The following is a 57671-nucleotide window of genomic DNA, read 5'->3' on the forward strand; positions in this document are numbered from 1 at the left end:
GCAGCATCAGAGGGATCATCACAACTGTGATCAGTGTCAGCCATACATTGGTATACAGCATCAGGCTGAAGGTTCCGATGATACTGATCAGACCGGAGATCATCTGTACTACAGTATTATTCAGCATTTCCCCTACTGCATCCACATCATTGGTGAAACGGCTCATCAGATCGCCGTGGTTATTGGTATCGTAATATCTGACCGGCAGCTTCTGCATCTTTTGGAACAGCTCATTACGCAGTTTCTGGATCGCATTCTGGGAAATACCGATCATGATCTTCTGCTGCATATATTGCGCCAGTGTTCCGACCAGATATATCATAAGCATCACAAGGACACCCTTTAGCAGAAATGCCACGCTTCCGTTCTCAGACGTCAGTCCATTGATGATAGGGCGGAGCATATAGGAGCCTGCCAGGTTTGCTGCTGTTCCTGCGATCACACAGAAAAATACAAGAAACAGCTTTCCCTTTTCATGGGCAATGTAGGAAAGCAGCCTTCCTATTGTCTTTTTCAGGTTCTTTGGCTTTCCGCCCATTCCCTGTCTGGCTCCATTCCGTCCATCTCTCCGTCCGCCGGGTACGCCCCCTGGCATACCGCCCGGCGTTTCGTCATTCTTCGGATTTAAGCGGCTTTCATATTTTTTCTTCAGATATTCAAGCTTTTCTTCTCTCACTGTCCGCTCGCCTCCTTATCCATCTGTGAATAATAAATCTCCTGGTAAGCCTCGCAGGTCTTAAGCAGCTCCTCATGCGTACCCTTTCCCACGATCTCACCTTCATCCAGCACAAGGATCTCATCCGCTTCCATGACAGAAGTGATCCTCTGTGCGATAATGATCTTTGTTGTTTCCTTTAAAAGTCCGGAGAAGCTTTCTCTGATCTTTGCTTCTGTTGCCGTATCTACCGCACTGGTAGAATCATCCAGGATCAGGATCTTCGGCTTCTTAAGAAGTGCTCTTGCGATACAGAGTCTCTGCTTCTGACCGCCGGATACATTGACACCGCCCTGTCCAAGCTCTGTTTCATAGCCTTCTGTAAAGTCTCTGACAAAGCCTGCCTGCGCAGCTGCTGCCGCCTTTTCCACCTCTTCCTCAGAAGCATTTTCATCTCCCCACATGAGATTTTCACGGATCGTTCCTGAGAAAAGGACATTCTTCTGCAGTACCATTCCAACGCCCTCTCTCAAATGCTCCAGCGAGTACTCTTTGACATTGACCCCGTCAACCAGAACTTCTCCTTCATCCGGATCATAAAGCCTTGGGATCATCTGTACCAGTGTGGTCTTGCCGCTTCCCGTAGAGCCAATGATGCCAAGGATCTTCCCACTGTCTATTTTGAAATTGATATGGGAAAGGACAGGCTCCTTGTTTTCTTTATAATAACGGAAGGAAACATCCTTAAACTCTACAGTTCCATTCTCTACCCTCTTATCCTTCTGAGCGCTGTTTTCATCTGTCAGATCAATCCTGGCATCCAGCACCTCTGTGATCCTGTGCAGGGATGCCATTGCCCTTGAGCTCTGCAGAAGCACTATGGCAAGCATCATCAGGGACATCAATATCTGTACAATATAAGTAGTAAAGGCTGTCAGGTCACCGACCGGCATCCTGCCGACAAGGATCTGCTTTCCGCCAAACCATACCACACCAAGAGTCGTCAGGTTCATCATCAGCATCATGATCGGCATATTCAGGATCACTACATTAAAGGCACTTAAGCTGGATTTCTTCAGATCCTCATTGGCCCTTGAAAACTTCTCCTCCTCATAATCTCCCCTGACAAAGGACTTGATCACACGGACATTTGTCAGCATCTCCTGGATCGTGGAATTCAGCGTATCCAGCTTTTTCTGCATGATGGTAAATCTGGGAAATGCTGTTTTGATCACAATTCCGATCAGGATCACAAGGATCGGGATCACTACAAGGATCACTGCTGCCAGCTCTCTGTTCATCATAAATGCCATGATCAGCGCCCCGATCAGCATACCAGGCGCCCGGAGCATCATACGGAGCGCCATATTGATCAGGTTCTGTACCTGGGTTACATCGTTGGTCAGTCTGGTTACCAGTGAACCGGTATTGTACTGATCCAGATTGGCGAAGGAAAATTTCTGTACCTTCTCAAAGGTATCCTTCCTGATATCTGCTGCAAAGCTGATCGCCGCCTTGGCCGCAAAGTAAGCACCGCCGATTCCTCCTGCCATCATCAGAAGAGCAGTCACTACCATGACAATCCCCATAGTGATGATATAGGGTACATCCTGGTTTGCTGCTCCGATATTAATGATATTTGCCATAAACTTCGGCAAAAGCACCTCTCCGATGACTTCCACGATCATCAGCAGAGGTCCGCATATAAATGCCGGTAAATACGGCTTTATATACTTCCAGTATCTTTTCATTCTTCCATCTCCTCTTTTTTCTTATCCTGAAGCTCCTGCAGGTGCACATCTGAACCATGCGTTGCTGTCATTTGGGTGCTCACCGCCAGTTCCGTTCCCTGCTGCCTCTTCTCTCATTCACCATGATCCAGACTCTGATAATAGGCTTCTCCGTTCTGCTGCATCCTTGTCAGCAGTCCGTTCAGTTCCTGAATTTCCTGTTCCGAAAAACCCTTCAGCATATTTTCATCAATCTCCCGGAAATATTCCACACTTCTGCGGATCATATCCTGCCCTTTTTCAGTGATCACAATCTGGTTCACACGGTTATCCCTGCTGTCGCACTGCCTGCTGATATAACCGGTCTTTTCCAGCTTCTTCAGGGATACTGCAACGGCCGCCGGTGAGATTTCCAGCTTTTCTGCCAGCTCTGTCTGGGAACAGTCCTGATGATTTCCAAGTGTCATAAGCAGCTTATGCTGGCTTCTGAACACACCTGTTCCAGCCACCTTCTTTTCCACACAGCGTCTCATATTTCTGTTGATAGTCTGAAGCAGACATATGCTCCTGCTCCGATCGTCTTTCACGTTACATACCTCCCTTCTTATAATTAATTATTTAATATTTAACTAATTAACTTTTGATATTATACGCAGGATAAATATCAGATGTCAAACAGATTCCACTTTTTTTATAATTCTTTAGAATCTGTTTATATTTGACCTTTCCATCTGACTTATCCTTGCAGCAGCTGTGATGCCAGATACAGCACCAGTAAATGAATGGGATAAAAAAGATAAAAGAAATATTTGACCTTAAGTCCGCGCCTGCCATGATAGAAAGCGATCGGGACAAAGGCAGCAAGAGCTGTTGGCTCATAGAGAAATGAGAGAGCGCCCATCATGAGCTGCTGACGCCTCTGATATCGGAACATGTAAAGAATATATATGGAGATCACACCATAAAAGCTATAGTCACTGTGGATCAGATATGCTGCACCCACCGCCAGCAAAAGAGCAAGCAGCCTGTAAACAGCCTTCCGAGCTTCACCCGCTTCACTCTCCGCCACGCACCTGGTAACCGCCATTAACAGGAAACCAAGAAACAGGGTAACAAAAACATTACAGCCCTCCATGGAAAACACCTTTCCATAACGGAACAGATCGAAGGGGATCTCCGAAAGGAAAGCAAACAAAAGCAGCCTCAGCCCATACCTCTTCCTGCACCCTGTCTTCTGAAACCCTTCTACCAGAAGGAAACAGAAGATCGGAAAAGCCACCCGTCCGATCCACATACGCCCGATTTCATAAATATCTGTTCCCTGCTCCGCAAACAGATAGCACCAGTGATCCACAATCATGGACAGCACAGCTATGACCTTCAGGGTACTGCCGCTGAGTCCCATTCCCTGTGCTGTCTCTATCAGCGATTTTCCTCTGCTCTGTTTATTTTCTTCCATTTATTCTGTAATAACCCACCTTTTCTTGCAACTGGTATTATTAAAAAGTTTTTATCTGGCACTTTTTTAAATACCAGATTCTATTATACTGAGCATCATAAGAAATATATATCACAATTTACTGGAGGAATCTATTATGAAAAATCAAACAGCCCTGAAAATTGCGTTTACTGGCCTTTTGGCCGCACTGTCCTATGTAGTATTCACTTTTCTGCAGATCAAGATCCCTCTGCCTGGCGGTGATGCTACTTCCATCCATCTCGGCAATGCCGTATGTGTTCTCGGCGCTCTCCTGATCGGTGGATTTTATGGCGGACTTGGCGGTGCCATCGGTATGACTATTGGTGATCTTCTGGATCCTGTTTATATCGTATATGCTCCCAAAACCTTCCTTTTAAAGCTCTGCATCGGTCTGATCACTGGTCTTGTGGCACATAAGATCGGCAGGATTTCCATTGAAACCGATAAGAAGAAGGTATTGAAGTGGACCATTTTAGCTTCCGTTGCCGGACTTCTTTTCAATGTAATCTTTGATCCCCTGATCGGTTACTTCTATAAGCTTCTGATCCTTGGAAAGCCTGCTGCCGAGCTGACTCTTGCCTGGAATGTAACTGCTACCTCCATCAATGCCGTTACTTCCACGATCGTATCTGTACTGATTTATATGGCGCTCCGTCCTGCCCTCAAGAAGGCCGGGCTGTTCTTCACCCTTTCCAAGGAGAAGAACGACTGATCATCCATATGCCGGCTCTGATTATTCTCCTGCAAAGGTTATGCTGATGCTGCCCATACTGCAGTCTACAGAATATTCACTGCCGGTACCATTATCAATATACCTTTCTATTGCCAGCATGGAGCTGGTATGGTCTCCGATCTTTACCTCTCCTGCTGCACAGCGGACACTGTAGCTGTGATCACTTTCTTTTCCGGAAAGCTTCATGACAATCTCTCCTATAGCACAGTCTGCTTCCAGTTCTTCCGGCGCTTTTCCTTCATAGCTGAAGCTTCCAACCCCTACAGAGACCTCTATATCCTTCACGTCCATCTTTTCTGCTTCCAGAGAGCCAGCGCCGGCTTTCATACTTATTTCCTTTGCTGCCACCTGGCTCATAATGACTTCCCCTGCTCCTGCTTCTATACTGATCTCATCTGCCTTAAGGTCATAGATCTCAGCCTGCCCTACTCCTGTCTTCAGATCCACTTCAGAAAACTTTCTTCCCTCCGGTATGGTGATCACAATCTCCGGAGCTCTTCTATTTCCAGAAATGAGCCAGAATTTTCTCTGATACCCCTTTACTGTCAGCTCATCTCCATCCATCTCACATTTGATCCTTGCATTTCCCGTATAGGAAACCCGGATCTGTTCCTGCTCCATTTGCTCTTCCCTCACAACAAGCCTGCAGGCTCCCACATCAACCGCCAGCTGATCCACATTCTCTGCGATAAAGACCTCTGTATTATTCAGCATATTTTCATCTCCTGTTGTATTTCCGGTCTCACCCATATCATCTGTCATATCCCAGTGATCAATGATTTCCAAATCTACAGCTTCATTCTTCAATATCCCATATGCTTCGTGAATACCGGCAGCACCTCCGGCCGCAGTAAGGATAAGCCCCGTCCCGATCAGACAGGCTGCCGTGATAAGACTCCCTTTATAAAACTTTCTCATGCCCTGCACTCCTCCTTCTTTCCTGTTATCTTTTTCCACAATGCCCTGCATCCTCTGATAAGTGCCGGAATGCCTTCCCGGAAGATCAGCACAGTAAGGATCATAAACAATACACCAAGTCCGGCACACAGAAGTCCGCCGCCGATCAGCCCAATTCCAATCAGTGGTGTTTCAAAAAGGGCAACAATTCCAAACACTACAAGACCAGCAGCTGCTGCATATAAAGCCACCATGGCTGCCGCGATACCGATCACAATACCAAAGATCCCTGCAATAATACCAACCAGTACACCTAATGCCCCACCGCCGATTCCAAAAATAGCCGGTGATAAAACAACACAGGCAATCACGATCAGCACGATCGCCCAGGTCGGAAACCCATCCTTTTCTTTTCCGCCTTCTGTTTCTCCTTCTGCAAAGCTGCCTGTATTTTGAGCCGCTCTATTCTGACTCCCCCTGCAGGTTCCCTGTTCCTCTTCCCGCCCTGCTTTACGGCTGCCTTCCACCTTCTCTGACTGAATGATCTCATTCTGTCGTACTGCCTTCTGCTGGCTGGCAAATCCGTTTTCGGTAAATTCTCCCTTATCCGGGTCATCCATAAGTCCTGACCTGACGATCTCCGCTACCTCCTCCGGAGAGCCAAGCGCCTGGATCACTTCCTTCTCATTTTCCCTGCCTGCATCATTAAAATAATCATTATAATACTGAAGGGCTTCTTCCCTTTCACTGGGTGATATATCGGAAAGCAGCTCCTCCAGTTTTCTCATAAACTCCCATCTGCCCATTACTTTACTCCTCCCTCGAAAATACTATTAATTCTGGCCGCATAACGGTACCATTCACTCTCATACAGATTTAACTGACTTCTTCCCTTTTCGGTTACCTTGTAATATCTCCGGTTCCGTCCTGCGCATTCCAAGTCGTAAACCTCCAGACATTCATCCTTCTGCAGCCTCCGCAGTACCGGATAAAGCGTTGACTCTGACAATTCAATAACCTGCCTTACTTCCTGCGTGATCTTATAGCCATAAGCCCCTTCTGCCGATCTTGAAACAACAGCCAGTACAATGGCATCCAGAAGCGCTGCTCCTGTATTAAAAACCATATGCCCTCTCTCCTTTCCCCATGCTTTGATGCAGCTTACCGTTCCCTTCCTCACTTCAGTTTCCTGCAGCAGCAATCATATATATTTTTATAATATTATATATTGTATAATATATTTTCTATCTCATACTATACGATATATAATATTGTTTTGTCAACAGCTTATATAAAAAAGAATCCTGCTTGCAGGATTCTCCGCCTGCGGCGGGTCGCTCCATGCGACATCTACCCTTCCGCCGCAGTGCGGTCCTGCCCGGAGGGTTTTTTATGTCATTGGAACATTACGGAGTAATTTCCTATGACATAAAAAACAGGTTCCCGAAATCATATCCTGATCTCCGGAAACCCGTTTTCCTAAATTTCAATCCACTATCTTAGCATTTGGATAGATCCGCTCCATTCTTTCGTCTCCGAAATGCTCATCCAGAAAGCTCTCGACTTCATTCTGTGCCTGTTTTCCTGTCGTGTTCCGCTCTGTGTATCTGGCCAGTGCCATTGCTGACAGCAGGCAGTCAAAAATCATAAATACCAGCATTACTGTACAGATGATCTTACCTGCTTTCATGGGAATCTTCTCAATCCAGGTAGAAAGTCTCGGGTACAGCAGCTTCATCCATACAACTGCCGCAATTCCCCAAAAGAAACAGTAGAGCAGATTAATCCTGCCTCCCAGATTAAAGGCAAATTTGCTGTAATCCCAAAATACCGTTCCAAATACAAGCTCCGTAAACACACTGCAGATATATTCATAGACACCGCCAAGAAGTGTTCCTGCAATAAATATATAGGAATCGTTCTTATTCCTTATCCGGTAAAGGATCGCTGTCAGAAACGCACAGCCAAGTCCCCATACGATACTGAAGGGACCATATACAACACTGCTCCTGCTCATCAGTTTTCCTGCTGTGATCAGGCAAAAAATTGTTTCCGTAATATCTCCGAGGAATGCACCGATAAAAAACAGGCTGGCCAGCTTATAAAAGCTGCATCCCTCAGCAAATACAGTTTCCTTTTCCTTCGTTCTCTTCTGTCTCTTGATCTTCGGTATTTCCAGCATCGGAAATGCCTTGTCCATACGCTTCTGTATCCGTCTGGTAATAGCATTTTCCAGAAGCTTTGATACATGGCTGACACCCTCCGTAAACTCTGCTAGCTGAACCTGCTTCTTCTGCAGACCACGGATCGTCAGTGTGGTTCCCACTGTATCAAGCACAAGAACCACCGTAAGGGCGATCATAATGATCACTATCAGAAGCTTTGGCATGATACCAAGAAGCTTAACCAGCAGTGGATTCAGGAACATATTTAAAATGACCGCACAACCACCCCAGATCAGGGAAAAAGGCAGACACACATATCCTTCATAGTTCCACTTAATATCAGAGTAGTCCCACCATTTTCTATGGAACAGCTTTTCAAGCATCGCCCCTGTGATAAATTCGAGAATGGAGGCCAGAATTGCACCGGCCAGAAACAGGAAAAAAGGAGCCTCTTTAAGCTCTGGCAAAAATATAGCAAATAACACTGCACCTGATCCATAAATCGGACACAAAGGTCCATTTACAAATCCCCTGTTTACAAACTTCCGCTTCTGGATGGCTGCACAACAGACCTCGATACACCATCCTGCAAAGGAATAAATAAAAAAGAAAAAAGCAAGCTGATAAACTGTGTATTCCATTCTGTCTCCTCTGCCCTTCCTATTACTTCATACAGGAAAGAGCCTCCTTTACTGTAAGTATGCTTCCTGCCACTACGCTATTCTTCTGATCAAAGGTGAGCTCCTTTCCTTCCTGTGTGACAGCTTTTCCTCCTGCCTCCGCCAGGATCAGGCAGCCAGCCGCATAATCCCAGGGACTGAGCATCAGTTCAAAATAAAGTCCGGCTCTCCCACAGGCTACATCACACAGATCAATGGCTGCTGATCCACTTCGTCTGATATCAGGACATTTTTGAAACAGTGCATAGCAGATCCGGAATGTCCTTTCATAAAGCTCCTGATCATATGGGGATGTTCCAAACAGGACAAGCTGCTCTGACAGACCTTCATCTGCTACATGGATCCTGTTTCCGTTCAGAAATGCTCCCTTACCCCTGATGGCACTGAATACTTCACCGGCATAGGGATTATATACAATTCCGGCACAGGGCACCCCCTCCTTAAGAAGTCCGACTGAAATGGCACTTCTGCGGTATCCCTTCATGAAATTCATAGTGCCATCAATAGGGTCAATGATAAAGGCATAGCCAATTTTGACATCCGGATGGCTTTCCTCCTCTTCTCCTGCAAAAACAGCTTCCGGCAAAAGCTCTCCCAGTCTTTCAAACAAAAATGCCTGTACTTTCTTATCATATGCTGTGACAAAATTACCCTTGCCCTCCTTGGCTGTCACCGTCTCTCCGATATGCCGGGCGGAGAGAATAATCTCTCCGCCCTCCTTTATGATACGGATCATCTGATCCATCAGTCCTTCACTGATCACTGTTCCTGACCCCATTTTTCCTTCCAATTACTGTCTTTTCTCTGAATCCCTGATCCTCTCTTGCGGTATCCCGGCTCCCGTCTAGCGCTCCATTTTCCAGAAATAAGCGCTGTACGGAGGCAGTTCACTTCCTCCTCCAAAATCATGGTTCTGTCCCGTGATCAGATCAACAGCCGTACCGCATCCTGCATCAAAATGCGCCGTAAACGGTTCCCCATCTGCATTGATCGCTACCAGTACTCTTTCTCCATCCGTCTTTCTTTCAAAAATACACTGTCTGTTTGTCAGCAGCACAGATCTGAAATCCCCATAATTCAATGCAGCAGAATGCTTCTTTGCCTCTGCCAGCCTGGAGATCCACTCTGACAGCTCATTAAATACCGGGGCATCAAAGCACCTGCGCAGTGCCGGATCCCCTTCACTCTTGTCTGCCTTCTCTCCCCATTCACTTCCATAATAGACACAGGGGATTCCCGGCATACCAAAGCAGAGTGCATAGATCAGTGGCAGATGCTTATCATTCTGCAGAATACTTGCCACTCTTGTCACATCATGATTATCTACAAAGGAAAGCAGATGTTTTCCCTTATAAAGGGTCCAGTTTTCCGGACCGAACTGTCTTAAAAGAGAATGAATGATCTCAAACATATTCATGCTGTTAAAGCTGGAGTACAATCCCTTATAACATTCATAATTGGTAGCAGAATGCAGCATGGCATCATTCATCAGTCTGTTATAATCTCCATGCAGCATCTCCCCAAGCAGGAAGAAATCCTGTTTCTGGCTGTCGGTAAAGCTGCGCAGCCTTCTGACAAAGTTCTCATCCAGGCAATATGCCACATCCAGCCGAAGTCCGTCAATATCAAAGGTATCGATCCAGTACTTCACTGCGTCCAGGATGTGCTCCACTACTTCATTATTCTGCAGGTTCAGCTTCACAAGATCATAATTGCCTTCCCAGCCCTCATACCAAAGTCCGTCATTATAACCTGAATTACCCGAAAGATTGATGTGAAACCAGTTCAGATAAGGAGAATTCTCCCTGTTTTTAATAACGTCCTGAAACTGATAGAACCCCCTTCCCACGTGATTGAATACGCCATCCAGCACAACCCTGATCCCATTTTCATGCAGCTTGTCGCACACTTCCTTAAAGTCCTCATTAGTTCCAAGCCTGACATCAATTTTCTTATAATCCCTTGTATTGTAGCCATGCGTATCAGACTCAAAAACAGGTGAAAAATAAATGGCATTGATCCCCAGTCTTTTCATATGAGGAATCCACTCTTCCACCTTTTTGATCCTGTGTGTCAGCACTCCGTCATTTTCAAATGGTGCTCCGCAAAATCCCAAAGGATAAATCTGATAAAATACACTTTCATAAGCCCACATAATCTGTCTCTCCTTGTCTGTTTTCTATTTTCTCAGCCGGCAGGCATCAGATAACTGCTGACTGCATATACCGTCTGTCCGTTATACTCAAGCTGTGACCAGCCGTTGTCTCCAGTTGCAATCCTCGTCAAAGCCTCTCCATTGTGCAGCTTACCCACTATCGTGTCATCGCTTGCCGTACTCGGTTCTGTCCTCAGATTGGTTTCCTGCTTGGCTGTCACCTGATCTCCCACAGGCGTATAGACCGGTCCCTGCGGCGGTGCCTGCTGCCCGGTGTCCTCCATATCTGTTGTCAGATAGCTGGTTACTGCATACAGGGTCTGTCCCTGATAGACCACCCTCGACCAGCCATTATGTCCAACACCGGTCCGTGTCGCTGTATCTCCATGGGTCAGCTTTCCTACGATCGTGTCATCGCTTGCCGTGCTCGGCTCTGTCCTCAGATTGGTTTCCTGCTTGGCTGTCACAGTCTCATTGACCTCTGTAAAATTAATCCCTACCTCAGGATTCACCGTCACCCTCTCTGCAGGAGTATCGTCCTTTGCCTCTGCTTCCTTCGTATAACTGAAGTAAGCAGTATTTATATCTGTCTTTCCTGAAATTCCATCTACCGTTCCCTGACAGGTATACTGCCACATGGCATAGCTGCCGGAATAGTCAGCCTGCTCTGTCATAACACTTGGATACCAGGCAAGCCAGATCTTATATCTGGATGCAAGGATATCCGTATCCCAGCTTGCATTTCCTGCAAGCTCGTTTCTTGACGCATAGAACATAGGCGTATATCCTGCCGCTGCCACTTCATCAAGGAATGCACAGGCAAGACCTGTACGTTCTGTCTGACTCAGCGCATACTGTCTATTTCCTGCATCCTGAAATCCTTCACAGTTATAGGCTACCGGGTAGGTAATTTTATACTTTGCAATCAGGTCTGTTGTAAACCTGGCTTCTTCTCTGGCTTCCTCCTCCGTCACCGCACTGGAAAAGAAATATGCCCCAAGCCTGATCCCTGCTGCCTGCGCTTCCTGCAGATTATATCTGGCAGTAGGATCTTCATAAAGCTGCCCTGTACTTTTCGCCCGGTATCCCACACGTACCATGGCAAATTCCACACCGGAAGCCTTCACCTTCGCCCAGTCGATATTTCCCTGATGCTTGGATACATCGATCCCCATGGACTGCTGACCGGTTTCGTCTGCTGACTTTGGTACCGTATTTTCTGCTCCCTTAGTTATCGCCACAGCAATGCCTCCAGCAGTTTCAGCCGCTTTCTGCTCCTGCGGATCCTCTTCATCCTCAAGTGCCCCTACCTGCACACTGCCATCTTCCGTTTCACTATCTGCCGCATTCTCCTGCCTGGCAGCTTCCCTTCCATCTTCCGTTTCACTGCCGGATTCCGCCTGTCCTTCATCGTCCTCCGGAATTTCCTGCTGCAGTGTCTCCACAACAGCATCCCTTTTCCTGACATCATCCTTCATCCGGACAACCAGCACAATCACTATGATTGCAAGAATCAGCAAAATCCCTATACCAAGGATCAGCATTTTCCCTGACTCACTGATATTTCCGTTTCGTTTCATTTTCTGTTTCTCCCTACCCTGTCACTCAGAATCTATCTGAATCACTCATCTGCTCTTTCCTCAGGAATGAATCTATTTTACCACCATTCGACAGAATATACCAGCTGTTTGACCTTCTGGATTGGAATTTACATAGCAATATGCACAAATCCTTTATTGCCATGTTTTATAAGTATTTATCAACTTTTCCTGCTTCTGGAAATCATTTTAGCTACATGGGACATACCTGTTCTTACTTCTGTTTCGATTCTGCCATACAGTCCTTTCATCCTGTCCGGCAGGTGTCCCCGCACATTGATAACATAATATATTTACCAAGGGAACCGAAGGGGCAATATGTCAGCTGTCGGACGCTATACGGAAGGAGCTGGTGCCAATGGTTACATATCAGGATCTGATCCAGTTTGTAATTATGCTTTGCGCTGTTATAACTCTTGTTGTAACTCTTATAAAACGTAAATAAGCGCCCTCGCTCTGGTAAAGTAAGGCGCTTATTTATTACAATTTACTCTGCCGGCGGCTAGGCTTCATCTAGCTTTCGGTTCTCTTGTTAAGTATAGTATACCACCCTTCCCCCGTTAAGCAACAGGAAATTGAAATAATAACATACGCAATTTTATTTTTCTCTTTTACCATACCGCCGCCAGCACATGGAAAGAGGGAAAACAAATGCCAGTATTTAAGGACGAAGAACGAAATACTTTTTATGTAAAAACTTACTACACCGACTATACCGGTGCCAAAAAGCAGAAGATGAAGCGGGGCTTCAAGCTGCAGCGAGATGCCAAGGAGTGGGAACAGGACTTTCTATCCAAGCAGTCTGCACAACCCTCCATGCCCTTCCGGGTCCTTGCTGATCTGTACCTAGCGGACAAAAAGGCTCACTGTAAGCTGATCACCTACGAAACAAAGAAAAACCGGATAGATATCTGGATCCTGCCATACTTCAACAGGCAGCCACTTAATTCTATCGACGCAAAGGACATACGGAAGTGGCAATCTGATCTGAAGGAAGCAACAGGGCAGACTGGAAAGCCCCTTTCTCCCGGATATATGCAAAACCTTGTCACAGAATTATCCAGTATTTTCAATTTTGCGATCCGGTTCTATGGCCTGTCTGTAAATCCCTGTGTTATTGCCGGTAATGCCGTTGGTAAGAAGCAGAAAAGCCTTTCATTCTGGACAAAGGACGAATTTTACCGCTTTATACAAACTTTTGAAAAGGATGATCCATGTGCGACTTGTCTATGTGAGTACAGACCACAAAGGCATGATTTCCTTTGGTAAAACACTTGGCAAATTCCATGCCCAGCCGGTTTGCTTCTTCCGGGGTAATCTCACCGGGGCGGAAGGACCGGCGCACATGATAGGCAATCACATCATCTGCGCCACGCACTCGTCCGGTAGCGGCAATGTACTGCCGCTTTGCCAGAAGGAACTCTGCATCCGCAGTCCGACTGTCACACGCATAGCCGGTAATGAGCTTGCCGTTATCTGTTTTCTGTGGATTTGCTACATAGTCGATGACGTCACTGATCGCCCGACTCTCTGTGCGGCCTTTGCCGACATGAAGCGGCATGATTCTTGTAGTTGCCATAAAAAGCTCTCCTCTCAAAATATTTTCTCTGAACTCTTTGTGCCTATCGTTGAAATAAACTCTCCTTATGGGTATAATATAAAGAAACTACCAATACCTCAAAGGAAGGATTTTATGATAGAACAGCTAATTGCTGAAGCAACCGAATGTGATTTCAAAGTTGCACTTGAAATAAAGAAACCCAAAAGCTGGTTAAAAAGTGTCAGTTCCTTTTCTAATGGAATCGGCGGAACTCTGTTTTTCGGAATCTCTGATGACCGGAAACCTATTGGCTTGTCCGATGTTCAAAAGGATGCTGAGGCGATCAGCCGCTTAATCAAAGAACGAATCACACCATTACCTCAGTTTATCTTAAAACCATTACAGGAAGATGGTAAAAATCTATTAGCTCTGGAGGTTTCTCCCGGCCGCAGCACCCCATATTATTACAAGGCAGACGGCGTGATGGAAGCATATATCCGTGTTGGAAATGAAAGCGTAATTGCCCCTGATTACATTGTGAATGAATTGATCTTAAAGGGAACCAATCAGTCCTTTGATACCCTAACAACAGACGCGGTAAAAAAGGATTACAGCTTTACACTTCTAGAAGCAACCTATCTGGAACGGACCGGTCTCCGCTTTGAGCCATCCGATTATGTTTCCTTTGGTTTGACTGATAAAAATGGACTCCTGACCAATGCCGGTAAACTCATGACCGATCAGCACACGGTTTATAACTCCCGTATGTTCTGTACCCGGTGGAATGGCTTGGAAAAAGGCTCTATCTTTGATGATGCGCTGGACGATAAAGAATACGAGGGAAATTTGATTTATTTACTGAACAGCGGCAGTGAATTTATTCGCAATAATTCTAAAGTCCGTTTTGTCAAAAAGGCACAGTATCGTGTAGACAAGCCGGATTATGCTGAACGAGCTGTGACAGAGGCTCTTGTCAATGCGCTTATCCATCGTGATTATATTGTGCTTGGCAGCGAAATCCATATTGATATGTTTGATGATCGGGTGGAAATCACATCTCCTGGCGGTATGTTTGGCGGCGGCTCAATTCAGGAATACGATATTTACAGTATTCTTTCGATGCGACGAAACCCTGTGATTGCTGACCTGTTCCACCGCATGAAGTACATGGAACGCCGTGGAAGCGGCCTACGCAAAATCGTCAGTGAAACTGAAAAGCTGCCTGGATACACAGAGGCATATAAGCCCGAATTTTCCTCAACAGCGACAGATTTCAGAGTTATTTTGAAAAATGTAAACTACAACTTAGAGGGTGATACCCACCAAGTTATCCACCAAGTTACCCACCAAGATATTGAACTATCAACGATGTCCAAACAGATTTTGGCTTTTTGCACAACACCAAAATCCAAGAAAGAGCTTGCAGTATTTTGCGGCTTCAAAGATTTAAGAAACTTCACTTTGAAGCATATCAATCCGCTTTTAGAATCCGGGCAATTAGAAATGACTATTCCCGATAAACCTAAAAGTCGCAATCAAAAATATATTACAGTTCGTTCCGAATAAACAGAGAAGCAGGGCATTGGGTCTCATCTCCCATTGTCCTGCTTCTTTTCATTCCAAATTATATTCACATCATTTGCCCATACACCCAATCATGGATCGCAAATTTCAAACTCTGCACCTTGCCCAGCAGCCAGATCGCAGCCAGCGGCAGTCCCATGCAGAGCCGGACAAAAAGCGTCAACACCAAAATGACCGGTGCAGTTACAATCATCAGCAAGCATTTCAAAATCTTCATTCCAGTTCCTCCCTCCAATGCTCCAGATACCGTTTGCACAGGGCATCCGCTTCTCTCTCATTCAAAAAGCGGATAATTCCATTTTTTGAAACAACACACCAGCCATAAAATCAGATCCTTTCTTAACAGGGATCAATTTCGATATCCACCCGATTTTCCTTGTACATCTTCACAAACAAATGCAAAGCTGCTGTGGAATAAATATATGCATTCTTCTTACCCTTTAAAAACTCATCAAACTCCTTATAACAACTCTTTGTCATCGGTATGTTCTTCCGGCATTTTTCTTCCTGCATTTTTACTTTAACGTTTTCTCTATTTAGTGCTACAATTCCCTCCTTTGTTTTTTCAGAATCCAGCTTTTCTTTTACCCAACCCTGTTTATAACCTCTATGTTTAATTTCTTTTATAAGGGATGCACCTCTTATTCCATGATTTTTATACGATTCATGAATCACATCGGTTGACAGTGGCATAATAATATAGTATTATAATTGTACAAGAACTTGTACAGCATATTGTTCAGCAAGAAAGGAGTAACACATGGTTGCCGTAAACTACTCTACGATCAGAAATAACCTTAAAGATTACTGCGACAAGGCTTCCGACCAACACGAAACTATTATCGTTACTCGAAAAAATGAAAAGAATATCGTTTTAATGAGCCTAGATGAATATAACAGACTGGAAAAAGCTGCAAGAAACAATGAATATCTTGCAATGATTGACCGCAGTATTGCACAGCTGGAGGCCGGTAAAGGTCAGGAACATGAGCTTATTGAGGTAGACGAATGAAAAAACTTTGGGCCGACCGAGCTTGGGATGACTACCTATACTGGCAGACGCAAGACAAAAAACATTAAAACGAATCAATGATCTCGTTAAATCCATTGAACGGGATGGCCTTAGTGCAGGAATCGGTAAACCGGAACCGCTTCGTCACAGAAAAGCGTGGAGCCGAAGAATTGATGATGTAAACAGACTCGTCTACAACATTGATGAAAATGGATTTTTGTGGATTATTTCCTGCCGTGGACACTATGAGGATTGATAAAGAGGGCTCGCACTGAGCCCTCTTTCTTTTTCTCCATAGTTCTCGATAGCATCCGCTACGAACAGTTAATCTTTCTATCCAGATCTACCCCATCTGCTTTGCAGCTTTCATGTACTTCATGAGAGCAGTTCCATGACAACTCATGAAATCAGCAACAATGTTTCTAGACAGGTAAACTTAAAGGATCTAAATCTCCGTGATGAGGATAATTATGAAGAAATTTACTCGGATGAGGAACGTAAAAAACTTTTGAAAGTGGTTTTGAACCATCCAGAGGACGTGATTGCAAGAATGTTCGTGATTTTATTCTGCATGCCACTCCGTCTTGGTGAAGTACGATCCATAAAGTGGTTTGATGTAGACTTTGAAAATCATACAAAGGGAGAAAAGGAAAAAGTGTAATCGTTACATTCCTCTTTCAAAAACAGCCGAAGATTTGTTTCGTAGGGAATACGAATTACAAACGAATGCCAATGAAGATTCCTTTGTTTTCAGCTTTACCAATGGTTTAAATCCTGTTTCAGAAAGTCCCGTTTACAGGCATTTGCATAAGTTCTGTGGCGAAGCTGATATTACCTATAGAACTCCACACAAAATGAGATTCTGGGCTGTAACGAAAATGTACGAAGCAGGAGTTGATCAGGCAGGAATTCAGTACACTGCTGGTCGCGCCTGTCCAAGCACAACAGATCATTATAAACGTCCTTCCAGACTCGGACTTATTACGACAATGAAAATCAACGAGATTTTTAACTGATTCAAGGGGTGTACCCCTTGGGGATTATTAAAAGAAATAGCGGAAGCCTTGATTTTACAGGCTTCCGCATCTAAAAAGGAAGAGCAGATAACGGGAATCGAACCCGCCTCCCCAGCTTGGGAAGCTGGTGTTCTACCGATGAACTATATCTGCGGAATATAAAATATTTAAAAACTCATATACCAGTGCTTCACAATCGTCTGACTTCTCCTGCACTTGCTATATTATAGCATTATCTCCTTTTTCTGTAAACCGGCAAGCTGCAAATTCCTCATTTCAAATTTTCTCATTCTGGAATGGTTCTTCTCTCCCTGCAACGGAAGACTATAAAAGTCTTCCGTGCGGAAAATTTATCTGTAACTGACTTATACATGGAATGTACCTTCTGTTTCCTCCCTCAGATGTCACCTACATTCTCTCCGGTGCTGAGAAGCCAAGTACATCGATACAGGTTTCCAGAATATCTCTTGTCAGAACAAGGAGTGCGATAAAGCCTGCCTTCTTTTTTTCATCCTCTTCTGAGAGGATCTTTGTTTCATGATAAAATCTGTTGAAATCATTGGCCAGCTCATAGATATAAGCACACACCTTATGAGGTGCTGTCTCCTCAAAGGCATTTTCCATCATCGCGCTAAACCTTGTGATCTGCAGCATCAGCGCCTTCTCTGATTCGCTGACTGCCTCCTGCAGAACCGCATTTTCCAGTCTCTCGCCCTGCTCCTTATACTTATTCAGAATAGATTTGATCCTGACGATCGTATAAAGGATGTAGGGACCTGTGTCTCCCTCGAAGGAGGTAAACTTGTCAATATCAAAGATATAATCCTTGGAAGCCTGATTGGAAAGATCACCATACTTGATCGCTGAAAGAGCTACTACCTTCGCTGTTTCCCTCGCCTCTGCCTCCGGCACTTCCCTGTTGTCTGTGATCTTCCTGTACATCTCTTCATTAATCTCAGAGATCAGTGTTTCCAGACGCATGACACCACCCTCTCTTGTCTTAAAGGGCTTGCCATCCTTGCCATTCATAGTTCCAAAACCAAGGAACTTCAGCTTCGTATCCTTATCTACCAGCTTTGTCTTTCTTGCGCAGCGGAATACCTGTTCAAAATAAAGATCCTGTCTTTTGTCTACCACATAAATGATCTCATCCGGATGGAGCTTTTCCATTCTTTCCATAATGGTAGCAAGGTCTGTCGTATTATAAAGAGATGCACCATCTGATTTCAGGATCATACAGGGCGGGATCTCTTTGGTATCGGTGTCTTCTTTGACATCCACGACAAGCGCACCCTCGCTCATATGTGCATAGCCTTCTTTTTTCATGTATTCCACCATACCCGGAATCACGGTATGGACATCAGATTCACCTTTCCAGAGATCAAATTCCACATTCAGGTTCTGATAATTTCTCTTAAGGTCAGTGACAGACACTTTTATGATATGCTCCCAGAGTGCCCTGTATCCTCTCACTCCATTCTGCAGCCTGTAGGTTGCCTCCATGGCCTTTTCCTTGTAGGCCGGATCCTCTTTGGATTTACCACTTGCTGTCGGATAGATCTCCTCCAGCTCTGAAATTGTAAAAGGTGCTTCTTCGGGATATTCTCCCGTATAATTTTCATCAAAATAAACAAGCTCCGGTTTCCGTTCCTTCAGTTCTGTAATGATCAGCCCCATCTGAAGGCCCCAGTCACCAAGATGGATATCACTGATCACCTCGTGACCGGCATATCTGGCAATTCTCTTGATACTTTCTCCGATGACAGCTGAACGAAGATGTCCAACATGAAGCGGCTTCGCAACATTAGGTCCGCCATAATCCATTACGATCTTTTCCTTCTTTGCCGGGGGCTCCAGGCCAAACCTTTCACTTTCTGCCATTTTCTTCAGATAATCACTAACAGCGGATTCCTTCACCTTGATATTTAAAAACCCGGGAGCTACGGCCGCCACCTCTGCAAGCAGCTTACTGTCTTCCGCTTTCGCTGCCACATCCCCGGCGATCATGATCGGTGCCTTCTTATACTTCTTGGCACCTGCCATTGCTCCATTACACTGATATTCACAAAGATCGGGGCGGTTTGAAAGAGTTACCCTTCCAAGCTCTCTGTCATAGCCGGCATCCTCAAATGCCTGCATGATCTCCTCCGATATCAGATCCAGAAATTTCTTCATTATCTTAATCCCATGCCTTTCTCCCGTCCGCATTTCCATGCCTCCGGTTCATACTGTTTTTATATTAGCATTCTTTACGCTTTTTCACAAGAACGCTTTTTTTCTTCCCGTTCCATCCTTGAAAAAATACATCCACAGTAATCCTGCCTGTACAGTCCGTATTCTTCCGACAGCTCTACTGACCGCTTGTATCCGTTTTTCTTTTTAAAATCGGAAGGCAAAAAGGAAATCCCATATTCCTTTGCAAGCTGCTCCCCAATCTCATTGATCTTCTGTGCATTTTTCAAAGGGCTGATGGTCAGCGTTGTTGTGAAATAATCTGCTCCCTCTTCTTTTCCAAGTGCCGCTGTCTTTTCAAGTCTGAGCAGAAAGCAGGCAAAGCAGCGCTCTCCTCCCTCTCTGCAGGCTTCCAGTCCTTTTATTCTTTCAAAATAAAGCTCTCTCTCATAATCCCCTTCTATGATCTCAATAGAAAAAGCTTCCTTTCCCACATCCTCCCTCCGGTTCCATTCCCTGATCAGACGCTTCTGCTCCTCTACCCGCTTATGGTACTCCGGCTCCTCCGTAATATTGGGATTATAATAAAAAACTGTGATCCTGAAGAATCCCCTCAGATACTCCAGCACGTAACTGCTGCAGGGTGCACAGCAGCTGTGAAGCAGCAGCTTCTTTCCGTAATTCTCTTTATCTGCCAGAATTTCATCCAGCATTTTCTGGTAATTCTTTTTTTGCATCTCTCTGTCCTTATTCAAAAAATGCACTGCAGATCCTTATACCGGATCTGCAGTGCACCTTCACGTTCTGATCTTTATTTCTGCAGAGGACTTTCTCTGTAAATAATATCCTCTCTGCCGGGTCCATTGCTGACCATAGTGATCGGATATCCGATCTGCTCTTCTACGAACTCAACATACCTTCTGCAGTTCTCCGGAAGATCCTCATATTTCTTAATTCCCCTGATATCACATTTCCATCCTGGGAGCTTCTTCAGTACCGGCTTTGCCTTCTCAAGCTTATAGGTAACAGGGAAGTCTGTTGTAACCTCTCCATCGATATCATAGCCAACACAAACCGGGATCTCATCCAGATAGCCAAGTGCATCCAGTACGGTAAATGCCACATCTGTTGCTCCCTGCAGTCTGCAGCCATACTTGGAAGCCACACAGTCAAACCAGCCCATACGTCTCGGACGACCTGTAGTAGCACCGAATTCACCGCCATCACCGCCACGTCTTCTCAGCTCATCTGCCTCATCCCCGAAGATCTCGGACACAAACGCGCCTGCTCCGACTGCAGAAGAATATGCCTTGCATACCGTAACGATCTGTCTGATCTCATACGGCGGGATTCCCGCACCGATCGCACCATAAGCTGCCAGTGTAGAGGATGAAGTAACCATAGGATAAATACCATGGTCAGGATCCTTCAGTGTACCAAGCTGTCCCTCTAAAAGGATGGTCTTTCCTTCCTTCAGTGCCTTATCAAGGAATACAGATACATCACATACATAGGGCTCGATCATTTCTTTATATTCATGCAGGGTAGCAAGCAGCTCTTCCGGTTGCAGAGCCGGCTTGTGATAAAGATGCTCTAAGATAACGTTCTTCTGTTCACAGATTCTTACCACCTTGTCCTTCAGCAGCGCCTCATCAAACAGCTCACTGACCTGAAAACCGATCTTTGCATATTTATCAGAATAAAAAGGAGCGATACCTGATTTGGTGGAGCCAAAGGACTTCTTGCCAAGCCTCTCCTCTTCATACTGGTCAAATAAAATATGGTAAGGCATTACCATCTGTGCCCTGTCAGAAACTACAATCTTCGGCATCGGAACATTCCTGTCTGTAATAGACTTGATCTCGTTTATCAGGATCGGGATGTTCAGTGCCACACCATTACCGATCACGCTGGTCGTATGTCCATAAAAAACACCTGATGGAAGCGTATGCAATGCAAATTTACCGTAATCATTTACGATCGTATGTCCTGCATTTGCTCCACCCTGAAAACGGACAATAATATCTGCCTGTGCTGCAAGCATATCTGTGATCTTGCCCTTGCCTTCATCACCCCAGTTAGCACCTACAACTGCTTTTACCATAAAAATATCCTCACTTTCATGTAGAAACCCGCATCCGCAGATTTCTGTTTACTCTGAGCTCTTTACTTTATTATTATACAGGATTCTTTGTTATAAGTAAAATCAATATTCATTATATTTGTCATAATATGCAGTTATACAACAAATTCCTGCAGAATCCGGTTCAGTTCATTTGCCTTTTCTTCCAATGCTTCTACAGCCACATCCAGCTGTTCTACAGAGGCAAGCTGTCTTTCCGCTGAATGAGCTACATTAGCGGAGCCTGCTGCTGTCTGTGCAGATATCGCACTGATCGCCGAAATTGAAGCCAGTGTTGCATTTCTTCCTTCTTCCATGCTTTTTACATTTTCATTGATCACAGACAATGCTCCCAGAAGACCCTCAACCTGTTTTCCAATCCTGTCAAAGGATTCCGTAGTCAGCTCTACCGCCTTCTGCTGATCCTCCACAACGCTCTCTGCCTGTCTCGCAACCTCTGCTGCCTCCTGGCTGCTTCTCTCGATCTCAGATACGATCCCTGCAATTTCTTCTGCGGAATGTACGGATTCATCTGCCAGCTTTCTGATCTCCTGTGCCACCACTGAAAAGCCTTTACCTGCTTCTCCGGCTCTGGCCGCTTCAATGGATGCATTTAAGCTCAGAAGATTTGTCTGTTCAGCGATCTCATTGATCGTTTCTATGATCTTTCCTGTAATTCTGGTCGTGGATCCTGTGTCTTCAGCTTTTCATCCAGGTCGCACCTGTTTCCAAATAAAAAATAATGGTACTGGTCCCCGGCTACCTGTTCCCCTTCTGAAGTTGCGATATAAGCAGAGTAAAGACCAGGTTCCTTCGTCTGGGTTGTTGTGATCGACGTATGCTCGTCCGACAGGAAATAAATGTTTGAAAAGAGAAAAAGGCACCCAGATCTTAAAATCTGAATGCCTCATAGATCACTTGTATTCTTTATTTTACTTAATCAATCTCACAGATCCATCCTTCCGGAGCCTTAATGGTTCCCATCTGGATACCTGTTAATGTATCATACAGCTTCCTGGTGATCGGTCCCATCTCTGTGCCATAGCAGATCTCCCTGCCATGATCTACGATCTTGCCAACCGGTGAGATAACTGCTGCTGTTCCGCAAAGTCCACACTCAGCGAACTCTCCGATCTCATCAAGATATACCGGTCTCTCCTCTGCTTCCAGTCCAAGGTATTCTTTTGCAACCTGGATCAGTGAACGACGTGTGATAGAAGGCAGGATACTGTCTGACTTGGGAGTTACTACCTTGCCATCCTTTGTAATGAACAGAAGATTTGCCCCACCTGTCTCCTCGATCCTGGTTCTGGTAGCTGCATCCAGATATACGTTCTCATCATAGCCCTGCTTATGAGCATCTACGATCGCATGAAGGCTCATTGCATAGTTCAGACCAGCCTTGATATGGCCTGTTCCGTGCGGTGCTGCCCTGTCGAAATCACTGACACGGATGGTGATCGGCTTAGCGCCGCCCTTGAAATAAGGACCAACCGGTGTGGTCAGGATCCTGAACTGGTATTCATCAGCAGGCTTTACACCGATAACAGGGTTGCTGCCAAACATATAGGGACGGATATATAAGGTAGCACCACTTCCATAAGGAGGCACGAAGGCTTCATTCGCCTTAACAGTCTTCTTAACTGCTTCAACGAACTTGTCCTTAGGATAAATGGGCATCTCAAGACGAGCTGCACTCTGCTCCAGTCTCTCACCGTTTAAGTCGGGACGGAAAGTTACGATCTTACCATCCTTAGTAGTATATGCCTTCAGACCTTCAAATACAGTCTGTGCATACTGCAGAACACCTGCACATTCATTAAGGACTATATTAGCATCGGTTGTGAGGGTTCCCTCATCCCATGCACCATTCTTATAGTTGGAAACGAATCTGTAATCTGTCTGTAGATAACCAAAGCCAAGATTGGCCCAATCAATATTTTTCTTTTCCATACTGTTACGCTCCTCTCCTGTGTAGAACCATATTGAATTTTTTTTATTATTATCCTTTTCCTAAAAAAAGTCAATAGTTCTTTGGTTTTCCCTATTTTCTGCGTTCATACTTCTGAAAATGATAGGTGATATCGAAATACACCTGCTCATCACTCTCACCAGTCAGCTCCCACTCCGGATCCTCCTCCAGATTTGGGAAAAAGGCATCTGCCTCATAGGCACGGTCTATCTTTGTAATATGTGCGGTATCACAGTAAGGCAGAAGCTGTCTGTAAACACTCTCCCCGCCGATCACATATACATCCTCTGTGTCGTAGTCCTTCAGTCTTTCGAGAAGCTCTTCGATACTGTTGAACACCTCTGCATCCTTCACCTTGAAATTCTCATTTCCGGACAGAATCAGATTCTCCCTGTTCTTAAGCGGCAGTCCCCCCGGAAATGTCTGCAGTGTCTTCCGCCCAAGGATCACGACCTTTCCTGTCGTTTCTTCCCGGAAAAATTTATGATCTGCCGGAATCCTCACAAGAAGCTCATTCCGGTTTCCAATGGCCCAGTTTTCATCTACCGCTGCAATTACATTCATGTATTTATCCTCATTTTCTTTCTGTTTTTAAATAGCGATCGGTATATTTATGATCTGCTCTCCCGTCACATAATTTTCCACGCTGACATCATTTCTCGTAAATTTATAGAAATCCCTGATCTCCGGATTCAGATGAAAGGTGGGCGCCGGGTACTGTTCTCTTGCTATCAGCTCCTTTATGACCGGAATATGTCTGTCATAAATATGGGCATCTGCGATCACATGCACAAGCTCCCCTGCATTCATATCACATACCTGTGCCAGCATATGGACAAGCACTGCGTACTGGACTACATTCCAGTTATTGGCCGCCAGCACATCCTGGGATCTCTGGTTCAGGATCGCATTCAGTGTCAGCTTATCCTCTCCCTTCTTCTGGGTCACATTGAAGGTCATGCTGTATGCACAGGGATACAGGTTCATCTCATGCAGATCCTCATGCACATAAATATTGGTCAGGATCCGGCGGCTGAACGGATTGTTCTTCAGATCATAGATCACCCTGTCCACCTGATCCATCATGCCTTCCTTATATTGATGCTTCACACCAAGCTGATAGCCATAGGCCTTACCGATGGAACCGTTCTCATCGGCCCATTCATCCCAGACGTGGCTGTGAAGATCGTGGATATTGTTGGATTTCTGCTGCCAGATCCAGAGCATCTCATCCGTTGCACTTTTCAGCGCGGTCCTCCTTAATGTGATCAGGGGAAATTCCTTTGAAAGGTCATACCTGTTTACCACCCCGAATTTCTTGATGGTATAGGCCGGTGTCCCATCTTCCCAGTGAGGTCTTACCTTTTCCCCCTCTGTGCTGGTGCCATTCTCCAGAATATCCCTGCACATATCCACAAATATCTTATCTGCCATACTCATAATACACGATTTTCCTTTCAGTTCTCCCATTTATCACAAAGGGAATTGATCTGGTCCGCAAACTTGCCAAGCTCTTTATTCGGCCTTCCCTCACACTTCTGGATGACAGAAAGAAGTCTCTGGCCTGCTGCCACAAGTCTTGCAAACACATCGGATACCGCCTTTGCTTTTTTCTTCAGTGCCACCGGCTCTGCCTCATAGACAAATTCGCCGGTCAGCAGATCAAATTCCGTTCCGCTGTAAGGAGCATAGGCCTGATAGCCGTACTCCTTTTTCAGACATTCCGTAAAGGACATACATACGCTGTCCTCACCATGAACCACAAATACACGCTCCGGCTTCTCCGTAAAGCCCTGCAGCCAGTCGATCAGTCCGTTTTTATCTGCGTGTCCGGACAATCCCGTAAGGGATCGGATACCTGCCCGTACCGCAATAGGTTCCCCAAACAGCTTTACTTCATCAATGCCCTCCACAAGACTTCTGCCAAGCGTACCCACTGCCTGATAGCCGACAAACAGGATCGTACTGTCCTCTCTCCACAGATTATGCTTCAGATGATGACGGATACGGCCTGCATCGCACATACCGGAAGCTGAGATGATAACCTTTGGTGTACTGTCAAAGTTGATAGCCTTGGACTCCTCACTGGTAATGGAAAGCCGGAGGCCTGAAAAAGAAATAGGATTGATCCCTTTCTTTACCAGCTCCATGGCCTCCTCATCAAAGCAGTCTACTTCATTCTGATGAAAAATACCGGTAGCCTCTACCGCCAGAGGACTGTCCACATAAACCGGGAAGTCCTCATGCCCTTCCACCAGTCTGTTTTCTTTTATTTTTCTGATAAAGTACAGCATCTCCTGGGTTCTTCCGACAGCAAAGGAAGGAATCACCACATTACCGCCTTTATCAAAGGTTTCCTTCAGTATCCCGGTCAGTTCCCTTATATAATCAGGACGTTCTCCCGGATGCAGTCTGTCACCATAGGTGGATTCCATGACAACATAATCTGCTTCCTGCGTCTTCTGCGGATCCTTGATCAATGGCTGGTTTTTATTTCCGATATCCCCGGAAAAGACGATCTTTTTCGTGACCCCCTCTTCAGTGATCCATACCTCGATACTGGCTGAACCAAGAAGGTGTCCCACATCCGTAAACCGTATCTCGATCCCATCGCAGAGAGGCATCTTCTTTCCATAGGGACAAGGCACAAGCCTGTTGATCGCATTCTGGGCATCCTCCATTGTATATGGCGGTTCATAGGGCTCCTGCCTGGCATTCCTCTTTGCCTTACGGTTCTTCCAGTCCGCCTCCTGCATCTGGATATGCGCACTGTCGCGCAGCATGATGCTGCAAAGATCCGCAGTTGCCTCTGTTGTCAGGATCTGTCCGTGAAATCCTCTCGCTGAAAGCTGTGGCAGCATACCGGAATGGTCAATATGTGCATGGGTCAGAAGTACATAATCTATCATGGACTCTGACACGGGAAGCGGTACATTTTCAAACACATTAACGCCCTGCTCCATACCGTAATCCACCAAGATATGCTTCCCACATGCATTCAGATAATGACAGCTCCCTGTAACCTCATGATCTGCCCCAATAAACATCAGCCTCATGCCATTTCCTCCAATCTGTTCCTAAGCTACAAATTCCTTCACAATATAACAAAGTATACCATATCTGAATATAATATAGCAAACCTTATAAGGACACTTCCAATGCTTTCGTCTTTTCTGACCTTTCTTCTTTTCTGCATTGCGCTTTCTGCAGACACCTTTACCGCAGGGCTATCCTATGGCAGCTCCGGTGTCAGGATCCCTGCTCCCTCAAAGCTTATTCTGGCCCTCGTTTCCGGTCTCATGTTTACCCTTTCTGTTTTTTTCTCCGTTTTTCTCTCAGTGCATTTTCCGGAAAAAGCAGTCCTTCTTCTTTCCTTTCTGATCTTTTTCTGTCTTTCTCTTTATAAGGGCTATGATGCCCTGTCCTTCAGGAGCCACGGCAGATGCGGACAGAAAAAAGCACTGGCCGGAGCTCTTACCACCGATTCCCTTTCCCGCAGGATTAACTATGCTAAGCCCTCTGTCCTTTCTGTGAAGGAAGCCTTCCTGCTCTCCCTTGTCCTGTCTCTTGACAGTCTTACCGCAGGCGCCGGTTATCAGCTTAATCTTCCTCCGCTCCCTGTCATACTGCTGCTTTCCTCCGCGATCCACCTTTTGTCCCTGATCCTCGGACTCTCCTTAAGCAGACGGCTTCTCAGGAAGCATTCATGCATACTCTCTCTTCTCCCGGCCCTGTTCTTTCTCTTTCTTGCCCTGTCCAGGCTTTTGAAATTCCTGTACTCCTGACAGCCTTGCAGAAAGCACCAGCAGTTCATGCACCACAAGCGGCATGGATGACAGCAGAAGCAGAAGCCCCCATTCCTCCAGGGTAAGACGGCTTGTGCCAAACAGCTCCACAAAGTACGGAATTTCCGTCACCAGCACCTGCAAAAGGATGCCAACCACAAAGGATACCAACATATAGGGATTGTTCCGGTGATTCATCCTAAACAGAGATTTATTCACGTCCCTCATACCGATGGCATGCATCAGCTGACTCATGCCAAGAACTGTAAATGCATGAGTCTGTGCTTTATTCAGCACACTGGTTACCATAAGCATCTTTCTTATATTATCAATGCTCACCGGCAGTCCCCTTACAAGAAGCTCCCGGTATGGCACCGTCAGAAATGCCAGCAGGCTGATACTTCCAATCACAACCCCATAGCAGAGCATACAGGAAAGTCCTCCCTGTGCAAACAGGCTTTCCCTGCTTTTCCTTGGCGGCTGTCCCATCAGCTCTTCTGTATCATTTTCATCTGCTCCAAGGGCAAGCGCCGGCAGCGAATCCGTGATCAGATTGACCCAGAGAATATGGCTTGCCTTTAAAGGCGGCAGAAATCCCGCAAGGACTGCTGCCAGCATAGTCATGATCTCCCCGAAATTGGAGGATAAAAGGAACAGGATCGTTTTCCTGATATTTTCATAGATTCCACGTCCCTCCCGCATGGCCTTCTCTATGGTTGTGAAATTGTCATCCGTCAGCACCATGTCTGCTGCATTTCTGGCAACATCCGTTCCTTCCTTTCCCATGGCGATCCCCACATCCGCCGCTTTCAGGGATGGTGCATCATTAATGCCATCTCCTGTCATGGCCACGATCCTGCCCTTTTTCCGCAGGGCTTCCACGATCCTTACCTTATGCTCCGGTGATACCCGTGCAAACACGCGGATCTCTTCCACCCTGTCCTCCCATTCTCCTTCAGAAAGAGCTGCGATCTCATCCCCCGTCATGCACTGGCTCCTTACATCTGCAATCGACAGCTCCCTTGCAATGGCAAGTGCGGTATCCACATGATCCCCTGTGATCATCACAGTATTAACACCAGCCCGCCGGAAGCTCTGAACTGCCTCCCTGACACCTTCTCTTGGTGGATCGATCATACCGGTAAGTCCAAGAAATGTGAGGTTCTCCTCAGAGAGCAGCTCCTCCTGTGAGCCGGTTTTCCCCTCTGTCTTCATGGCAAAGGCCAGCACCCGCAGCGCCTCACCCGCCATTTTCTCCGCAGCCTTCATGACCTCCTTCTTCTCCCGTTCAGAAAAGGGAAGTTCCCTTCCATTGCGGTACTGCCTGCTGCACCGCAGGAGGATCCCATCTGCTGCCCCCTTGCAGTATGCCACAAGGCTCCCTTCCCGCTCCTGTACTGTGGTCATGCGCTTTCTCTCAGAGTCAAAGGCTCTCTCCGCCACTCTTCTGTACTTCTGCCCATAAGCTTTTCTGTCGTATCCATACCCATCTGCATAGGCAAGAAGAGAAATCTCTGTAGGATCTCCGATCCGCTCTTCAAGGTCAGCATCATTGCACAGAACACAGCTTTCCAGGAAATATTCATGTCCCTTTCCGGTAATATCACCTGCATCCACGATCCTGCCATCCAGATAGCACTTCTTTACCGTCATCCGGTTCTGCGTCAGTGTTCCTGTCTTGTCCGAGCAGACCACGTTCACCGCCCCCAGTGTTTCCACTGAAGGAAGCTTCCTGATAATGGTTCCTGCCTTTACCATCCTGGAAACGCTGAGTGCCATCACGATCGTCACGATCGCAGGCAGTCCCTCCGGCACTGCTGCTACTGCCAGTGAGATCGCAGTCAGGAGCATTTCCCCGATATTCCGCTTCTGTACAACCGCCACCAGAAACAAAAGAAGACAGAGCATCACCGCCCCGATACTGAGTATCTTTCCAAGATCGGAAAGCCGTTTCTGCAAGGGTGTCAGCTCTGCCCCCTTCTCCTCAATAAGGCCTGCGATCCTGCCGATCTCTGTATCCATACCGGTAGCAGTCACCACTCCCCTGCCCCTCCCGCAGGTTACCATAGTGGTCATATAAGCCATATTCTTCCGGTCTCCCGGATTTTTCACCTTTTCTGTCAGAGCCGTGTCATTTTTTTCTGAAGGAAGGGATTCTCCCGTCAGTGCCGCTTCTTCTATCCTCAGATTTACCGTCTCTGTCAGCCGGATATCTGCCGGCACCTGTCTTCCACTGTCAAGCAGGACAATATCCCCCGGCACCAGAAATGCACTGTCGATCTCCTGCTCCCTGCCGTCCCGGACAACAATCGCTTTTGGGCTTGTCAGCTTTTTCAGCGCTTCAATAGCCCTCCTGGCTTTTCCCTCCTGGATCACACCCATACACGCATTCAAAAGGATCACTGCCCCAATGATACAGGCATCTCCCGCTTCCTTCAGAAACAGCGACACCACAATAGCCGCCATCAGGATATAGATCAGAGGATCGCACAGCTGCTCAAAAAAGAGCTGCAGAACCGGTTTCCTTTTTCCTTCTAAAATCCTGTTTTCTCCATTTTCAAGAAGACGTACCTTTGCCACATCCTCTTTAAGTCCATCCTGCAGACTGGTCGTAAACAGCTTTTCCAGTTCCCTGACGCTTTTTTCTGTATACATAACAAATCCCTCCTGTACCCCTATTTATATGCGGGATACGGAGGGATTAGACTACCTATTGACCAGTAGGCTGTGTGTAATCATCCATATAAGTGTCATTGCATCTGGTACAGCGGTACAGCGTATAACCGGCGCTTGTGGCTGTAGGCGGGATCACAATGGATCTGTAATTGTGTTTATTCGGATCAACCGGGATCTGTTCTGCATAGGTACTGCCGCAGCTGCATACATATGACCGGATCCCCGGCTGTGTACAGTTGGCCTCCTGTAATACATAGGAGGTGTAATTATGCACATGTGGTGTGGCGCTTGGTGATGCTGTTGCACTCGGTGATGCCGTTGCACTCGGTGATGCCGTTGCCGCAGCTGTAGCCGAAGGGGATGCGCTTGTCCCGGCTGAAGCACCTGCCGTTGCGGCAGCTGTTGCCGAAGGCGATGCACTTGGTGTTACCGGCGGGATAGACCTGGTGTCCAGTACCACACCACAGACAGTACAGGTTCTCTGCTCAGTTCCCGACTGCTTCTCTGTTGCTGCTTCTGCCACTTTCCAGTCTGTTGCAATATGTCCCATAGCCGGGATCGGCTCGGTATAAAAGCTGCCGCAGCTGCAGGTATATTTCCTGAGGCCTGCCAGCACACAGGTAGGCTCTCTTTCTACAGAAGCAATATAGTCATGCACATGGGATGCGGCCGATGCGGAGCCTCCTTTATAAGGTACAACCTCCTGTGCTACCACCTCATCACAATAAATACATTTCTTAACTCTTAATCCTTCCTTATCTGCAGTGGCCTTTCTCACAGTTTCCCAGCTGTCCTCTGCCACATGACCAGTAGAGGGACTATCCACGTAATAAACATCCCCGCAGATATCACAGGTATATTTCAGCCTGCCTGACTGATAACAGGTAGCCTTCTTCTCCACGCTCTCTTTATAATCATGTACATGATCTGCTGCGGCAGAAGGGCTGTGCTTCTCTGTATCGCCGGAAAGATCTGACGGTGTCTGATCCGTACTGCCTGTCTGATCCGGCAGGATCGTCGGAACTGGTGCAAGGGAAGGCGCATCCGCAATATCCGCCTCCTGCGTACTGTCCGGCTTCACGTTGTCTGCCATCTTCTGGCTCCCACTGCCACCGATCACTGTATAACCGATAATTCCTATTGTTGCAAGGCAGGCGATCACTGCTAATACCCCCAGGATCCCTGTCAGCACCTTCATCACACTTCCCATAGCTGTTTCCTCTTATGACCTTCTTCTTATATGAAGATATTTTATCATACTTTATCTTATTGTTCTATCTGAAATTATCCCTATTTCTTCCCTGCTTTTTCCCTGTTCTTCGGCACTTTTCCCTGTAGCATAATCGATAATGATGCCGGGCTGTATATTATAAAGAAAAACATGATAACAGATCGCTTTCCCATGATCCTCCACAGAATATGCTTCCATTTCCACACCTCTTGCCACCAGCTCACTTCCTTTAAAATAAGGAGTCACCCGGTAAAGCACATGTCCCTCAGTACGATCCAGATAGCGCATGACCCTTTCCTCCCAGGGCAGCATAGTCGTGGCATTCAGGTACCTGGTTCCGGTGATCAGATTCTTTTCATTGGCCTCCTGCCCGGTCAGGGCATAGGCGATCAGGTGGCTTCTATTATATAAATAGGGCGGACTTTCATCGATCAGACCTTCGTATTTCTTCTGTTTCCATCCGGAAGGGCGTATTTCTCCGATATCCCCTCTTTTTTCTGTCGGCATCATGTCCCTGGACAGCATGGCGACTGCTGTGCCACACCTTGAAAGTCCATCCAGCTCACTGTAATGCTCTCCGGTAATATGGCTCATCTCCCATTCCGTAAAATTGGGTCTTCCACCATTCAGAACGATATAGTCTTCTCCTGAATAGTCCGGAATACTGTCCGGATCTGCAATACAGGTACTCTCTGAGCCTCCCTCATCTGGCAGATAGGCTTCGCTTTCATAAGCTGCTGGCTGCTCTTCTTCGTTTTCCAGTATTCCCGGCACGGTAAAGCTTAACAGACAGAGTATCAATATTCCCATCAGGGTACGCATATCACAACACCATGCATGCTTTCTTTTCTTACTTCTTTTCATCAGAATATCTTTCCTGTCAACCAAAAACATACTATAATGATCCCTGTACAAACTACAGCTTACTTAAGGATAACACTTTTATGAACTATTACATGGCTCCCATGGAGGGACTTACCACCTACATTTTCCGCAATGCCTTTCATCAGTACTATGGCGGTATTGACAAATACTTCACACCCTTTCTCTGTAACCGTCATATGAGCAGCAGAGAAAAGAACGATATTCTGCCGGAGCATAACAGAGGGATGTGTACTATTCCCCAGATCCTGACAAACAAAGCAGAAGATTTTCTTTCCCTGTGCCAGGACCTTTCTTCTTACGGCTATGACACTGTCAATCTGAACCTCGGCTGCCCTTCCGGAACCGTTGTTGCCAAGGGGCGGGGTGCCGGCTTCCTTTCCTGTCCTGATGAGCTTGATGCCTTCCTTGACGAAATCTTCAGCAGATGTCCTCTGTCTATTTCCATCAAGACCAGGATCGGCATGGAACAGGAGTCTGAATGGGAAACACTTTTGTCCCTTTATCAGAAATACCCCATTGCAGAACTGATCATCCATCCAAGACTTCAGAAGGAGGGCTATGGCGGCACGCCTCACCTCAGTGCATACAAAAGAGCAGAAGAAATGCTTTCCTGCCCTCTTTGCTATAATGGTGATATTATTTCTCCTGCCACACAGGAAAAGACTCTTAAGACACTTCCCGGCATAAAAACGATCATGCTCGGACGTGGTCTTCTGAAAAATCCGCTTCTTCCTGCACTTCTCCGTCAGGAAAATACGGATCCCTCCACGCTGAAAAGCTTCCACGATACCATTCTGGACGGATATCTTTCCATCATGTCTGGTGACATGAATACATTATACAAAATGAAAGATCTTTGGACATTCTTCGGTCAGAGCTTCGATGGTGCTGAAAAGTACCTGAAGGCTATCCGCAAGGCCAGAACTGTCACTGATTACCGGCTCGCTGTCAATGCCATATTCCGCACCTGCAGAGTCATCCTTCCAGCTCCTTCTGATCCCTGGTAATGTTTTTCATCCATTTGAATTTAAAATAATGAGCAAATACCACCGGCATCTTTTCAAACTCATCCAGCGTCATCACAAAGTAAACCCATACCGGCGGCAGCTTCAGCACATACGCAGCGATCGCCATCAGTGGTACTGATACTCCCCACATAAACACCGTATCCACTACCATGCCGAACTTCGCATCACCACCGCCACGAAAGCACCCGCAGATCAGACAGGTATTAATACCTTCCCCTACCAGTCTCCAGGTGGTCATGATCATAATGATCCCCAGATAATATATCGCTGTCTCTGTCAGCTTATCACGATAAAACTGTACCATAAACGGACGGATCGCCAGGATCACGCAGCAGCCCAGAAGACTTACGATCACAGTAAGCCACAGTATTCTTTTCGCATATACCTTCGTATCCTCCATCCTGTTTTCACCAAGCGTCTGACTGACGATGATCGTTGTGGCATTAGAAAAGCCACGGCAGACAATGGCACCCATATTGACCACCATGACAGCTACTGCATTGGCCGCTACCATATCATCTCCGATATGTCCAAGGATCGCCGTACAGGTCGTGGCTGCCATTCCCCACATCAGATCATTCACCACAGACGGTGCACTTATCTTCAAAAAATCTTTAAAAAGAACGCCTGACCGCCTGAACAGATTCTTCAGCCGGAATTTAATATCCTTACCTGCTGCAGAATACACAAAACACAGGATCACTTCCACTGCTCTTGCCGATACCGTGCCAAGCGCTACTCCTACAACACCCAGTCTTGGCAGTCCAAACAGCCCGAAAATAAAGGCTGCATTCATCAGCACATTGACTAACAGGGAAACCACATACAGCGCAGAAGGAAAAACGATCTTCCCTACACTGCGCAGGGCACTCACAAAAACCTGTGAGAATCCCATGAACACAAAGGAAAAGGAGAGCACCTTCAGATAAGCTGCTCCTTCCTTTATGGTCTGTGGACTGTCAGTAAATATCTTCATGATCGCTTCCGGTGCAAAAAAAGAAAACACAAAAAACAGAAGTGAGATCAGGATCGCCACTCTGGCTGCCAGTCCAATGATCCTTTCAACTGTCTGCTTGTCTCCTTTTCCAAAGTATTGGGCGCAGAGCACGCTTGTCCCTATCCCAAGTCCATAATAAAAGCAGAACAGCACAAAGGTATACTGATTTGCCAGAGACGAGGCCGCCATGGCTGTCTGGCTCACATAACCAAGCATGATCGTATCCGCTGAATTCACCAGCGTACTGATCAGGTTCTGTATCATGATCGGAAATGCCAGCTTCAGGGCATATAATAAAAACTGTTTTCTGTCCAACCGCTCTTTCATCTTTTATCACCATTAAAATCTCGTTCCACATTTGGGACAATATTCAAAATCCTCTGCCGTCTCAAAGCCACAGCACTGACAATGTTTATACGCACCATAAAAGCTGCCATAGCCTCCCCTGTTTACTCTGGTCAGATGTTCCTGCCGTATTTCCACAGGCTCCCCGTGGAAAATTGCTTTTCCAATCTCCGGATCCAGTTCATACAGGGCATGGCAGCAGCTTGTCTGCACGTAATAATGCTTATTCCATTTCAGGCAGGGGATCAAAAACAGGGAAAGCACCGTATAGGTCATAAAAACCTGATATCTCCCATATTTTCCACACAGATTACAGATAATCGTCTGTGTAAAATCAAAATCCTTCCTGCCATCCGTAATACCCATCATAAAAAACATGGCACTTCTCCCTATCTTACCATTTTATAAAATTTTGTCCATCATTTTCTTGTGATATAGTAATCACAGTATTCAGCCCCCTCAGCAACCGATTTTTCCCTGTGATAGCATACTCCCCGGATCCCTGTGGTGTAAATCTTGTCAATGGCACACATGACCGGTGCTTCTCATGATCGCTTCCCGGTTCCGCCATATGATCCTTGGCAGTCCAGGGATCCCGGTAAGGGCTGCCAGCTTTGCTTTCACTGCTTCCCCGGCAGAGGGCGCATAGTCCATCATAAGCTTTAAGGCCTCTTCTTTCGAAACCTTCTCCTGCAGTGCCAGATAAATGCCGGCCATGGGATATGCTACATTTCTGGCATCCTTCACAGCTCCTTTATTCTCTCTGATCAGCTTCATGCTGTAGTTTCCCGCTTTTTTCCACAGTGCAGCTCCGTCCTGTTCACCGAATTTTGCAAGAATAACTGCTTTCAATCCGGCAAAGAACATATTTTTGTCCAGGATATTTTTCATAGGTATTTTATTTCTTTCCCTTATATCTATCTTGTAACGCCTCTCTGATAATCATTCTATCATATATCAGACGCATAAAAAAGAGGCCTGTAACCCAAGTGAATCACATTCCTCTTTCCGTAAATCCATAGTTATATTATATTTCAAGTGATAGTATTACTGCTTTCCGCTCCACATCCCGTACATTTGCCTTCTGAAAATTTATGGGGTTCTGTTTCCTCATGCCCACAACGCTTACAGACACACTTATGTTTTTCTGAATCGACCGGCTGCAAATCACTATATTCTGGATGACTGCATGTCATTTTACAATTTTCACACGTTCCCGTTTCCACATTCCATTCATGCTTACATTGCCTTTCGCAGGACTTACATACCCCATTGTTAAACATACATTTTTCCTCTGCAGGATAATCGCAGTTATTACACATTTTCAAATGCATATCAGTTTTATCAGTCAATATCTTATATGTAAATCCACCATCATGCTTACATGTTTTCTCAGGTTTCGGTGCCGGATCTGACGGTTCTGGTGCTGGTGGTACTTCCGTTGGTGCTGGTGTTTCTGAAGGCTTCGGTGCTTCTGAAGGTGCCGCTGTTGCTTCCGGCTTACTCTCTGTCTTAGGACTCTCTGGCACACTGGCCGGAACAGAAATCGTTTCTTCTGCTGGATCTGCCAGTACGGATTCCGGCACTGCGGGCTTTGCAATCACCTGTCCGTTCATTCCACTCACCGTAATTCCTGCCTTTGTTACAGCATCGATCGTTGTTAGTTTTCTGTTCTCATTGATACCATAATTGGCGTAATGCACATAATATGCCACCAGATCATCCCCGAACGCATTCTGAAGATCCGGATAAGCAGAAATATAGGCGAACACATTAAATGCCGGATTTATCTGTGTTCTTCCTTCCTTTAATCCATGGGTAATATAATGATTCCAAAGAGCCTCCCTGTCATTTCCATATGCCTTGGCAACATCAGGATAAGCCTTGGCATATATATTTACATCAAAAATCTTTTTCAGAGCTTCCAGATCTTCTGCTGAATAGTTGATCTTGTATCCCGCAGCAATTTTCTGCAGTGAATCTTTAGGTATTTCTGTCTTGTTTTTATCCAGTATATTAGAAGTATACAATGCCCCCATATTATTCTTGACTATCATTGCAGCATCTGCTGTCATTACCGGGCAAAGACTCACGGTCAGCGCCAGTACCAGTGCTAAAATTCTCTTTCTCATACTGTATTCTCCTTTTACATTTTATAACTGAATTCCCTGTGAGAATATTTTAGCACGTGGAAAACCTGTGTGCAATTACTTTGCAGGCCTCATGTTGTTCTTTCTAAGTCCAATTTTCACTTTTTCTAATTGTTTTTTCAGTTCTTGAAAGTGGCCGTCCCCAAAAGACTTATCTAAAAAATATTGTATAACAAAATTAAAAGTTGGGTAAAATATATCGAATAAAATTTGAGGACAGAATAACCTCATAGCATTGAATTAGTATACTATGCAACACGCAAATAAAAAAGTCCAGTAACTACTGGACTTTCAGACTGTAGACAAAGCTCCTTCCTGTGAGGGAGCTTTGTCTACAGTCTGTTTATTTATCGTTATCTTCTCTTTTCCGAATCATGCCTCTTACTTTTTATAGTACCATCTTCCTGTATAGGGTGCAAGTCGTCACTGATGGTTCGTATAAATAATTTTACGCGTTTTTGCTGTATTTTTAAAGGTGCAAGATTTGTATAATTCCGATAATTGTAGTATACTGTAGGAAAAGAATTTTCGTAACACATCAGTTCACCATGTATTACAGAAAAGAGGTTATATTTCAAATGAAAAAGCAAAGCAAAGTAACCAGTCAGTCTGCCATGCTGCAGCAAAACACAAGATCAACCTATCGGATACTGATCATCAGCATCGTTATGCTGATCCTGTTCATCGGATCCAACATGTATCTGAGCCGGATCAATTCCCAGCAGCTGGAAGCTACCATGTATCTGAACCAGTATCGTCTGGGTTCCAAGACGCTGACCGCTGCCGTACAGTCTTACGCAGTCACCGGAGACCAGACCTACTATGACAATTATATGAAGGAATTAAACGAGGACAAAAATCGTGACATTGCCTGGGAAGGTCTTCAGAAAGACGGTCTGACCGACAATGAATGGGCACTGTTAAACCATATTGCTGAAATGTCCAACGGTCTGGTTCCTCAGGAAGAAGAAGCCATGGATAAGGCCGGTTCCGGAGATACACAAGCAGCTATTTCTTATGTATTTGGTGAGGAATATGAATCTACCGTACAGGAGATCACTGCAACCACAGATAATTGTATCAATGATATCCAGGCACGTATGGCTCAGAAGCAAAATACTCTGAATCTGATAATGATCACTACCATGGTGATTTTCATTCTCTGCTTCCTGACCATTGCCCGCAAGATTGTCACCACACTGACCTTTGCAAAACAGGAACTGCTGATTCCCATTGTAAAAGTATCCGAGCAGATGAAAGTACTTGCGCAGGGACATTTTGACAGCCGTCTGGATCTGCCGGAGGATGACAGTGAAGTCGGCATCATGGTGCAGGCCGTTCATTTCATGAACGACAACTTTACCAAGATGATCACCGAGATTTCTGAGATCTTAGGTCAGATGGGTCAGGGCAATTACCGTGTAGAGCCTACGGAAGAATATGTCGGTGACTTTGTACAGATCAAGGATTCCATGGTGAAGATCATTGCCGATATGAAGAAGGCACTGTCCACCATTCAGGTCAGCGCACAGGAGATCGATGGTGGTTCCGAGCAGCTGGCACAGGCAGCTACCGATCTGGCAGAAGGTTGTACCGCACAGGCCTCCAAGATTTCCGAAGCATCCCAGATGATCGACGCTATGGCAAAGAGTATTGAAGAAAAAGCCAGAGTTGCACAGGAGACCGCAGATATCTCCAAGCAGTCCGCACAGACGGTTGCTGATGGCAATGCCAAGATGCAGGAACTGAAAGTCGCAATCGGTGAGATCAGTAAATGTTCCGAGGAGATTCGTTCTATCATTCAGGTCATTGAGGATATCGCTTCCCAGACCAACCTCCTGTCACTGAATGCCTCCATCGAGGCTGCCCGTGCCGGAGAAGCAGGCCGCGGATTTGCTGTCGTAGCCGAGCAGGTCAAGAATCTAGCGGAACAGTCCACCGAGGCTGCCGGAGAGACCACAAAGCTGATCGAGAACACCATCGATGCTGTCAACAAGGGAATCGCCATTGCAGAAGAAACCGAAGCCAGCATGGATCAGGTAATGGAAGAAGCCGAGGCTTCTACCAAGCGTATGGTTGATATGGCACAGGCCCTTCAGGCTGAAGTGTCCAGCGTCCAGCAGATCGATGAAAACATCGCTCATGTGGCCGGAATCGTGGACAACAACTCCGCATCTTCTCAGGAGACCGCCGCTGTCAGCGAAAAACAGTCCGCGCAGGTACATACTATGTTACAGCTGATGCATCAGTTCCAGATCTAGTTTTCAGAATGATAAAGCCTGAGTGCTTCTAAAGAAGCCTCAGGCTCAGACTGTAGACAAAGCTCCTTCCTGTGAGGGAGCTTTTCTTGTGTCATGACTGCAAAAATTATGTACTTACAAGCATATAAGAAGTAGTGAAAATGCCGTATTTACGGGACTTTTCACTACTTTTTTGGTATAATGAAAGTATCAAAATAAAGGCGGTGTTTCCTATGATGACACAGAATGCAGATAAGAAAAGAGAACAGATTCAGACGTTCTGCATGGATGACCTTGTTCCGCAGGATCATCTGCTGCGCCTGATTGACTAGGCAATCGACTGGAGTTTTATCTATGACCTTGTGATCGATAAATACAGTGCAGACAATGGCCGCCCCAGCATGGATCCGGTCATGCTCATTAAAATTCCATTCATCCAGTATCTGTACGGCATCCGAAGTATGCGCCAGACAGTAAAAGAAATCGAAGTCAATGTCGCATACCGATGGTTCCTCGGTCTGGAAATGATGGACAAGGTTCCTCATTTCTCTACGTTTGGAAAGAATTATACCAGACGCTTTAAGGATACTGATCTTTTTGAACAGATCTTTTCCCGTATCCTGCAGGAATGCTATAAATACAGACTGATCGATCCTTCCGAGGTCTTCGTGGATGCCACTCATGTAAAAGCACGGGCAAACAGCAAAAAGATGCGGAAACGGATTGCAGATGAGGAAGCACTGTTCTTCGAAGAGCAGTTAAAGAAGGAAATCAACGAAGACCGGGAAGCGCATGGGAAAAAGCCTCTGAAAGAAAAGAAGGAAGATCCCAAAGATCCCCTCCTGTGGTGGCAGCTCTGATGGAAAAGAAGAAAAAACGGTCAAGGAAAGTACAACGGATCCGGAAAGCGGATGGTTCCGAAAGGGTGAGCATAAAAATGTTTTTGCGTATTCCGTGCAGACAGCCTGTGACAAAAACGGATGGATTCTGGGTTATAGTGTAAATCCCGGCAATCAGCATGACAGCCGGACATTTAAATCCCTGTATGATAAGATAAAAGACATTGGCATTCAGACACTGGTAGCCGATGCAGGATACAAAACACCAGCGATAGCAAAGTTACTTCTGGATGATGGTATCACACCGCTTCTACCGTATAAACGCCCCATGGCCAAAGATGGTTTTTTCAAAAAGCCGAGTATGTGTATGATGAATATTTTGACTGCTATGTATGCCCGAATGATCAGGTGCTGGCTTATCATACGACGAACCGTTCCGGATACCGGGAATACAAGAGCTGCGGAATCGTCTGTGAAGGATGTCCATATCTGAAGCAGTGCACAGAAAGCAGGGATCATGTGAAGGTAGTGACCCGGCATATCTGGGAGCCGTACATGGAAAAGTGTGAGGATATCCGGCATACGATTGGGATGAAGGAAGTGTATGCGCAACGGAAAGAGACCGTAGAGCGCCTCTTCGGAACAGCAAAAGAAAACCACGGATTCCACTATACACAGATGATAGGAAAAGACCGGATGGAAATGAAAGTCGGGCTTACGTTTGCCTGCATGAATCTGAAAAAACTGGCAAAGATGATAGCCAAGAAGGGAAAAGGGGAGCCCAAAAGTGTTTATTATTGATCAAGTACACACTTTTTGAACCTAAAACAAGAAAAACGCTTCTGGAGTGCTGACCAAAAGCGTTTTGCCTACAGTCTGAAAGTCCAGTAACTACTGGACTTTTCAAGAGCACGAGACGGGACTCGAACCCGCGGCCCCGACCTTGGCAAGGTCGTGCTCCACCAACTGAGCCACTCGTGCGTTTTCAATTTCGAACCGCTGTATCCAACGGACAAGTATTAATATACATGATACTATTCTTTTTGTCAACAGCAAATTTGAAACTTTTTTAAATTTTTTAATTATTTGAAATCTTTATACATTACATGCACTGAAAACCCGGCTTCTCCTCAGGGATTTTCCCTGAACCCGGAATCCGGGTTTTCTTACGAAGCTCTGTCTTTCAGCTTCACACGGTAGATCCTGACAAGAGATTCATTGATCCTGTCTTCAGTAAGGGTTCCATTATTTACTGCATCCAGCACTCCCTGATAGGCTGTCTCGAAATCTTCAGGCATAAGGATCATATCTGCCCCGGCCTGCAGCGCCTTTACGGCTGCCTCATCTGCTGTATAATAATCTGTAATGGCACTCATTGCCATAGAATCGGTAATAACAACTCCGTCAAAGCCCATCTGGCCACGAAGAACCTCCGTGATCATCTTTTCAGAAAGCGTACAGGGGGTATTGTCTCCTGTAATACCAGGTACAGACAGATGTCCGACCATGACAAAATCTGCTCCGGCATCAATTCCTGCCTGGAAAGAAAGGAAATCTGTTGTTTCAAAATCCTCCAGTGTTTTTTCAGAAACGACCATTCCTTCATGAGAATCTTCGTCTACACTGCCAAGTCCGGGGAAGTGCTTCAGGCAGGCACTGACACCGCCCTCCTGCAGACCTTCCACGCTCTTTGCCACATAAGTAGCCACATCACCGGCATTTGTTCCAAAGGATCTGTCTCCAATAGAAGTATTTCCTTCTGTCACTACATCAGCAACCGGTGCAAAATCAAGATTAAAGCCATACTCTGTCAGATAGGAGGCAATACTGCTTCCTGCAGTCTTCGCATTGTCCGGGTTTCCGGATGCTCCGATCTCCTTCATGGTTCCCACATTTTCAGCAAGACCTGCTGCTGCAAGACGGCTCACAGATCCGCCCTCTTCATCTGCAGCAATAAATAATGGGTATTTACTGTAACTGTCTGTATTGCTGATCATTTCCTTCAGCTGATCCCCCGAAGAAATATTCTGCTTAAAATAAACCAGTCCTCCTACTGCATACTGTGTCAGCTTTTCCTTCGTAGTATCGCCCGCCTTGGTCACCTGATCTGTTCCTGTCAGTGCTTCCGGAGTGATGACAAAGAGTCCGGCTACCTTATCTTCGATCGGCATCGTTTCAATCTGTGCATTTACGATCTCATCCAGGGGGCTTAGCTGCTCCTGTGTCTCTTCTTCCGGGCTTGCCGCCGGAGCTTCCACTACCACCGGCTCTTCCTGCTGTGCACTCATCTCTTCAAGCTGTGCTTGCAGCTCTCTGGCATTTTTCTTATCCTGATAGGAGGTAATTCCCTTATGGATTCCAATCCCGGCTCCGGCGATTACCACTGCCATGATAACTGTCGCACTGACATAGGCAATGATCTGATTTTTCATCCGTCGTTTTCTCCGGTATTCTCTTCTGTCTATTTCATCAAATTCTTCATCTCTGTCGGTATCTGCCATTTTCATCCTCATTCCTGTACTGCATATGTTTCTTCTATTAAAAGCAACTGCCGTTTCAAAAGTCAGCATCTGTAAACCATGATACCCTATTTACCACCGAAATACCACAGGAAATTTCTTTCTTCGCTTCTTTTCTCTGGTTTGATCCCAAAAAGCCCGTCCAAAATTTTTGCAAAGTAATTTCCTATACGGCGAAGCGGGCATCAATCCTTTCGATCAACACCCGCTTCTAAACTATACTCTCCAATGGTCTCTACCTCTTTTCGTAGTATCGTTTCCTTATTCAGTTTTCTTTTCTCTTTCGTACTTCTCCACTTTTTCTTTTGTACCAGGTACTGTAACGGTTCATCAATCTGTTTCTCTTATGTTCTTCGTTACTTTTTCTTTTGTGCATCCATACGATTGAGTGCTTCTTAAGTACTTGTCCTTTGTACTTTTTTCTTTTTCTTCTGTGTTTTTGTAACTTTAGTATAATCGAACGGTCTTTATTTGTCAACACATTTTTTCATTTTTCTTCTATTTTTTTATTCACTTTCCAGTTTGTGGATTTATTTCAGTTTTATTGTCATATTTTGTCGATTATTCTGTCATTTTATTTTGCATGCTTCAATCCAGAATGTCAGGAACAACCTGATTTCCTGTAAATAAAAAAGAATCCTGCTTGCAGGATTCTCCGCCTGCGGCGGGTCGCTCCATGCGACATCTACCCTTCCGCCGCAGTGCGATCCTGCCCGGAGGGTTTTTTATGTCATTGGAACATTACGAAGTAATTTCCTATGACATAAAAACGGGCTTTCTTCCTGCCCTGTATGGCATTCAGAAAGCCCTGTCCTTTTCAGTTCAATATTCTGTTACATCCCATCCGCTTAAATTATTAAATTAACGGATACTTATCTGTCAGCTTCTGTACGATAGCTCTTGCTTCGGGGATCTTCTCCTCGCCGCCCTTGATGATCAGAGCAATTGCTTCAGCGATCTGATCCATATCATCTTCCTTCATACCTCTAGAAGTAACAGCAGGTGTACCAAGGCGTACGCCGCTTGTTACGAAAGGAGACTTGGGATCATTTGGGATCGTATTCTTGTTAGCTGTGATATGTGCCTCGTCCAGCATCTTCTCTACAGCCTTGCCTGTCAGATCATAAGTGGTCAGATCCACCAGCATCAGATGGTTATCCGTGCCACCGGATACAATCCTGATATCCCTGCTCTGCAGTCCTTTGCAGAGTGCCTGTGCATTTTTAATGATCTGCTTCTGATATTCTTTGAAATCGTCTGTCAGTGCCTCCTTGAAGCAGACAGCCTTGGCTGCGATCACATGCATCAGCGGACCACCCTGGGTTCCCGGGAATACTGCCTTGTTAAAATTGTACTTCTCTGCTGCTTCCTTATTGCAGAGGATAAGACCGCCTCTCGGTCCACGCAGAGTCTTATGGGTCGTTGTGGTAACGACATCTGCATAAGGGATCGGGCTTGGATGAAGTCCTGCTGCCACAAGACCTGCGATATGCGCCATATCTACCATCAGCACTGCACCAACCTCATCTGCAACCTCTCTGAACTTCTTGAAATCAATGGTTCTTGCATAGGCGGATGCACCTGCAATGATCATTTTGGGCTTGCATTCCAGAGCGATCTCCCTTAATTTATCATAATCGATGAAACCATCTTCATTGACTCCGTAAGGAACAATATGGAAATACTTACCGGATACATTGACCGGGCTTCCATGAGTCAGATGTCCGCCATGATCCAGGTTCATTCCCATGATTGTATCACCGGGATTACAGATGGCAAACTGTACTGCAAAGTTCGCCTGGGCACCTGAATGGGGCTGTACATTGGCATATTCACAGCCAAAAAGCTCTTTTGCTCTTTCAATCGCAAGATTTTCCACAACATCTACGCACTGGCATCCGCCATAATAGCGCTTTCCCGGATATCCTTCTGCATATTTATTCGTCAGCGGACTTCCCATAGCAGCCATAACCGCCTTGCTCACCCAGTTTTCAGAAGCGATCAGCTCAATATGACTATTCTGTCTTTCCTGCTCATCCACGATCGCCTGTGCGATTTCGGGATCTTCTTTCCTTACTTCATCAAGTGAATACATGTTTCTTCCTCCTCACTAATTTCAATATTTTATGTAGTATAACACGAACCTACCGGAAAAGGGAACAGTTTCCTAAAGCCTTTCTTAAAAAAATCTAAATATCTTCCGAAATGCTTTACTATAGGAAATAATGCTGTTAAAATAGGGAAAGATTTTACGAGGGTGGATATTTATGTACTATATTATCGTCAATCCGGCTTCCAAATCCGGGCGTGGAGCCAAGATCTACGCCAGAATTGAACCGGTTTTAAAAGAGAAAGCCGTGTCCTATGAAGTGTTTTTTTCAGAAAGAGCCGGCCATGTAATCACAATTACCAAAGAACTGTGCAGCAGGGTGCCCTGTTCACCGGAGGATCCGCTGAAGCTTATCGTTCTTGGTGGTGACGGAACACTGAATGAAACACTGCAGGGCATTTCTGATTTTTCCTGTGTTGCCATTGGTTATATCCCAACAGGATCCAGTAATGACATGGCACGTGATCTTCACCTGCCAAAAGACCCGGTGGAAATTCTTATGAATATTCTTTCCTGTAAGAAACCACAGTGTCTGGACATGGGACAGGTAGTTTATGAAAATACTACTTCACAGTTATCAAGACATCACAGCAGTGAGCTTCTGACTGTGCGCTATTTTGCAGTAAGCTGTGGTATAGGATTTGATGCTGCTGTCTGTGAAGAAGCATTAGCTTCCCGTTTTAAGAATATATTAAATAAGATAGGACTCGGCAAGCTGACCTATCTCACTATTGCCTTAAAGCAGCTTATCGCAGCCAGGAAAGTCTCCTGTGACATGTATCTGGATGATTCTGACACCCCCATCCGCTTAAACCGTTTTCTGTTTGTTGCAGGAATGGTACATCAGTATGAGGGCGGCGGTTTTAAATTCTGTCCAGGTGCCAATTATCACGACGGAGTTCTTGATATCTGTGTGGCTGGTGATATTCCAAAGCCAAAGATCCTGATCGTACTGCCTACTGCTTTTCAAGGAAAGCACTACCGCTTCCATGGTGTTGATAAGTATACGGCAAGGAAACTGCGCCTTGTCACTTCTGCACCGCTATGGGTACATACAGACGGAGAGGTTTCCATGAAATCTTCTTCCATTACCCTGACCTGCGGGCAGAATAAGCTGCAGATGCTTTTATAGCTTCAATCGTTTTTAAGGAGAGATGATTATGAAAAAGTTTTATGACCGGTATAAGCATGCCATACCCCTTATTATCTATGGCATCATTTACCTGACCTGGTTCACTTATCTGGAAAAACATGTGACAAGACCTGCAAATCTGATCCACATGAGTCTTGATGACGTGATCCCATTCTGCGAATTTTTCGTGGTTCCTTATTTTTTGTGGTTCTTTTATGTCAGTGCAGTTGTAGTTTATTTTTTCTTTAAAGATAAACAGGATTATTTCAGAAGCTGTGTATTTTTATTCACAGGTATGACCATTTTCCTGATCATATCCACACTTTGGCCAAATGGCCACCATCTGCGCCCTGCCGTAATGCCGAGGGACAATATTTTTACCCGGCTGGTTGCGTTCCTGTATCATACCGATACACCAACCAATCTGTGGCCAAGTATCCACGTATATAATTCACTTGGAACCCATTTTGCAGTAATCCGTAATGAAAAGCTGCGCAAAAATCCGGCAGTCCATACGGCATCCCTTATACTATGTGTTTCCATTATCCTGTCCACCATGTTCATCAAACAGCATTCTGTGTTTGATGTGCTGACTGCTTTCATCATGGCAGCGGTCATGTATATTGTAGTATATGGCATAGATATTGTAACAATCTGGCAGAATCACCGCTATGAAGTAAGAGCCCGCAAACAGATCAGACAGGTATAGATCATTGAGCCGCAAAAGCTGTGTAAATGCTTCCCACTCCGGGATCTGCATTTACACAGCTTTTTTGTTCTGATTTCCCGTTTCTGATTAATTGAATCCAAAGAACTTCTGACAGAGCTTATATCCTTCTACTGAGATTTTCCTGCCTCCCTTTCCCGGCAGGTTCATGGCCTGGCCAAGCAGCCCGAAGCGCAGTCTCCTGTACAGGATCCAGTCCTTTTTCTTCAGATAGCTCCACAGCTCTTCTTTCTTCTTAAGATTCTCCTCTGTTCCTGACTTGATCAGAAGAATGGAGGAAACTGTCGTAATGATATCCAGATAACTGAGCATATACTGATCCAGCTTTCTGTTTACGGAGATCATTCCCTTATTCTCCGACATATAATCGATCATGATCTGATTGACCTTAAGCTGCTGGTCAATCCTTCCGATCATAATAGTTTCATTCACGGACTGATCTTCTCTTCCTATATAATAGCTGTAAAAATTCACATCCAGATAATACATGGTCTTCACATAGGGCAACGGTTCAAACACATAGAGATTGTCTACATAGAAGGTATGCTCCGGCAGTCTGATCCCACATTCCCGAAGTAGTTTTGTCCTGAAAATAACTGAATGCATCAGGATATAATGCCCCTTGTAAAAATGGTGGATATCACTCCATGTAAAAAATTCATTTCTTGGCAGGATGTGACGGTAATGCATCACCTTATGATGCTTCTCTGCTGCCTTGTCATATACAAAGTTACTGATCAGCATATCAAGTGTCCTGCTGCCGCCGGTCAGTTCATGAAGCTTCTGAAGGATCTCCTGATAAGCATCCTCCCTGACACAGTCATCACTGTCTACTACCTTAAAATAGATTCCTCTTGCATTGGCGATCCCGGTATTGACTGCCGATCCATGTCCACCATTTGGCTTATGGATCGCCCGGATGACAGTCGGGTGTTCCCTTTCCAGTCTGTCTGCAATTTCTGCAGTTTCATCTGTAGAACCATCATCAATGATCAGGATCTCTACTTCCTCTCCACCAGGCAGCAGGGAAGCAACACACTTTTCCATATAGGCTGCCGAATTATAACAGGGTACAGCAAACGTTAATAGCTTCATTCCTTCATTCCTTTACTTTTACTGATTTTCATGATTTCAGGGAAAGTATAACATATATTGTCTTTTTTTCCCACCTTATCAATCTTAAGGTTTCCTAAACATTTCCTTAACAGACCTTCAGACGATCTTTTCATAGAAATATTTTCTGTAAACATCATACGCAGAAGGGATCGGGTATTTGTCCTTCGCCTCATTCTTCTCCGCAAAGATATACTCCCCGTCTGTCTGTCTGCTCAGTTCATCTACCCTGATGAAATAGCCTGTCATATGCCATTCCTTATGGGTAAAAATATGTCTGCATTCTCTTAAGGGTTCAATCCTAAGTACAGAGAGTCCTCTGTCTTTCAAATAAGAAAGAACCTCTTCCTCTGTCCGCTTCCCACTGATGGAAGGAAATTCATACATACCTGCAAGCAGTCCCTTTGACGGTCTTTTGCAGAGTGCTGCCCTGTTTTCGTCCAAAATGATCAGCACTGTCTTTTCTTCTATTGTCCTTGGCTTTTTTGCAGACTTTACAGGAAATTCAGTTTCTCTCCCCTCCCTGTGGGCAAGGCACAGGTTTTCCCATGGACACTGCCCGCATCTTGGTTCTCCGTTTGGAATACATACCATAGCCCCAAGCTCCATCAGAGCCTGGTTAAAGTCGCCCGGTCTCTCTTCTCCCATAGAAAGGAACAGTTCCTCTTCTACTCTTTTCTTCACGGACTGCTGCATGATATCCCCGCCATCCATCCTGAGCCGCCCAAGTACCCGCAGGACGTTGCCATCCACTGCCGGTGCTTTTCTGTGATAGGCGATCGATGCTATGGCTCCTGCTGTATAGCTTCCGATCCCCGGAAGCTTCTGGATCTCCTCATATTCATCCGGCATCCTGCCCCCATATTCTTCCATGATCATGACTGCCGCCTTATTCAGATTCCGTACTCTGTTATAATACCCAAGTCCTTCCCACAGCTTTAACAACGTTTCTTCCTCTGCAGCTGCCAGTGATGCAATATCCGGAAGTGTCTGCATGAACCTGTCATAATAAGGCTTCACCGCTTCCACTCTCGTCTGCTGGAGCATGATCTCAGACACCCATACATGATATGGTGTCGGATCCTCACGCCAAGGAAGGATCCGTCTTCCCCTGTCATACCAGGAAAGCAGTGGCTTTTCGATCCTGTCAAGAAGGGAAAGCTTCACCGGCACCGGTTTCCGGATTTCCATGCTCTGTGGTGTCACCTGACAGTCATAAGCAAGGATCTTCACGCCTTCCCTCCTGGCTTCCCGCAGCACTTCTGCAAATTCAGGCTGCGTTTCTTCATTTGGCATAAAGTACTGGACATCCTGCATCTGGATCACAAAGATAAGATAAGCACCAAATCCATTTCTGGCAGCTGTTATCAGCTCTTTCACATGCTTTACAGCTCTTTCTGAGGGGGCATCAGGAAATAATACCACCCCATCCCTTTCCAGGGTAACACCTTTTACCTCCAGAAATATCTTTTCATCCTGCGTTTCTACATAGAAATCAAACCTTGAATCACCATACGTTGTTTCCGGTCTTACTGATACAAGATCCGGAAAAAGCTTCTTTTCCAGAAGCCATTCATAAACTGCCTGGTTCGGTGCCTGGGAGTCCATGTTGATGATCCGCTCCCCTTTTTTCACGGCAACCAGATCATACTTCGTCTTCCTCTCTTCCTTCTTATCCTCACTGCCTCTGGCAAGATATACCTCTGCTCCCGGCAAAAGGAGCTCCCTGCAGCGTCCTGTATTTTTCACATGTACCCTTTCCTGCTGTGAAAGCCTGTCCACATAAGCAATAAAGCGGTTTGGCCTGTTCTCAAAATATGCCTTTTCTATCTGTCCGTATTTCATAGATTTCCTCTTATCTGAGCCGGTTACATTCAAACTTATCATAAAGAAGAAGACAGTTCCTCAATTCGCTGTATCGCTCCTCCAGTTCACCTTCTCTTACTTCCACATCAATAGCTATCGCCATGGTATTGATCATGTCATCTGTAATCCGGTAATGAAGCGCTGCAAGGATATTCAGACGTTCTTCATAGCTGTCTGCATCCAGGAACTCGATCACCAGCGGATCAAGACCTCCCGCCTCTGCCTGACACTCTACCTGTTCTGTGCGTCGTGCACCGCCCTCTATGCTCACCGCCGGTACATCCGCAATCTCAAACCGGTATTCCTGCGTGCTTTCCGGATATTTCTCTCTGTCTACCTTCTCCATAAACATGGAAAGCGGTCTCGCATATATTCTGTAATCTCCATACAGTGCCTGGTAGATCACCAGACACTCACCTGTTTCTGTATGCTCTGCCAGTGTCACGATCTGATAAAAATTACCTTTGAAATGTCTGTAGATCTGCTGCGGCATGGGATTCTGTCTCATCATATATTCCTCCTGATCAGCAATCTCTTTTATGCTGATATTCCCATTATACGCATTCTTTCTTTGTCTGTCATGCTTCTTTTAGCAGTCTTCCTCCAGAAATTTATGGTAAACACTACATGCCCTGTCAGGGAACAAAACCGTTCCGCACTCTGCGAGCAGCTTTTCTTTTTCTGTCTGCGTCATTCTGTCGATCCTGCCATGATGGATCGTTACAATATACCTTCTTGCTCCGCTCTCATCCTCCACTGAAGTCACGGTTACTCCACAGTCCGCATAGCCCTGTCCCTTCAGAAATTCCCGCATCTCTTCCGCATATATGCTTCCCAGCTCTCTGTAATATTTACCTTCTGCTTCTTCTGTTCTTTTCTCCCTGCTCATCACTGTCCCTGATATGCAGAGTACTGTGATCAGCATCAGACATACTGATACGCTAACGGTCCTCAGAAATGTTTTCATGATAAATCCTCCGCTCTCTCTTTGATAACATAAGCATATCATTTTACGTGTCCCAAAATACGGACTTGCACTTTATTGTCTATCTGATGTAAAATAAAGTAACTATTCAAAATCATACAAAATAGTTACAAAACGAATAGAACAGGAGTCTGACATGGCATTATATGAATTAAAGAACGAACAGATCGCCATTACTGTTGACAGTCATGGCGCAGAGCTGAAATCTCTCAAAAAGCTCGCTGACGATCAGGAATATATGTGGTGCGGCGATGCAAAATTCTGGGGCAGGACCTCACCGGTTCTTTTCCCCTTTGTAGGTGGTCTGAAAAACAAGGAATACCGTTTTGAAGGAAAGACCTATTCCATGACACAGCATGGATTTGCCAGAGACATGGATTTTGAACTGGAAACGCAGACTGAAAGTGAACTTTGGTTTACACTGGAATCGACAGAAGAAACCCTTGCAAGGTATCCCTTCCCTTTTATTTTAAATCTGGGCTACAGACTTGAGGGCAGTACTGTTGCCGTCCTCTGGAAGGTAGAGAATCCTTCTGAAAAGCAGATGTATTTCTCTATTGGAGGACATCCTGCCTTCAACTGTCCACTTACCGAAGGAACAAAGCAGAGCGATTATTCTGTTTCCTTTGCTGATACTGACGAGATTGTCAGCACAAGGATCAGTGAAGAGGGACTTGCTACCGGCTGCATGGATATTTACCATCTGGCAGATGGTCATCTTTCCCTTACCAGCAACCTTTTTGATCATGACGCCCTTGTCATTGAAGATCATCAGACCGATACTGTTGCTCTCTGCAGGAAGGATGGTACGCCTTACCTGACTGTCAAAATGGAAGCTCCTCTTTTCGGCATCTGGTCTCCTCCGGGTAAAAATGCTCCCTTCGTATGTATCGAGCCCTGGTATGGACGCTGTGATGACGAATATTTCGACGGTGATCTTACTGAAAGAGAATGGGGCAATAAGCTTGCACCCCATCAGACCTTTGAAGCTTCCTACACCATTACCGTATAGGAGCTTTCTGTCAGGACATTGAAGCATTGCAGTTTCTGCAGAGCATAAAGAATCCCTGTGTTTGACCATATTAGTCATTCACAGGGATTTTCAATTCTGTTTAAAATCTGTTATCAGAAAAGCCTATTCAGGCACCCTTGATCTCCAGCGCATGCATATAAGCATCATTTCCTCTGGCGCACACAATGGAAACCCTGGAGCCTTCTACCAGTACCTTGCAGTTTGTCACACTTCTGACCGCATCCAGCTTCAGCTCCATATCTCCCTGCTGTGTCGTCAGATATAACATATTCTCTGTAGACTTGCTTCCGATCGTTCCGGTGACTGTAGAAGTATTGGTATCGATCGTTACCAGTCCACCATAGGTTTTAGTCGATGAAATAGATGCCGCATGCATATAGGCATCACTTCCTCTGTAGCAGGTTACGGTAAGTGATCTGCCAGGTGTCAGTACCATTCCGTTTCTGGAATCTGTATAGCTGTCGATTACAAGCTCCATGGTGCCATCTGAAGTAACAAGATACAGAAGGGTATCCTTTGTCTTGTCACCGACTGTACCGGTCACTGTTGTAAGCTGTGCGGTAACAGTTCCTGAAGGCGCAGGTGTCAGACCCGCTGCTGCTGCAGATGATGATGCTGCTACAGAATCCGAAATACTTACCGCATGCATATAGGCATCAGAGCCTCTGGCAACTGCTACGCTGTAGGTCTTGCCTGCCACCAGTACTCTGCATCCACTCATATCTGTTGAAGTATCCAGCTTGATCTCCATTTCCCCCTGCGCCGTCTTGAGCACCAGCAGTCCATCCTTTGTCTTTTCGCTGACACTGCCGGAAACAGTGGAAGCATTGGAGGTATCCACTGTCACACCGGTGACTGTCGTGCTTCCACTCAGCTTTGTCGCATGAAGATACTCATCTGATCCATGGGTTACAGTCACACTGATCTGACTGCCCGGAAGCAGGAACTTGCATCCGCTTGTATCTGTACCACTGTCCAGCTTGATCTCCATATTCCCCTCTTTCGTAGAGAGTAAGAGCAGATCTGATGTTGTCCCTGATCTTACTGTTCCTGTTACTGTTGCTGCTTCAGCTGCAGCCGCTTCTATTCCCATAGCACTGACCGTACCGGTCATCAGACAGAATGCCATTCCAATCGCTGCCAGTTTTCGTTTCATTTGATTACCTTTCCTCCCCTTCTTTACCAGAATACGTTTATCATTTGAATTCATCATACAATACGCGTTTTGAAAATGCAATGCCGGAAAAGCCTTATTTTATCTGTGTTTTCCTTTTTATGACATTTGTGTCAGCTATGACAGCAAAAGACTCCGGATAATCCGGAGCCTTTCGCTATACTAAACTAAGGGAATAGATACACGCTTCTTTATTCTACATCCTGCAGAGCTTCAAAATCTTCCTCTCCAGTACGTACCTTTACAACCTTATCCACATTGTATACGAAGATCTTGCCATCTCCGATGTGACCTGTGTAAAGTGCTTTCTTTGCTGCTGCGATCACGGAATCTACCGGGATCTTGCTGACTACTACTTCTACCTTTACCTTCGGAAGAAGTGTAGCATCTACTTCAACACCACGATACATTTCTCCGGCACCCTTCTGAACACCACAGCCCATAACCTGTGTTACCGTCATACCAGTTACACCAAGATCGTTCATTGCCTTCTTCAGATGATCATATCTGGAAAGCTTTGCGATGATCACTACCTTATAAATTCCAGTTGCCGGCATCTCGGGTGCTTTCACAACATTTACTGCTGCCTTCTTCTGGAAGCTGGATGCTGAATCATAATCAGAAACACCAAGATCTGTGTTTTCATTCACATCCATTGTCATGGTATTAGAAATATCCATGATACTGAAGCCTGCATATGCGGAAGGAAGTCCATGCTCACAGGAATCCAGTCCTACAATCTCTTCCTCTTCACTCACTCGGAGACCAACGGTTGCTTTAATTACCAGGAAGGTAATTGTGATCATAACTGTTGTCCATGCTGCAACACTTGCAAAGCCGGCAAGCTGAAGTCCAAGCTGTTTGAACCCGCCACCGTAGAAGAGACCAACTATGCTGTCATTTCCAGGAGCAGAGGTTGTAGCAAACAGACCAACTGCAATTGTTCCCCAGATACCATTTAAGCAGTGCACTGCAACTGCGCCAACAGGATCATCTACACGAAGCTTGTTATCAAGGAACCACACACCAAATACTACTAACAGACCTGCAACTGCACCTATAATGATAGCCCCTGTTACATCTGTTACATCGCAGGGAGCAGTAATTGCTACAAGACCTGCCAGAGAAGCATTCAGACACATAGACACATCAGGCTTACCATATTTGATCCAGGTAAAGATCATACATACCACTGTTGCAATTGCCGGAGCAACTGTAGTTGTTACAAATACAGAGCCAAGCTGTTCAACACTTGTACATGCAGCACCATTGAAGCCATACCAGCCAAGCCAGAGGATAAATACGCCGAGACATCCAATAGGAAGGTTATGACCAGGAAATGCATTTACTTTCGTGATTCTGCCCTTAGCATCCTTTACAAATTTCCCAATTCTTGGTCCGAGCAGCCATGCACCGATCAGTGCGGAAATACCGCCTACCATATGTATTGCACAGGAACCTGCGAAATCATGGAACCCGATCTGTGAAAGCCAGCCGCCACCCCAGATCCAGTGTGCTTCAACAGGATAGATAAATGCAGAAATCACAGCTGAATAAATGCAGTAAGAAAGGAATTTGGTTCTTTCAGCCATAGCTCCTGATACAATTGTTGCTGTCGTTGCGCAGAACACCAGATTGAATACAAAATTGGACCAGTCAAAATTAGCATAATCTGTGAAAATATCAAATCCCGGCTTTCCAATCAGCCCAACCAGATCTTCTCCAAACAGGAGTCCAAATCCGATAAGAATAAATACTACTGTACCAATACAGAAATCCATCAGATTCTTCATCAGGATATTGCCGGCATTCTTTGCTCTGGTAAATCCAGTTTCCACCATTGCAAACCCTGCCTGCATCCAGAACACGAGCGCTGCTCCAATCAGGAACCAGACACCAAATACTTCACCGTTCACAACACTAAAAATCTCTTCTGTCATATTTTTTCCTCCTCATGTAAAAAGAGTGGAGGCAAAGTATCCGTTTTTAAACGAGCTCCTTTGCTCCACTCCTTCTTATTTTGTTTTCCTCCGCTCTTCCCTTAGTATCAGAGGATTCAGCTTAAAGCCTATAAAACAAAAAGCGCTACGGATCTCTTCCATAGCGCCTTCGCTTTTATGTATTGTATACTATCATCCCAGTATACGATTGTCAACTGTTTTTTTATTTTTCATCCTCATCAATGATCCTGGCATCCACATCCACGATCTTCTGATAATTTTTTTTGGCCTTAAACAGTCTTGACAGGATCCAGAGATCTGATAATCCATCATAGATCAGGAACCCGCCGATCACTCTCGTCACAGTATTGATAACACCAAATGGTTTAAAGATCAGCACAGCACCAAGGACGATGGTTGCAAGACCAAGCAGGCAGGCAATCCACCAGTTTCCATAACCCAGCTTTTTCAGATCAACAGACTGGACAGCATTATTGATTCCGTGGATCACGATAATAATGCCAACGATCACAGGAACCGCTTTCATGATACTTTCCGGTTTCAGCAGGATCCATGCACCGATCACTGCCAGCACGATTCCAAACAGGAGCATGCCCTGCAGATAGATCGTCCTTTCCTTTGCAAAAAGATACAGGATGATCTGCAGTACTCCATACAGAAGCAGTGCCCCTCCAAGGATCATGCAAGCTACCTTCACAGATGTTCCCGGCCAGATGATCAGTACGATCCCGAGTGCCATACAGATGATTGCTGAGATCAGCTCATTTGCCTTCAGATTTTTGAAAAAATCAGCCATTTTCTTGTCTCTCCTTTTTTCTTTTCTGTTTCTTTATTGCCTTTGCTATAATGTACAGACAATATCCCATCACTGCACCAAGGCAGTTAAGCAGAATATCATCCACATCAAATGCACCAAAAGCACTGAACAGCTGAAATACTTCAATGCCAAGTACAAAAAGAAATGCATTCAGCAGCATCACAAAAAAATTACATCCCTGCTTCATACAGAGAGGAAGCAGAAACCCAAAGGGGATAAACAGTACGATATTTCCCACAAGGTTTTCAAAGCTGTTCAGCTTATAGGCATAATCAATATACATGCAGATTGTCTTAAACAGTGTAAAATTCGCCGTATACAGACCCTCCAGTATCACATCCTTCTGCCAGGAGGCTGCAATTGCCTTCAGATCTTCTATCGGATATTTAAAGATAACCAGTTTGACCACCAGAATCAGATAAAGAAAGAAGATTATTTTTCTTCTTTTCTGCACAGATAACGAACCTCCATTAATGTAAGTCCCTTTGCCGGTACTAACTCTCCTGCTCTTTCCCTTCTTCCCTCATCAAAAACAGCAGGGATATCTTCAGCCTCCCTCTTATGAAGACCTACCTCCAGCAGCGTTCCCATCATGATCCGCACCATATGGTACAAAAATCCATCTCCGCTGAATGTAAAGGTAAGCTTCCTTGCCCTGTCACCGGAAAGTCCGGGCAATGCTTCACTTTCCTCTATCCTGATGCTGTCAACTGTCCTTACTGTTGACTTTTTACTCTTTTTCAGAGATGTGAATGCCCTGTAGTCATGTGTTCCACTAAGGAGCTTTGCCGCCCTTCTCATCGCAGGTACATCCAGTTTTTCTTCTATCTGAATGGCATACCTTCTCTCAAATATATGCGGAACTGCAGAATTTACTACCTGGTAACAGTAGGTTTTTCCCTTTGCATTCAGCCTGCTGTGAAAACGTTCTTCCACTTCACAGATGTCAATGACTGCTATATCCTCCGGCAGATAAAGGTTCATATATTCCATGATCTGCGCCGGTGTTTTCTCTGTATTACAGTGAAAATTGGCTACCTGCGCCCTGGCATGCACTCCTGCATCGGTTCTGCCGGATCCCTGCACAGATACTTCTTCACCAGCCATTTTGGTTAAAAGAGCTTCCAGCTTACCCTGGATCGTATTTCCTGTGGTATCCTGCTTCTGCCAGCCCTGGTATCTGGTTCCTTCATACTGCAGGATAATTTTGAAATTACGCAATCTATTTTACCTCCCAGGGATTTTCCTTTCCTTCCGCGAAATATGTGCATCCCATAATTGCATTTCTTGCCACGGTACGTACGCAATCATCTGTATAGAATGCCATATGATGGCTGACTGTAACATTGGGAAAGCTTCTGAGCAGATACAATTCCCTGTTATCCAGTATATCTTCCCTGCGGTCATTATAATACAGACCAAACTCATTCTCAACTACGTCAAGCCCTGCTCCTCCGATCTTGCCTGATTCAATGCCACGGATCAGTGCTTCTGAATCGATCAGTCCTCCTCTTGCGGTGTTTATGATCATTACACCATCCTTCATCTTGCTGATGGCATCTTCTCCGATCATATGATGATTTTTTTCTGTAAGGGGTGCATGCAGCGAGATCACATCTGCCTGCTGCCACATTTCATCCAGTGTCACATAATGAACCCCGCTTTTCTTCACCTCGTCATTTTCATAGATATCATAGGCAATCCTTTTACACCCGAATCCGGAAAGATTGGAAAGAACAGTTCTTCCGATCCTGCCGGTACCAATGACTCCCACAGTCAGATCCTTCAGCTCTCTTCCCTGCAGTCCCTTTAATGTATAATCCTGTACTGCACCACGCATTTCTATGCTCTTCATCTTACGGATTGTCATCAGTATCAGCATGGTCGCATAATCAGCAACCCCATTAGGCCCATAAGGAGAATTTGCTATGGTGATCCCCAGTCTTTTCGCTGCTGCTATATCAATATGATCATATCCTATGGATCTTGTAACAATGTACTTCACTCCATAAGACGCAAAGGTTTCAAGCAGCTCCGCCGGCATTTCCGTAGTAATAATGGAAATACAAAGACTTCCCTGTGAAAGTGCTGCACTTTCCTGTGTCGGTGCGCAGGTGCAAAGCTGGATCTCCACACCGAGCTCCTTTTCATACTTCAGGAACAATTCTCGTTCGTCAAAATCTCTGCAGTTGTAAACGGTAATTTTCATAATGCTCCTCCATTTCTGTCCTGCCTTGTCAGGACATGCGACTGATTCATTGGTTTTTTTGTTCTTCCGTGTTCTCTTCCCTTAGTTTTTTCTCAGCCAGTTCCCGTTTCCTGTATTTCTCTACCTCTTCCATATCCTCTTCTGTCAGATGCCTGAAATTACTGATACCCGCATATAAAATCTTAAGACTGTTGATCGTTGTGTTAAAAACCCCCTCTTCGTAAAGATTGAGTACAATGATCCCTACCGGAACTGCAACGATCATGCCAAACACACCTGCCACCCTGTATCCTACAAAAAGAAGGATGATCGTTGGCATGGGTGATAATCCTACCGAA

At 45.5% G+C, this 57671-nt stretch carries 53 protein-coding genes, 2 tRNA genes and 3 pseudogenes (2 of these 58 cut by a window edge); 13 read left to right on the forward strand and 45 right to left on the reverse strand.

The genetic code is table 11. The features are described 5' to 3' along the window. The 4 genes from OCV77_RS10655 to OCV77_RS10670 all read right to left on the reverse strand — a co-directional run. On the reverse strand, nt 1-676 hold the 5' portion of the coding sequence (locus OCV77_RS10655; RefSeq protein ID WP_331488851.1) for an ABC transporter ATP-binding protein. It extends 1322 nt beyond the left edge of the window; the window shows 676 of its 1998 coding nt (coding positions 1-676); its start codon is at nt 674-676; the stop codon falls past the left edge of the window. Continuing rightward, complete coding sequence (locus OCV77_RS10660; RefSeq protein ID WP_262575071.1) at nt 673-2406, reverse strand: ABC transporter ATP-binding protein; 1734 nt, start codon at nt 2404-2406, stop codon at nt 673-675. Before OCV77_RS10660 ends, OCV77_RS10655 begins: the two co-directional genes overlap by 4 nt. A gap of 113 nt (nt 2407-2519) precedes the next feature. Next, entirely contained in the window at nt 2520-2972 is a 453-nt protein-coding gene (locus tag OCV77_RS10665) for a MarR family winged helix-turn-helix transcriptional regulator (RefSeq protein WP_262575072.1), read from the reverse strand. A gap of 149 nt (nt 2973-3121) precedes the next feature. Next, entirely contained in the window at nt 3122-3844 is a 723-nt protein-coding gene (locus OCV77_RS10670; RefSeq protein WP_262575073.1) for a conjugal transfer protein TraX, read from the reverse strand. 136 nt (nt 3845-3980) lie between these two features. Between OCV77_RS10670 and OCV77_RS10675 the strand changes: the two genes are divergently transcribed. After that, complete coding sequence (locus OCV77_RS10675) at nt 3981-4577, forward strand: ECF transporter S component (protein ID WP_118799353.1); 597 nt, start codon at nt 3981-3983, stop codon at nt 4575-4577. A 21-nt stretch (nt 4578-4598) separates the two neighbouring features. Here the strand turns inward: OCV77_RS10675 and OCV77_RS10680 are convergent, their stop codons facing one another. The 7 genes from OCV77_RS10680 to OCV77_RS10710 all read right to left on the reverse strand — a co-directional run bounded on the left by OCV77_RS10680 (nt 4599) and on the right by OCV77_RS10710 (nt 12075). Beyond that, nucleotides 4599-5516, reverse strand: a complete 918-nt coding sequence (locus OCV77_RS10680; RefSeq protein ID WP_262575074.1) for a DUF4097 domain-containing protein — start codon at nt 5514-5516, stop codon at nt 4599-4601. Continuing rightward, nucleotides 5513-6301: a DUF1700 domain-containing protein gene (locus tag OCV77_RS10685; RefSeq protein WP_262575075.1), complete on the reverse strand. Its 789-nt coding sequence runs from the start codon at nt 6299-6301 to the stop codon at nt 5513-5515. The genes OCV77_RS10680 and OCV77_RS10685 overlap by 4 nt, the downstream gene beginning before the upstream one ends. Continuing rightward, nucleotides 6301-6621: a PadR family transcriptional regulator gene (locus OCV77_RS10690; protein WP_262575076.1), complete on the reverse strand. Its 321-nt coding sequence runs from the start codon at nt 6619-6621 to the stop codon at nt 6301-6303. The genes OCV77_RS10685 and OCV77_RS10690 overlap by 1 nt, the downstream gene beginning before the upstream one ends. A 360-nt stretch (nt 6622-6981) precedes the next feature. Then, the gene (locus OCV77_RS10695; RefSeq protein WP_262575077.1) at nt 6982-8301 is read right to left on the reverse strand and encodes a putative ABC transporter permease; all 1320 of its coding nucleotides are present in this window, start codon (nt 8299-8301) and stop codon (nt 6982-6984) included. A gap of 22 nt (nt 8302-8323) precedes the next feature. Beyond that, entirely contained in the window at nt 8324-9118 is a 795-nt protein-coding gene (locus tag OCV77_RS10700; protein WP_262575078.1) for an inositol monophosphatase family protein, read from the reverse strand. A 66-nt stretch (nt 9119-9184) separates the two neighbouring features. Next, nucleotides 9185-10495, reverse strand: coding sequence for an alpha-amylase family glycosyl hydrolase (locus tag OCV77_RS10705; protein ID WP_118799348.1), 1311 nt, complete (start codon nt 10493-10495; stop codon nt 9185-9187). Between the two features lie 32 nt (nt 10496-10527). Beyond that, the gene (locus OCV77_RS10710; protein WP_262575079.1) at nt 10528-12075 is read right to left on the reverse strand and encodes a GH25 family lysozyme; all 1548 of its coding nucleotides are present in this window, start codon (nt 12073-12075) and stop codon (nt 10528-10530) included. 669 nt (nt 12076-12744) lie between these two features. Between OCV77_RS10710 and OCV77_RS10715 the strand changes: the two genes are divergently transcribed. Beyond that, a complete protein-coding gene (locus OCV77_RS10715) occupies nt 12745-13362 on the forward strand; it encodes a tyrosine-type recombinase/integrase (RefSeq protein WP_262575080.1) in 618 nt (205 codons plus the stop codon). Here OCV77_RS10715 and OCV77_RS10720 read toward each other — a convergent pair. Then, nucleotides 13307-13672: pseudogene (locus OCV77_RS10720) on the reverse strand (relaxase/mobilization nuclease domain-containing protein); the annotation flags it as partial. The gene OCV77_RS10715 and the pseudogene OCV77_RS10720 overlap by 56 nt on opposite strands. Nucleotides 13673-13786: 114 nt before the next feature. On the opposite strand from OCV77_RS10720, the gene OCV77_RS10725 reads away from it, so the two are divergent. Continuing rightward, the gene (locus tag OCV77_RS10725) at nt 13787-15199 is read left to right on the forward strand and encodes an ATP-binding protein (RefSeq protein WP_262575081.1); all 1413 of its coding nucleotides are present in this window, start codon (nt 13787-13789) and stop codon (nt 15197-15199) included. 64 nt (nt 15200-15263) lie between these two features. Here OCV77_RS10725 and OCV77_RS10730 read toward each other — a convergent pair whose 3' ends face one another. Together OCV77_RS10730 and OCV77_RS10735 are read right to left on the reverse strand one after the other, a co-directional pair. Continuing rightward, nucleotides 15264-15434 (reverse strand): hypothetical protein, encoded by a 171-nt coding sequence (locus tag OCV77_RS10730; RefSeq protein ID WP_262575082.1) that lies wholly within the window; start codon nt 15432-15434, stop codon nt 15264-15266. A gap of 122 nt (nt 15435-15556) precedes the next feature. Further along, nucleotides 15557-15910, reverse strand: a complete 354-nt coding sequence (locus tag OCV77_RS10735) for a hypothetical protein (protein ID WP_262575083.1) — start codon at nt 15908-15910, stop codon at nt 15557-15559. Between the two features lie 67 nt (nt 15911-15977). Here OCV77_RS10735 and OCV77_RS10740 point away from each other — a divergent pair, with 67 nt between their 5' ends. The 4 genes and pseudogenes from OCV77_RS10740 (at nt 15978) to OCV77_RS16830 (ending at nt 17245) form a co-directional block, all read left to right on the forward strand. Next, a complete protein-coding gene (locus OCV77_RS10740; protein WP_262575084.1) occupies nt 15978-16229 on the forward strand; it encodes a type II toxin-antitoxin system Phd/YefM family antitoxin in 252 nt (83 codons plus the stop codon). Next, nucleotides 16226-16485, forward strand: a pseudogene (locus OCV77_RS16680) (Txe/YoeB family addiction module toxin). The gene OCV77_RS10740 and the pseudogene OCV77_RS16680 overlap by 4 nt, the downstream one beginning before the upstream one ends. Nucleotides 16486-16620: 135 nt before the next feature. Beyond that, nucleotides 16621-16890 (forward strand): hypothetical protein, encoded by a 270-nt coding sequence (locus OCV77_RS10750; protein ID WP_262575085.1) that lies wholly within the window; start codon nt 16621-16623, stop codon nt 16888-16890. Nucleotides 16891-16924: 34 nt separating this feature from the next. Continuing rightward, nucleotides 16925-17245, forward strand: a complete 321-nt coding sequence (locus OCV77_RS16830) for a tyrosine-type recombinase/integrase (protein ID WP_416910531.1) — start codon at nt 16925-16927, stop codon at nt 17243-17245. Between the two features lie 82 nt (nt 17246-17327). Here OCV77_RS16830 and OCV77_RS10755 read toward each other — a convergent pair. The 13 genes from OCV77_RS10755 to OCV77_RS10815 all read right to left on the reverse strand — a co-directional run bounded on the left by OCV77_RS10755 (nt 17328) and on the right by OCV77_RS10815 (nt 32067). Beyond that, nucleotides 17328-17398: transfer RNA gene (locus OCV77_RS10755), tRNA-Gly, on the reverse strand. A 255-nt stretch (nt 17399-17653) separates the two neighbouring features. Continuing rightward, nucleotides 17654-19420, reverse strand: a complete 1767-nt coding sequence (gene argS / locus OCV77_RS10760) for an arginine--tRNA ligase (protein WP_262575194.1) — start codon at nt 19418-19420, stop codon at nt 17654-17656. Between the two features lie 74 nt (nt 19421-19494). Next, nucleotides 19495-20154 carry an epoxyqueuosine reductase QueH gene (locus OCV77_RS10765; protein WP_262575086.1) on the reverse strand — a complete coding sequence of 220 codons (660 nt, stop codon included), beginning with the start codon at nt 20152-20154 and terminating at the stop codon, nt 19495-19497. Between the two features lie 74 nt (nt 20155-20228). Further along, nucleotides 20229-21521, reverse strand: coding sequence for an adenylosuccinate synthase (locus OCV77_RS10770; RefSeq protein ID WP_262575087.1), 1293 nt, complete (start codon nt 21519-21521; stop codon nt 20229-20231). A gap of 134 nt (nt 21522-21655) precedes the next feature. After that, nucleotides 21656-22216 carry a methyl-accepting chemotaxis protein gene (locus tag OCV77_RS10775; RefSeq protein ID WP_317246636.1) on the reverse strand — a complete coding sequence of 187 codons (561 nt, stop codon included), beginning with the start codon at nt 22214-22216 and terminating at the stop codon, nt 21656-21658. A 259-nt stretch (nt 22217-22475) separates the two neighbouring features. Beyond that, nucleotides 22476-23525: a branched-chain amino acid aminotransferase gene (locus OCV77_RS10780; RefSeq protein ID WP_262575197.1), complete on the reverse strand. Its 1050-nt coding sequence runs from the start codon at nt 23523-23525 to the stop codon at nt 22476-22478. 58 nt (nt 23526-23583) lie between these two features. Continuing rightward, a complete protein-coding gene (locus tag OCV77_RS10785) occupies nt 23584-24075 on the reverse strand; it encodes a dihydrofolate reductase (protein WP_262575089.1) in 492 nt (163 codons plus the stop codon). A 27-nt stretch (nt 24076-24102) separates the two neighbouring features. After that, a complete protein-coding gene (gene thyA, locus OCV77_RS10790) occupies nt 24103-24951 on the reverse strand; it encodes a thymidylate synthase (RefSeq protein ID WP_262575090.1) in 849 nt (282 codons plus the stop codon). Between the two features lie 17 nt (nt 24952-24968). Further along, complete coding sequence (locus tag OCV77_RS10795; RefSeq protein WP_262575092.1) at nt 24969-26567, reverse strand: MBL fold metallo-hydrolase RNA specificity domain-containing protein; 1599 nt, start codon at nt 26565-26567, stop codon at nt 24969-24971. Between the two features lie 279 nt (nt 26568-26846). Beyond that, nucleotides 26847-27161, reverse strand: coding sequence for a hypothetical protein (locus tag OCV77_RS10800; RefSeq protein WP_262575093.1), 315 nt, complete (start codon nt 27159-27161; stop codon nt 26847-26849). 54 nt (nt 27162-27215) lie between these two features. Continuing rightward, nucleotides 27216-29951 (reverse strand): cation-translocating P-type ATPase, encoded by a 2736-nt coding sequence (locus tag OCV77_RS10805; RefSeq protein WP_262575095.1) that lies wholly within the window; start codon nt 29949-29951, stop codon nt 27216-27218. Between the two features lie 55 nt (nt 29952-30006). Beyond that, nucleotides 30007-31182 carry a hypothetical protein gene (locus OCV77_RS10810; protein ID WP_262575096.1) on the reverse strand — a complete coding sequence of 392 codons (1176 nt, stop codon included), beginning with the start codon at nt 31180-31182 and terminating at the stop codon, nt 30007-30009. Nucleotides 31183-31233: 51 nt separating this feature from the next. After that, nucleotides 31234-32067 (reverse strand): DNA/RNA non-specific endonuclease, encoded by an 834-nt coding sequence (locus OCV77_RS10815; protein ID WP_262575097.1) that lies wholly within the window; start codon nt 32065-32067, stop codon nt 31234-31236. Nucleotides 32068-32147: 80 nt separating this feature from the next. Here OCV77_RS10815 and OCV77_RS10820 point away from each other — a divergent pair, with 80 nt between their 5' ends. Then, entirely contained in the window at nt 32148-33095 is a 948-nt protein-coding gene (locus tag OCV77_RS10820; RefSeq protein WP_262575099.1) for a tRNA dihydrouridine synthase, read from the forward strand. Here the strand turns inward: OCV77_RS10820 and OCV77_RS10825 are convergent. The 4 genes from OCV77_RS10825 to OCV77_RS10840 form a co-directional block, all read right to left on the reverse strand. Then, nucleotides 33064-34440, reverse strand: coding sequence for an MATE family efflux transporter (locus OCV77_RS10825; protein ID WP_262575100.1), 1377 nt, complete (start codon nt 34438-34440; stop codon nt 33064-33066). The genes OCV77_RS10820 and OCV77_RS10825 overlap by 32 nt on opposite strands. A gap of 12 nt (nt 34441-34452) precedes the next feature. Continuing rightward, nucleotides 34453-34836: a zinc ribbon domain-containing protein gene (locus tag OCV77_RS10830; protein ID WP_262575101.1), complete on the reverse strand. Its 384-nt coding sequence runs from the start codon at nt 34834-34836 to the stop codon at nt 34453-34455. 141 nt (nt 34837-34977) lie between these two features. Next, nucleotides 34978-35349 carry a hypothetical protein gene (locus OCV77_RS10835; RefSeq protein ID WP_262575102.1) on the reverse strand — a complete coding sequence of 124 codons (372 nt, stop codon included), beginning with the start codon at nt 35347-35349 and terminating at the stop codon, nt 34978-34980. A 143-nt stretch (nt 35350-35492) separates the two neighbouring features. After that, entirely contained in the window at nt 35493-36590 is a 1098-nt protein-coding gene (locus tag OCV77_RS10840; protein WP_262575103.1) for a hypothetical protein, read from the reverse strand. Between the two features lie 596 nt (nt 36591-37186). On the opposite strand from OCV77_RS10840, the gene OCV77_RS10845 reads away from it, so the two are divergent. Then, nucleotides 37187-38869: a methyl-accepting chemotaxis protein gene (locus OCV77_RS10845; RefSeq protein ID WP_262575104.1), complete on the forward strand. Its 1683-nt coding sequence runs from the start codon at nt 37187-37189 to the stop codon at nt 38867-38869. 212 nt (nt 38870-39081) lie between these two features. After that, nucleotides 39082-40458, forward strand: a pseudogene (locus OCV77_RS10850) (IS1182 family transposase); the annotation flags it as partial. 137 nt (nt 40459-40595) lie between these two features. On the opposite strand, the gene OCV77_RS10855 reads toward OCV77_RS10850, so the two are convergent. The 3 genes from OCV77_RS10855 to glyA all read right to left on the reverse strand — a co-directional run bounded on the left by OCV77_RS10855 (nt 40596) and on the right by glyA (nt 44301). After that, nucleotides 40596-40668 (reverse strand) — tRNA-Gly (locus OCV77_RS10855). A 185-nt stretch (nt 40669-40853) separates the two neighbouring features. Further along, complete coding sequence (locus OCV77_RS10860; protein ID WP_262575105.1) at nt 40854-42188, reverse strand: glycoside hydrolase family 3 N-terminal domain-containing protein; 1335 nt, start codon at nt 42186-42188, stop codon at nt 40854-40856. A gap of 874 nt (nt 42189-43062) precedes the next feature. After that, nucleotides 43063-44301 carry a serine hydroxymethyltransferase gene (gene glyA / locus OCV77_RS10865; protein ID WP_262575106.1) on the reverse strand — a complete coding sequence of 413 codons (1239 nt, stop codon included), beginning with the start codon at nt 44299-44301 and terminating at the stop codon, nt 43063-43065. Nucleotides 44302-44473: 172 nt separating this feature from the next. Between glyA and OCV77_RS10870 the strand changes: the two genes are divergently transcribed. Next, nucleotides 44474-45448 carry a diacylglycerol/lipid kinase family protein gene (locus OCV77_RS10870; protein ID WP_262575107.1) on the forward strand — a complete coding sequence of 325 codons (975 nt, stop codon included), beginning with the start codon at nt 44474-44476 and terminating at the stop codon, nt 45446-45448. 28 nt (nt 45449-45476) lie between these two features. Then, a complete protein-coding gene (locus tag OCV77_RS10875; protein ID WP_262575108.1) occupies nt 45477-46157 on the forward strand; it encodes a phosphatase PAP2 family protein in 681 nt (226 codons plus the stop codon). Between the two features lie 87 nt (nt 46158-46244). Here the strand turns inward: OCV77_RS10875 and OCV77_RS10880 are convergent, their stop codons facing one another. From OCV77_RS10880 to OCV77_RS10895, 4 genes are all read right to left on the reverse strand, one after another. Then, complete coding sequence (locus OCV77_RS10880) at nt 46245-47270, reverse strand: glycosyltransferase family 2 protein (RefSeq protein ID WP_262575110.1); 1026 nt, start codon at nt 47268-47270, stop codon at nt 46245-46247. A gap of 117 nt (nt 47271-47387) precedes the next feature. Further along, complete coding sequence (mutY, locus tag OCV77_RS10885; protein ID WP_262575112.1) at nt 47388-49133, reverse strand: A/G-specific adenine glycosylase; 1746 nt, start codon at nt 49131-49133, stop codon at nt 47388-47390. A gap of 10 nt (nt 49134-49143) precedes the next feature. Beyond that, the gene (locus OCV77_RS10890) at nt 49144-49665 is read right to left on the reverse strand and encodes a DUF1653 domain-containing protein (RefSeq protein WP_317246633.1); all 522 of its coding nucleotides are present in this window, start codon (nt 49663-49665) and stop codon (nt 49144-49146) included. Between the two features lie 78 nt (nt 49666-49743). Then, nucleotides 49744-50121, reverse strand: coding sequence for a hypothetical protein (locus OCV77_RS10895; protein ID WP_262575114.1), 378 nt, complete (start codon nt 50119-50121; stop codon nt 49744-49746). A gap of 154 nt (nt 50122-50275) precedes the next feature. Between OCV77_RS10895 and OCV77_RS10900 the strand changes: the two genes are divergently transcribed. After that, nucleotides 50276-51151 carry an aldose 1-epimerase family protein gene (locus OCV77_RS10900; RefSeq protein ID WP_118798924.1) on the forward strand — a complete coding sequence of 292 codons (876 nt, stop codon included), beginning with the start codon at nt 50276-50278 and terminating at the stop codon, nt 51149-51151. A 127-nt stretch (nt 51152-51278) separates the two neighbouring features. Here OCV77_RS10900 and OCV77_RS10905 read toward each other — a convergent pair whose 3' ends face one another. The 7 genes from OCV77_RS10905 to ytvI all read right to left on the reverse strand — a co-directional run. Then, entirely contained in the window at nt 51279-52328 is a 1050-nt protein-coding gene (locus tag OCV77_RS10905) for a hypothetical protein (RefSeq protein ID WP_262575115.1), read from the reverse strand. Nucleotides 52329-52537: 209 nt separating this feature from the next. After that, the gene (locus OCV77_RS10910) at nt 52538-54286 is read right to left on the reverse strand and encodes an ammonium transporter (RefSeq protein WP_262575116.1); all 1749 of its coding nucleotides are present in this window, start codon (nt 54284-54286) and stop codon (nt 52538-52540) included. Nucleotides 54287-54509: 223 nt separating this feature from the next. Next, the gene (locus OCV77_RS10915; protein WP_118798921.1) at nt 54510-55103 is read right to left on the reverse strand and encodes an HdeD family acid-resistance protein; all 594 of its coding nucleotides are present in this window, start codon (nt 55101-55103) and stop codon (nt 54510-54512) included. Next, nucleotides 55096-55578: a VanZ family protein gene (locus tag OCV77_RS10920; protein ID WP_262575117.1), complete on the reverse strand. Its 483-nt coding sequence runs from the start codon at nt 55576-55578 to the stop codon at nt 55096-55098. Before OCV77_RS10920 ends, OCV77_RS10915 begins: the two co-directional genes overlap by 8 nt. Next, nucleotides 55557-56345, reverse strand: a complete 789-nt coding sequence (truA, locus tag OCV77_RS10925; protein WP_262575118.1) for a tRNA pseudouridine(38-40) synthase TruA — start codon at nt 56343-56345, stop codon at nt 55557-55559. Before truA ends, OCV77_RS10920 begins: the two co-directional genes overlap by 22 nt. 1 nt (nt 56346) lies before the next feature. Beyond that, on the reverse strand, nt 56347-57333 hold the full coding sequence (locus OCV77_RS10930) for a D-isomer specific 2-hydroxyacid dehydrogenase family protein (protein ID WP_262575119.1): 987 nt from the start codon (nt 57331-57333) through the stop codon (nt 56347-56349). A gap of 46 nt (nt 57334-57379) precedes the next feature. Further along, nucleotides 57380-57671: the final stretch of a sporulation integral membrane protein YtvI gene (ytvI, locus tag OCV77_RS10935; RefSeq protein ID WP_262575121.1), read on the reverse strand. 932 nt of this gene lie beyond the right edge of the window; 292 of the gene's 1224 nt are visible here — the last part of the coding sequence; its start codon lies off the right edge, out of view; it ends in the stop codon at nt 57380-57382.

This window comes from Suilimivivens aceti (assembly GCF_025567405.1).
In the GTDB taxonomy this organism is placed as follows: Bacteria; Bacillota; Clostridia; order Lachnospirales; family Lachnospiraceae; genus Suilimivivens; species Suilimivivens aceti.

Excerpts from the sequence above, each read along its gene's own strand:
- OCV77_RS10840 (WP_262575103.1), bottom strand. The coding sequence starts at position 36,590 with ATGAGAAAGAGAATTTTAGCACTGGTACTGGCGCTGACCGTGAGTCTT.
- OCV77_RS10795 (WP_262575092.1), bottom strand. The coding sequence starts at position 26,567 with ATGAGGCTGATGTTTATTGGGGCAGATCATGAGGTTACAGGGAGCTGT.
- OCV77_RS10670 (WP_262575073.1), bottom strand. The coding sequence starts at position 3,844 with ATGGAAGAAAATAAACAGAGCAGAGGAAAATCGCTGATAGAGACAGCA.
- OCV77_RS10675 (WP_118799353.1), top strand. The coding sequence starts at position 3,981 with ATGAAAAATCAAACAGCCCTGAAAATTGCGTTTACTGGCCTTTTGGCC.
- OCV77_RS10710 (WP_262575079.1), bottom strand. The coding sequence starts at position 12,075 with ATGAAACGAAACGGAAATATCAGTGAGTCAGGGAAAATGCTGATCCTT.
- OCV77_RS10870 (WP_262575107.1), top strand. The coding sequence starts at position 44,474 with ATGTACTATATTATCGTCAATCCGGCTTCCAAATCCGGGCGTGGAGCC.
- OCV77_RS10740 (WP_262575084.1), top strand. The coding sequence starts at position 15,978 with ATGGTTGCCGTAAACTACTCTACGATCAGAAATAACCTTAAAGATTAC.
- OCV77_RS10815 (WP_262575097.1), bottom strand. The coding sequence starts at position 32,067 with ATGAAAAGAAGTAAGAAAAGAAAGCATGCATGGTGTTGTGATATGCGT.
- OCV77_RS10690 (WP_262575076.1), bottom strand. The coding sequence starts at position 6,621 with ATGGTTTTTAATACAGGAGCAGCGCTTCTGGATGCCATTGTACTGGCT.
- mutY (WP_262575112.1), bottom strand. The coding sequence starts at position 49,133 with ATGAAATACGGACAGATAGAAAAGGCATATTTTGAGAACAGGCCAAAC.
- OCV77_RS10705 (WP_118799348.1), bottom strand. The coding sequence starts at position 10,495 with ATGTGGGCTTATGAAAGTGTATTTTATCAGATTTATCCTTTGGGATTT.
- OCV77_RS10930 (WP_262575119.1), bottom strand. The coding sequence starts at position 57,333 with ATGAAAATTACCGTTTACAACTGCAGAGATTTTGACGAACGAGAATTG.
- OCV77_RS10820 (WP_262575099.1), top strand. The coding sequence starts at position 32,148 with ATGAACTATTACATGGCTCCCATGGAGGGACTTACCACCTACATTTTC.
- OCV77_RS10695 (WP_262575077.1), bottom strand. The coding sequence starts at position 8,301 with ATGGAATACACAGTTTATCAGCTTGCTTTTTTCTTTTTTATTTATTCC.
- OCV77_RS10735 (WP_262575083.1), bottom strand. The coding sequence starts at position 15,910 with ATGCCACTGTCAACCGATGTGATTCATGAATCGTATAAAAATCATGGA.
- OCV77_RS10765 (WP_262575086.1), bottom strand. The coding sequence starts at position 20,154 with ATGCAAAAAAAGAATTACCAGAAAATGCTGGATGAAATTCTGGCAGAT.
- OCV77_RS10785 (WP_262575089.1), bottom strand. The coding sequence starts at position 24,075 with ATGAATGTAATTGCAGCGGTAGATGAAAACTGGGCCATTGGAAACCGG.
- OCV77_RS10770 (WP_262575087.1), bottom strand. The coding sequence starts at position 21,521 with ATGGTAAAAGCAGTTGTAGGTGCTAACTGGGGTGATGAAGGCAAGGGC.
- OCV77_RS10680 (WP_262575074.1), bottom strand. The coding sequence starts at position 5,516 with ATGAGAAAGTTTTATAAAGGGAGTCTTATCACGGCAGCCTGTCTGATC.
- OCV77_RS10835 (WP_262575102.1), bottom strand. The coding sequence starts at position 35,349 with ATGAAAAATATCCTGGACAAAAATATGTTCTTTGCCGGATTGAAAGCA.
- OCV77_RS10905 (WP_262575115.1), bottom strand. The coding sequence starts at position 52,328 with ATGAAACGAAAACTGGCAGCGATTGGAATGGCATTCTGTCTGATGACC.
- OCV77_RS10845 (WP_262575104.1), top strand. The coding sequence starts at position 37,187 with ATGAAAAAGCAAAGCAAAGTAACCAGTCAGTCTGCCATGCTGCAGCAA.
- OCV77_RS10875 (WP_262575108.1), top strand. The coding sequence starts at position 45,477 with ATGAAAAAGTTTTATGACCGGTATAAGCATGCCATACCCCTTATTATC.
- OCV77_RS10730 (WP_262575082.1), bottom strand. The coding sequence starts at position 15,434 with ATGAAGATTTTGAAATGCTTGCTGATGATTGTAACTGCACCGGTCATT.
- OCV77_RS10880 (WP_262575110.1), bottom strand. The coding sequence starts at position 47,270 with ATGAAGCTATTAACGTTTGCTGTACCCTGTTATAATTCGGCAGCCTAT.
- OCV77_RS10825 (WP_262575100.1), bottom strand. The coding sequence starts at position 34,440 with ATGAAAGAGCGGTTGGACAGAAAACAGTTTTTATTATATGCCCTGAAG.
- argS (WP_262575194.1), bottom strand. The coding sequence starts at position 19,420 with ATGAAGAAATTTCTGGATCTGATATCGGAGGAGATCATGCAGGCATTT.
- OCV77_RS10685 (WP_262575075.1), bottom strand. The coding sequence starts at position 6,301 with ATGGGCAGATGGGAGTTTATGAGAAAACTGGAGGAGCTGCTTTCCGAT.
- OCV77_RS10900 (WP_118798924.1), top strand. The coding sequence starts at position 50,276 with ATGGCATTATATGAATTAAAGAACGAACAGATCGCCATTACTGTTGAC.
- OCV77_RS10860 (WP_262575105.1), bottom strand. The coding sequence starts at position 42,188 with ATGGCAGATACCGACAGAGATGAAGAATTTGATGAAATAGACAGAAGA.
- OCV77_RS10915 (WP_118798921.1), bottom strand. The coding sequence starts at position 55,103 with ATGGCTGATTTTTTCAAAAATCTGAAGGCAAATGAGCTGATCTCAGCA.
- OCV77_RS10750 (WP_262575085.1), top strand. The coding sequence starts at position 16,621 with ATGACAACTCATGAAATCAGCAACAATGTTTCTAGACAGGTAAACTTA.
- OCV77_RS10895 (WP_262575114.1), bottom strand. The coding sequence starts at position 50,121 with ATGAAAACATTTCTGAGGACCGTTAGCGTATCAGTATGTCTGATGCTG.
- OCV77_RS10660 (WP_262575071.1), bottom strand. The coding sequence starts at position 2,406 with ATGAAAAGATACTGGAAGTATATAAAGCCGTATTTACCGGCATTTATA.
- thyA (WP_262575090.1), bottom strand. The coding sequence starts at position 24,951 with ATGAGTATGGCAGATAAGATATTTGTGGATATGTGCAGGGATATTCTG.
- glyA (WP_262575106.1), bottom strand. The coding sequence starts at position 44,301 with ATGTATTCACTTGATGAAGTAAGGAAAGAAGATCCCGAAATCGCACAG.
- OCV77_RS10910 (WP_262575116.1), bottom strand. The coding sequence starts at position 54,286 with ATGACAGAAGAGATTTTTAGTGTTGTGAACGGTGAAGTATTTGGTGTC.
- OCV77_RS10700 (WP_262575078.1), bottom strand. The coding sequence starts at position 9,118 with ATGGGGTCAGGAACAGTGATCAGTGAAGGACTGATGGATCAGATGATC.
- OCV77_RS10810 (WP_262575096.1), bottom strand. The coding sequence starts at position 31,182 with ATGGGAAGTGTGATGAAGGTGCTGACAGGGATCCTGGGGGTATTAGCA.
- OCV77_RS10805 (WP_262575095.1), bottom strand. The coding sequence starts at position 29,951 with ATGTATACAGAAAAAAGCGTCAGGGAACTGGAAAAGCTGTTTACGACC.
- OCV77_RS10830 (WP_262575101.1), bottom strand. The coding sequence starts at position 34,836 with ATGTTTTTTATGATGGGTATTACGGATGGCAGGAAGGATTTTGATTTT.
- OCV77_RS10725 (WP_262575081.1), top strand. The coding sequence starts at position 13,787 with ATGATAGAACAGCTAATTGCTGAAGCAACCGAATGTGATTTCAAAGTT.
- OCV77_RS10715 (WP_262575080.1), top strand. The coding sequence starts at position 12,745 with ATGCCAGTATTTAAGGACGAAGAACGAAATACTTTTTATGTAAAAACT.
- OCV77_RS10890 (WP_317246633.1), bottom strand. The coding sequence starts at position 49,665 with ATGATGAGACAGAATCCCATGCCGCAGCAGATCTACAGACATTTCAAA.